Origin of the sequence: Citrobacter sp. S-77, from assembly GCF_963864895.1 — a bacterium.
Taxonomy (GTDB): domain Bacteria; phylum Pseudomonadota; class Gammaproteobacteria; order Enterobacterales; family Enterobacteriaceae; genus Citrobacter; species Citrobacter murliniae.
Window position 1 is genome coordinate 3,113,092 of record NZ_CAWLWU010000002.1, and the last position, 54,920, is coordinate 3,168,011.

The window sequence follows — 54,920 nt, forward strand, 5'->3', positions numbered from 1 at the left end:
AGAAAGCTATGCGTTTGCTGTGCTGGGCGAACCAAAATACGCGTTCAATTTTAATCACTTCGATTATGTTAATCCTGCAGCTCCCAAAGGGGGACAGATCACCCTCTCAGCCATTGGTACATTCGACAACTTTAACCGCTATTCAGTGCGTGGCAATCCCGGTGCGCGCACCGAAACGCTCTATGACACCTTATTTACCACGTCTGACGATGAACCAGGCAGTTACTACCCGCTCATCGCCGATAGCGCACGCTATGCTGACAACTACTCATGGGTAGAAATCACTATTAATCCACGCGCGCGATTTCACGATGGTTCACCCATCACCGCCGCAGACGTCGCATTCACCTTCCAGAAATTTATGACAGAAGGCGTGCCGCAGTTTCGTCTGGTCTACAAAGGCACGACCGTCAAAGCAATCGCCCCGTTAACCGTACGGATTGAATTAGCCAAGCCAGGCAAAGAAGACATGCTCAGCCTGTTTTCATTACCCGTTATGCCAGAGAAGTACTGGAAAGATCACAAGCTCAGCGACCCTTTGCCCTCCCCTCCACTCGCCAGCGGCCCTTACCGCATCACCCAGTGGAAAATGGGACAGTATATAGTCTATTCGCGCGTCAAAGATTATTGGGCCGCTGACCTGCCGGTCAATCGCGGGCGCTGGAACTTTAATACCATTCGATACGATTACTATCTTGATGACAACGTCGCCTTTGAGGCGTTTAAAGCCGGGGCTTTTGACCTGCGCCTTGAGAGCGATGCTAAAAACTGGGCAACACGCTATACCGGTAAAAACTTTGCTAATCACCACATCGTCAAAGATGAACAAAAAAACGAATCCGCACAGGATACTCGCTGGTTAGCCTTTAATATCCAACGTCCGGTATTCAATGACCGGCGTGTGCGTGAAGCCATTACGCTGGCTTTTGATTTTGAATGGATGAATAAAGCTCTGTTTTATAATGCCTGGAGCCGAACAAACAGCTATTTTCAGAATACGGAGTATGCCGCGAGAAATTACCCTGACGCGGATGAACTGGTCATACTCGCACCAATGAAGAAAGATCTGCCAACCGAGGTTTTCAATCAAATCTATCAGCCCCCGGTATCTCAAGGCGATGGTTACGATCGTGAGAATTTGTTGAAAGCTAGTGCGTTACTGGATCAGGCTGGATGGGTGTTGAAGGGCCAGCGGAGGATTAACAGCACCAACGGCAAACCACTGGCATTCGAACTGTTACTCCCGGCAGGCAGTAACAGTCAGTGGGTATTACCGTTTCAACACAACCTGCAACGGCTAGGCATTACCATGAATATCCGCCAGGTTGATAACTCGCAAATCACTAACCGCTTGCGCAGTCGCGACTATGACATGATGCCGAGGTTATATCGCGCGACGCCATGGCCAAGTTCTGATCTGCAAATCCTTTGGGCCTCAGAATATATCGATTCCAGCTATAACGCCCCTGGCGTGCAAAGCCCGGTCATTGATAAGTTGATTAACCAAATCATTGCGGCACAGGGTGATAAAGCAAAGCTGATCCCTTTGGGACGCGCGCTGGACAGGGTATTAACCTGGAACTATTACATGCTGCCGATGTGGTTTATGGCAGAGGATCGCCTGGCCTGGTGGGACAAATTTTCACATCCGGCCATCCGCCCCATTTATACCATTGGTCTGGATACCTGGTGGTATGACGTTAACAAAGCGGCAAAACTTCCCGCAGCCAGACGACAGGGAGAATAAATGGGCGCTTATCTGATACGACGTCTGCTGCTGGTGATCCCGACACTTTGGGCCATCATTACTATCAACTTTTTTATCGTGCAGATTGCACCTGGCGGCCCAGTCGAGCAGGCAGTTGCCGCCATTGAATTCGGTCAGTCCGGAGCATTGCCAGGCGCGGGTAGTGAAGGAGTTCGCGCCAGTCATGCGCAAACTGGCGTCGGGAATATCAGTGACAGTAATTATCGAGGCGGACGCGGCCTTGATCCGGAAGTGATCGCCGAAATTACCCGCCGTTACGGATTCGATAAGCCCATTCACGAGCGTTATTTCAAAATGCTCTGGGACTATGTTCGTTTCGACTTTGGCGATAGCCTGTTTCGTAGTGCCTCGGTAATCACGTTGATTAAAGACAGCCTGCCTGTTTCAGTTACTCTGGGGTTATGGAGTACGCTCATTATCTACCTGGTGTCGATTCCACTCGGGATCCGTAAAGCGGTGTATAACGGTAGCCGCTTTGACGTGTGGAGCAGCGCATTCATTATTATCGGCTATGCGATCCCCGCCTTCCTGTTTGCTATTGTATTGATCGTTTTCTTTGCTGGCGGCAGTTACTACGACCTCTTTCCCTTACGGGGCCTGGTTTCCGCTAATTTTGACACACTGCCCTGGTATCAGAAGGTAACCGACTATCTCTGGCACATCACCTTACCGGTGCTGGCAACGGTGGTTGGCGGATTTGCCGCGCTGACCATGCTGACCAAAAACTCATTTCTGGATGAGGTTCGTAAGCAGTATGTTGTCACCGCACGAGCCAAAGGCGTTAGCGAAAAGAATATTCTGTGGAAACACGTTTTCCGTAACGCCATGCTGTTAGTGATAGCAGGCTTCCCAGCTACTTTTATCAGCATGTTTTTCACCGGTTCGCTGCTTATTGAAGTGATGTTTTCGCTTAATGGCCTGGGATTACTAGGTTATGAATCTACCGTGTCACGCGACTACCCGGTGATGTTTGGCACACTCTACATCTTCACCCTGATCGGCCTGCTGCTCAATATCCTGAGTGATATCAGCTATACACTGGTCGATCCTCGTATAGATTTTGAGGGACGCTAATGCCGCGATTAAGCCCCGTCAATCAGGCCCGCTGGGCACGTTTTCGCCATAATCGTCGCGGTTACTGGTCGCTATGGATTTTTCTGGTGCTGTTCGGGCTCAGCTTGTGCTCCGAACTGATTGCGAACGATAAGCCATTGCTGGTGCGCTATGAAGGCGGCTGGTATTTCCCTCTCGTCAAAAACTACAGCGAAAGCGACTTCGGCGGACCGTTGGCAACCAAAGCCGATTATCAGGATCCGTGGCTACAGCAGCGTCTGGAAAGTCAGGGATGGATCCTGTGGGCTCCCGTACGCTTTGGAGCCACCAGCATTAACTTTGCCACCGACAAGCCCTTCCCTTCTCCACCGTCGGTACAAAACTGGCTGGGTACGGATGCAAATGGTGGCGATGTGCTGGCGCGGATCCTCTATGGCACACGTATTTCGATTCTTTTTGGTTTGATGTTAACCCTGTGCTCCAGCGTCATGGGCGTTATGGCGGGTGCGCTACAGGGCTACTACGGCGGAAAAGTGGATCTGTGGGGGCAACGATTCATTGAAGTGTGGTCAGGTATGCCGACGCTGTTTCTGATTATTTTGCTATCAAGCGTCGTACAACCGAACTTCTGGTGGCTGCTGGCCATCACGGTACTGTTTGGCTGGATGAGTCTGGTTGGTGTGGTACGCGCCGAATTTTTACGCACGCGAAACTTTGATTACATTCGCGCCGCTCAGGCTCTAGGCGTGAGCGATCGCAACATTATCCTGCGCCATATGTTGCCGAATGCAATGGTCGCCGCCCTGACCTTTTTACCGTTTATATTATGCGCCTCAATCACTACGCTCACATCACTGGATTTTCTGGGATTCGGCTTACCGCTCGGCTCACCATCGCTAGGAGAACTCCTTTTACAGGGTAAAAACAATTTGCAGGCACCGTGGCTTGGGATCACAGCCTTTGTGTCCGTAGCCCTCTTACTCTCGCTACTGATTTTTATTGGTGAAGCGGTGCGTGACGCGTTTGACCCCAACAAGGCGATATAAGATGACACAACCTCTGTTAGCCATTGAGAATTTGTCGGTTGGTTTTCGCCAGCAGGAAACCGTGCGTACCGTGGTCAATAATGTCTCGTTGGATGTTGAAGCAGGTCAAACCCTGGCACTGGTGGGCGAATCTGGCTCGGGTAAGAGCGTCACCGCGCTGTCGATTTTACGTTTATTGCCCTCCCCTCCGGCGGTATACCTCTCCGGCGATATCCGTTTTCACGGTGAACCATTACTCCACGCTAACGAGCAGACGCTACGCGGCGTACGGGGAAATAAAATCGCAATGATTTTTCAGGAGCCGATGGTGTCGCTGAACCCGCTCCATAGTCTGGAGAAACAACTCTATGAGGTGCTGTCACTTCACCGGGGAATGCGTCGGGAGGCTGCACGGGCAGAAATCCTGAATTGTCTGGATCGCGTAGGGATACGTCAGGCGGCAAAACGTCTGGCGGACTATCCGCACCAGCTTTCCGGCGGCGAACGCCAGCGCGTCATGATCGCGATGGCGCTACTAACACGTCCGGAGCTGTTAATTGCCGATGAGCCCACTACCGCGCTGGATGTGTCCGTGCAGGCACAGATCCTGCAACTGCTACGGGAATTGCAGCGCGAATTGAACATGGGTCTGCTGTTTATCACCCATAATCTCAGCATTGTGAAAAAACTGGCAGATTCCGTTGCAGTTATGCAAAACGGTCAGTGTGTTGAACAAAATCAGGCCGGGATACTGCTTTCATCCCCTTCCCATCCCTACACGCAAAAATTATTAAACAGCGAACCTTCTGGCGAGCCGGTACCGTTACCGGCCGGACAATCTCCCTTGCTGGAAGTTGAGCGTCTCTGTGTCGGTTTTCCCGTTCGCAAAGGTATCCTTAAACGCGTCGTGGACCATAATGTGGTGGTTAATAACGTCAGCTTTTCTTTGAAAGCTGGGGAAACGTTAGGGCTGGTAGGTGAATCAGGCTCAGGCAAAAGCACCACTGGCCTGGCTCTACTGAGGCTAATCGCATCACAAGGGAGTATTGTATTTGATGGTCACGCGCTGCATACGTTAAATCGTCGTCAGCTGTTGCCGGTGCGCCATCGCATTCAGGTTGTCTTTCAGGACCCAAATTCTTCACTGAATCCGCGTTTGAGTGTTTTACAGATCATTGAAGAAGGATTGCGGGTTCACCAGCCAACCCTTTCGGCAGAACAACGCGAAGTACAAGTGAAAGCAGTCATGGCAGAAGTGGGGCTGGATTCTGAAACGCGACATCGCTATCCTGCGGAATTTTCCGGTGGTCAACGCCAACGCATCGCAATTGCCAGAGCCTTAATTTTAAAACCATCACTTATCATTCTGGATGAGCCAACATCCTCACTCGACAGAACCGTACAGGCGCAAATCCTGACGCTGCTGAAGTCATTACAGGAAAAGCATCGCTTGGCTTATATCTTCATCAGCCACGATTTGCATGTTGTACGTGCGTTGTGCCATCAGGTGATTGTGCTAAGGCAGGGAGAGGTCGTGGAACAGGGGCAATGCGAGCACGTATTTAACGCACCACAACAGGAATATACGCGTCAGCTGCTCGCGCTAAGCTGACGCTCAAAATGGATTGTTGTTTGAAAAAGGTTCCGCTATCGCCACACCGAAATTTTTCAGCCTGCAGGTTGCGGCAAATTCATCCTGGCGATTTACAAACAGGCACGGTTCCCCTTCACATTCCAGAACGGAACAAGGAACCTCAATGTCGCTGAGCGCCTGACTGAGTTTATGCATTACCGACCACGCGCTGTCACCGTCGGGACTGAGCAATTTGAGCGCCACCAGGCTGTTCTCCGTGCTCTGACCGTTTTGCGGAATCGGTTCAACCTTTGAACCTGCGAAACCCACCGACCAACGATAGCACTGCGGCAGACGATGAACGATTGAGAGTTGTAATGTAGTCACTTTTATTCCCCGGAAGCACAATTACTTCACAATTATTTTACACTAATATTAACACATCATTGACATCACGTCTTTAGAGAGTTAGTAAACGTTTACATCCAGTCCGTATGCGGCTTACTTAGCCAGGTATTTAAATTTATTTATCAATTCGGACATCTTTGCGGGCTATATGTACTCGTTTCTGCGATCTAACTCAACCTTTTTAACTACAATGGTGTGACTTTTTACATAAATTGATTTTACATAAAATAAACATAAGCTGGGGAAATGATAGATTTGCTGTTGATGTACATCAACTCTGAAGGCCTTGTGGCCTCCAGGTTGTGTATTAGATCACCGTTTTTTTTGCACGGCTGGCATAGAGATAGAAAAGAATTGAACTGGTAGCACAAAATGCTATCGACCAGATCATCGGCCAGGCTGAATTAAAGGTCGCCAGTGACAACAGCGCACCAACAATAGCGCCAATGCCAAAGCGGAAAGTCCCGGCCAGCGATGACGCCGTACCTGCCATATGCGGGAACTCATCCAGAATGACTGCCATCGCGTTTGATGACACCATCGACACGCAACCGACAAACGCAGCAACACCAACCACCAGCGCCCAGAACCCTAGCCCGAACAACGCGCTGAATACCATCCAGCCAGCCATAACGAACTGGATCCATAGCCCGGTGCGGAACATATTTAATGCCCCAACCCGACGGACAAATCGGCTGTTGATAATTGTCATCACAAACAGGAAGACGATGTTCAGCGCAAAGTAATAGCCGAAATTCTGTGGCGAAACATGGTTGATCTCAATGTAGACAAAGGGTCCGGCGCTAAGGAATGAGAACATCCCAGCAAAACTAAACCCACTGGCCAGCATGTAGCTCAAGACCCGCTTGTGTCGAAACAACGAGGCGAAGTTCCCCATTGTCGTGCGCAGGCGAAAAGGCTGACGGCGCTCGACGGGCAGAGTCTCTTTGATAAGGGTAAAAATCATCACCGAGGCCAGAATTGCTGCTACGGCCAGGATCCAAAAGATGTAGTGCCAGCTTAACCATACTAACACCCAGCCCCCCACAATCGGGGCCATCAACGGAGCAATTGTCGTGACCAGCATGACGAATGACATCATGCGCGAAAATTCTTCTTTCGGATAAATATCGCGCATCAGAGCATTGATAACCACGCTCGCTGCCGCTGCCGCCAGGCCGTGGAAGAAACGCATAATGATCAATTGATCGATAGTTTGCGCCAACGCACAAGCAACGGCCGCCGCGGCGAAAACCAGCGTTCCCCCCAAAATCACCGGCTTGCGCCCAATACTGTCTGCCATTGGGCCATAGAGCAGCTGCCCTACCGCGAATCCCAGAATATAGGTACTGAGAGTCATTTGCGCACTGCCCGCAGGCACGCCAAACTGAGCTGAAATCACCGGCAGAGCCGGAAGATACATATCGATCGACAACGGCATCAACATGGCCAACAAGCCAAGGATAAAAACAATGGCAATTGAAGAGTTCTGCCGGGTGGTCACATTTAGCTCCTGAAATTAACGAGGGGTTAAGTTAACGCTGGCAATTTCTTCTTCGGTCAATGGACGGTACTCACCAGGCGCAAGATCGTCATCAAGCTTGATGGCACCGATTCGCTCACGATGCAGCGCCACAACGTGGTTCCCCACGGCAGCAAACATACGTTTAACCTGATGATAGCGCCCTTCACTGATGGTCAAACGGACCTGCGTAGGCGTAATGACTTCCAGCACCGCCGGTTTAGTGAGATCTTTCTCATTATGCAGTTGAACACCCCGGGTAAACTGTTCGGCGGTATCTTCTGCCACCGGCGACTCCAGCGTCACCAGATAGGTTTTCTCACAATGGTGACGCGGAGAAGTGATGCGATGTGACCACTGTCCATCATCGGTCATCAGTACCAGCCCGGTCGTATCAATGTCCAGACGCCCAGCCGCATGCAGTTTGTAGGCAACAGGCTCATCAAGGAAATAGAGCACCGTCGGATGATCCGGGTCATCCGTTGAGCAAACATAGCCCTGAGGTTTATTAAGCATAAAATAGCGCGGGCCATTTTGTTGAACCAGGGAATTGCCGTCATATTCAACGTCATGTTCTGGCAGCAGTTTAAACGCGCTATTTCTGACGATTTCACCATCAACGGTAACACGGTTACCACGGATTTCACGCCCGGCAATAGCGCGGCTGACGCCGAGTTGCTGAGCGATAAATTTATCAAGTCGCATGAGTGTGATTTTGCCTGTAACAATACGGAAATCGAGCGTTATGCCCGAAAAGTGGAGCCGTTTTCCGCCCAGTATAACGAGCTAACAACTTCCCTCAAGGGAAAAAGATTCGTGGCATACTATTCATCGTTACCATTTATCACAGTGAGACCATGACTTTTACACTTCGTCCCTACCAAAAAGAAGCCGTGGATGCCACGCTCAACCACTTTCGTCACCACCGCACACCTGCGGTAATCGTCCTGCCAACCGGAGCCGGTAAAAGTCTGGTGATTGCCGAACTGGCTCGCGTGGCGCGTGGGCGCGTGTTAGTGCTGGCACATGTAAAAGAACTGGTCGCGCAAAACCACGCAAAGTACTGCGCACTAGGGCTGGAAGCTGATATTTTTGCCGCGGGTCTGAAGCGTAAAGAGAGTCATGGAAAAGTGGTTTTCGGTAGCGTGCAATCAGTCGCACGCAATCTTGAGGCGTTTCAGGCTGAGTTTTCCCTGTTAATCGTCGATGAGTGCCATCGCATCGGTGATGATGAAGAAAGTCAGTATCAGCAAATCCTTACTCACCTGACCAAAGTAAACCCTCACTTGCGCCTGCTCGGTCTTACCGCCACACCTTTTCGTCTCGGTAAAGGCTGGATTTACCATTTTCATTATCATGGCATGGTGCGCGGAGATGAAAAGGCGCTGTTTCGTGACTGCATTTACGAATTACCGCTGCGCTACATGATTAAACATGGCTATCTGACGCCACCAGAACGCCTTGATATGCCAGTAGTCCAGTATGACTTTAGTCGCCTGCAGGCGCAGAGTAATGGCTTGTTTAGCGAAGCTGACCTTAACCGGGAGCTGAAAAAGCAGCAGCGAATAACGCCGCATATCATCAGCCAGATTATTGAGTTTGCCCAGACGCGCAAAGGGGTAATGATTTTCGCCGCCACCGTTGAGCACGCTAAAGAGATTCTCGGCCTGTTACCTGCTGACGATGCGGCTCTCATTACTGGCGATACACCAGGAAGCGAGCGCGACGTACTTATTGAAAACTTTAAAGCACAACGCTTTCGCTACCTGGTCAACGTGGCGGTATTAACCACCGGATTTGATGCCCCGCACGTCGACCTCATTGCGATCCTGCGCCCTACCGAGTCAGTTAGTCTTTACCAACAGATTGTCGGGCGCGGGTTACGACTGGCACCAGGCAAGACCGATTGTCTGATCCTCGACTACGCAGGTAATCCACACGATTTGTACGCCCCGGAAGTCGGCGCGCCGAAAGGGAAAAGCGACAATGTCCCGGTACAGGTTTTCTGTCCAGCCTGCGGGTTTGCAAACACCTTCTGGGGAAAGATGACCGCCGATGGCACGCTGATTGAACATTTTGGCCGACGCTGTCAGGGCTGGTTTGAAGATGATGATGGCCATCGTGAACAGTGCGATTTTCGTTTCCGCTTTAAAAATTGTCCGCAATGCAATGCTGAAAATGACATCGCCGCCCGGCGCTGTCGTGAGTGCGATACCGTCCTGGTCGACCCGGATGATATGCTAAAGGCGGCGTTGAGGCTCAAAGATGCGCTGGTCCTGCGTTGTAGCGGAATGGTGCTACAGAATGGTCAGGATGACAAAGGCGAATGGCTGAAAATCACCTATTACGATGAAGATGGCGCAGATGTCAGCGAGCGCTTTCGCTTGCACACTCCCGCTCAACGCACTGCGTTTGAGCAGCTATTTATTCGCCCTCACACCCGAACACCGGGTATTCCATTACGCTGGATAACCGCCGCAGATATTCTTGCGCAACAGGCCCTGTTACGGTATCCCGATTTTGTGGTCGCACGCATGAAAGGTCAGTACTGGCAAGTCCGAGAAAAGGTCTTCGATTATGAAGGCCGCTTCCGGCGAGCACATGAATTACGTGGTTAATTGTACTTTTGATTGATGTACCAGCCGTTTGAGTATAGAATCTCGCCCGCTTTTGCATACGCAAAGCAGATCACTTACCTGTTGCTGGGTCGCCTGTAACAGGACTTAATTAAGAGAGATTTAAATGTTTACTATCAATGCAGAAGTACGTAAAGAGCAGGGTAAGGGTGCGAGCCGCCGCCTGCGTACCGCTAACAAGTTCCCGGCAATCATCTACGGTGGCGCAGAAGCCCCGATTGCTATCGAACTGGATCACGATTCAATCATGAACATGCAAGCTAAAGCTGAATTTTACAGCGAAGTTCTGACCATCGTTGTTGACGGTAAAGAAGTTAAAGTTAAAGCTCAGGCAGTACAGCGTCATCCGTTCAAGCCAAAACTGGCTCACATCGACTTCGTTCGCGCGTAATCGCCAACAAGTTGAAGAAAAACCCCGCCTCGGCGGGGTTTTTTTATGGCATCTTGTGAACGATGATGACACAGGCCGGGGAGATGTTTACATCACAGCCCGGCATCTACTTATTTTCCGCCCGAAGTCCGACGCTGTAACTGATCGCGCAGATTCGGTGGAGTACCTTTGATGGTTAAGGTATCCGTTGCCGGATCCCAGAAGATACGCTCACCCAACAGCATGGCATCAAAGTTAATCGTCAACCCACCGCCGCTCCCGGCAAACTTAGTTAACTGACGCAGTGTACTGCGATCCGCCGGGAAACTCTCTTCCAGCTCATACCCTTTATCAGCAGTAAACTCACTGAAACTGACTTCACTGACGCCGGAAAGCTCTTTCGACAGTGACTCCAGCTCAATCTCTTCACCCGCCTGGAGCTGCTCGTTACAGTAGCTGTAAACCTGCTGACGCACATTCTGGCGCTCGGCTTTGTCCAGTTGAGCTTCGGCGGTAAAGTCATCCACAGCTTGCAGCAAGCCTCGGTTTTGCGCTTTGGCGTTCAGCCCTTCGCTGGCACCAAGAAAATCCATAAAAAAATCAGCAACTTTACGCCCTACCCGACCTTTCAGGAAAGTCAGGTAGCGTGTGGACTCGGGATTAGTCTCCCACTCGGTTAAATCAATGCGTGCCACGATGTCTGCATGATTGATATCCAGATAGTGCGTCGGGTTGATATCCAGGTTTTCATTGACGCGCATGCTGCTCAAATTGTTCAGCACTGCGACCAGCAGGTACTCTACCGCCAGATAGCGATAATGGCAGAACAGTACGATCCCACCGTCGGCAAACGGATATTTCGCCAGTTCGTCACGCAAACGCCCCGTCGCAGCACGACTAAACGCCAGAAAATCCTCTTCTCCCTGGCGCTGCAAACGCAAGGTTTGCGCCAGTTCGCTCTCTTCGCTAAAGAGGCCATACGCTTTGTTCTTAGCGCTGTACACCCGATGCAGTTCAGCCATCATCTCGACAACGGTCGCTGTCGGTTCCAGTAATGAATCGCGCAAGACCAGCTCAAGGTTCTGCTCATCACGCTTGATAAGCTGGTGCAGGGCAATCTGGTTGATATCCAGACTCATGATAAACTCTCCTTTAAGACCGGGCGGTATTCAACCACCTGCCGGGCAGTGACGCAATAGAAGATAAAAAAGCAGAAAAAAAACTGTCGCTACGGTAATATGTTGCCCTTTCATGAACAGACTGATTTCGATTTATGCCACAAATTTCCCGCTATAGTGATGAACACGTTGAACAATTGTTGAATGAGATGCTCAACGTACTGGAAAAACATAAGGCGCCGACCGATCTTTCCCTGATGGTGCTGGGAAACATGGTCACTAACCTTATCAATACAAGCATCGCTCCGGCCCAGCGCCAGGCGATTGCAAACTCTTTTGCCCGCGCATTACAGTCTTCGGTAAACGACGACCAAGCGCATTGAGAGCCTGCTCCGGGGAAACGAACAACAGTTTATGCTAACTCATCGTCAGCGCTACCGTGAGAAAGTCTCCCAGATGGTTAGCTGGGGACACTGGTTTGCCCTGTTCAACATTCTGTTGGCCATGGTGCTCGGTAGTCGGTACCTGTTTGTCGCCGACTGGCCGACTACGCTTGCAGGTCGTGTCTATTCTTACCTGAGCATTGTCGGGCATTTTAGCTTCCTGGTGTTTGCCACCTACCTGCTGATACTGTTTCCCCTGACGTTTATCGTCATGTCCCAGAGGCTGATGCGATTCTTATCAGCCATCCTGGCAACGGTAGGTATGACGTTGCTGTTAATTGACAGCGAAGTTTTCACTCGTTTCCACCTGCACCTCAATCCCATTGTCTGGGAACTGGTCATTAACCCTGACCAGAACGAAGCTGCACGCGACTGGCAGCTGATGTTTATCAGCGTGCCGATAATTCTGCTAATAGAAATGCTGTTTGCGACCTGGAGCTGGCAGAAGCTGCGCAGTCTGACGCGTCGCCGTCATTTCGCTAAGCCGTTAGCAGCATTCTTTTTCGTTTCATTTATCGCCTCCCATGTGGTGTATATCTGGGCAGATGCTAACTTCTATCGCCCAATTACCATGCAGCGCGCTAACCTGCCACTTTCCTATCCGATGACAGCGCGTAAGTTTCTGGAAAAACATGGTCTGCTGGACGCGCAAGAGTATCAGCGCCGTCTGATCGAGCAAGGAAACCCGGAAGCTGTTTCTGTGCAGTATCCACTTAGCGAACTACGTTATCGTGATATGGGAACCGGCCAGAATGTCCTGCTGATCACTGTCGACGGCCTGAACTACTCACGCTTTGAAAAGCAGATGCCAGCACTGGCTGAATTCGCCGGACAGAATATCTCTTTCACGCGCCACATGAGTTCAGGAAACACCTCGGATAACGGTATCTTTGGCCTGTTTTATGGCGTTTCGCCAAGCTATATGGATGGCATTTTGGCGACCAGAACGCCTGCTGCGCTGATCTCCGCGCTGAATCAACAAGGTTATCAGTTGGGGTTATTCTCTTCTGATGGCTTCACCAGCCCGCTTTATCGTCAGGCGCTACTGTCGGATTTCTCCATGCCGAGCGTGCAAACACAATCTGACGAACAAACGGCAAACCAATGGATCAACTGGCTGGGCCGCTACGCGCAGGAAGATAACCGCTGGTTCTCATGGGTCTCCTTTAACGGTACCAACATTGACGACAGCAACCAGAAGAATTTTGTTAAACGGTACGCCAACGCGGCTCAGGACGTAGACGCGAACATTAACCGTATCCTTAGCGCCCTGCGTGAATCAGGTAAGCTGGACAATACGGTTGTCATCATTACCGCGGGTCGCGGTGTACCGCTGTCTCAGGAAGAGAACAACTTCGACTGGTCTCGTGGTCATCTACAGGTTCCGCTGGTGATTCACTGGCCTGGTACACCCGCACAGCGTATTAATAGCCTGACCGATCATACCGACCTGATGACCACGCTCATGCAACGCCTGCTGCACGTCAGTACGCCTGCGAACGAATATTCTCAGGGGCAGGATCTGTTCAATGCCACGCGCCGCCATTATTGGGTAACGGCAGCCGACGGCAATACGCTGGCGATTACCACACCGGAGATGACGCTGGTGCTCAACAGCAACGGTAATTACCAGACGTATAATTTGCACGGCGAGAAAATCAAAGATCAGAAACCACAGCTAAGTCTGCTGCTGCAGGTATTGACGGATGAGAAACGATTTATTGCTAACTGATTAATTATAAATCAGTTAGCAAGGTCTCCCCTTGCATTCGTGGTGGAAAGCAGTAGTATTAGCAGCCATAGCGTCGGCACGTAGCGCAGCCTGGTAGCGCACCGTCATGGGGTGTCGGGGGTCGGAGGTTCAAATCCTCTCGTGCCGACCAAAAATCCTCTAAGAACCAGCCTGTTACGGCTGGTTTTTTTATGCCTGTTTTCTGAACGGGGAAGCAATGGGGAATTACGGGGGAAAAACCCGTCAAATGTTGCCCGCGGATCGCCAGCACACAATGATTAAGTATCTTTTTCACTTTAGGAATTCATCAATTCACAAAACCATCATTCCGATTTACCTTACAAGCTCCTTTTAAATCTTTAACGGTGCGCACCACTTTTTCTTACTGCCCTATACTTTCAGTCTGACATACGGCTGGAGGTTTCTATGTGTGGACGCTTTTCACAGTCAATGACGCGTGAAGATTATCTTGCCCTGCTCGCTGATGAATCAGAACGCGACATTCCATACGATCCAGAACCCATCGGAAGATTCAACGTAGCGCCAGGAACAAAAGTTCTGCTTCTGAGCGAACGTGATGAGCAGTTGCATCTGGATCCAGTTATCTGGGGATACGGCCCCGGTTGGTGGGATAAACCGCCGCTCATTAACGCACGGTCTGAAACTGCAGCCACCAGCAGAATGTTTAAACCACTCTGGCAGCATGGTCGCGCAATTTGCTTTGCTGATGGATGGTTTGAGTGGAAAAAGGAAGGCGACCAGAAACAACCCTATTTTATTCACCGGGCAGACGGTAAGCCGATTTTTATGGCGGCGATCGGCAGCACACCATTTGAACGTGGAGATGAAGCAGAAGGTTTTCTGATAGTTACAGCTGCGGCCGACAAAAGGCTGGTAGATATTCACGACAGGCTGCCTCTGGTACTGTCACCAGAAGCAGCTCGAGAATGGATGAAGCAGGATACTGGAGGGAAAGAAGCCGAAGAGATAGCCTCCGACGGGGCTGTTTCGGCAGATAAATTTATCTGGCACGCCGTGACGCGCGCCGTTGGGAATGTTAATAATCAAGGATCACATATAATATGCCCAATCAAGTAATACATGTTTGGGGTAAAGCTCCTACTAAACTTCACTGAATTTTGAGCCATTCACTTTTAACATCCTTCCATTTAATCCTTGAATTGTTTTCACTGTGGGATAAGCCGTCATTAGAAAAAGCGACAGTAGAATACAAATAACTGAGAAAAATATAGCAAGCAAAATCTGGAACGTATCCAGCGCTCCATCATAATATACTTTTATAGGAGCCAGGGCATATGCCAAATAGGCTACTGCCGCAATCCAAGAAAAAAACTGTTTTATTCTGTATTTTTTATCTATTAAGAAATAGAAATACTTACCATCATATTTCAAGTAACGACTCAAGATCACCAACTTCCTAGTAGTAAGTCTCAAATCACATCTGTTTGAGATGTATAGCAATTTATTCCTGGTACTATCGTTGGATACTCCCATTAATTGAGTCATTATTTTATTTCTTAATAGCTTAGTAATGAATTGTTTATCTTCCACTCCTAAATGTTCGCCATACTCTTTATAATAATGCCGAAGTTTTAAGATTTTACCACTTCGTAAAAATTGATAAATATATTCGCAAGTTTTCCATAATGCGGCAATCACTGGCAATGCCGCGACAATTGTCTTCCACAGCTCATCCTTAAACACCCACTCTGTCATTATTTTCCTCACCATAACCATATGAAATATTTAAAAATATATCATGTGTTATTTACAATTCAACTAACGATGAGTAAATCCGAGAATCTTGTCGTGTACCGCGGCGAAAGCATCTCACGTTTCATCGCCCATTGCTGCTGGATGCCCTGTCCTGCAAAATACAGCGTCCCCCGCCCGCCTTTGGCGTTGAGTTGATCCAACACTTCCATCAATTTCTCACTACCCCGGCGAGGCGCATTATCATCGAACAGATTCAACTGGGCTATGCCCTGACTGAAGAAGTCCCCCAGCATTACCCCGGCTTTCTGATATCTGTGCCCGTCTTTCCATATTGCATCCAGACTCCTCGTCGCTGCTGCAATGATATCCCGGCTGTCCTGTGTCGGGGTGAGCAGCTTCACCGACGAGCTGTTACCGTAGTACGGTTCGTTCAACGCAAAGGGTGACGTTTTGACAAAAGTAGATATGAAGCGGCAATACTGATGCTCTCCACGTAGCTTTGCTGCGGCGCGCGAAGCATAGCTGCAGATGGCCTGGCGCATGGCATCATAATCAGTGATACGTTCCCCGAACGATCGGGAGCAGACAATTTCCTGCTTTGAGGGGGCAAACTCTTCAAGCTCCAGACAGGGCTCACCACGCAGTTCGCGCACCGTTCTTTCAAGCACTACATTGAAATGTTTACGGATAAAACGGATATCGGTACCGGCCAGTGCCAGTACAGTTTTGATCCCCATGGCCTCCAGCTTTTTACTGATACGCCGTCCCACACCCCAGACCTCATCTACCGGAAGGGCAGCCATGAGTTTACGCTGACGCTCGATGTTGGACAGATCAACCACTCCGCCAGTCTGCCGCTGCCATTTTTTTGCAGCATGATTTGCAAGCTTTGCTAGCGTTTTTGTCTGGGCAATACCGACACCAACCGTCAGCCGTGTGTTCTGGTAAACGGCATCCTTTAGTTCCCGTCCAAAATCCTCCAGCACACGGCAGTTTCTGACACCTGTCAGGTCGCAGAATGCCTCGTCTATCGAATAAATTTCACAGCGCGGCGACATCTCTTCCAGTGTGGTCATTACCCTGTTGGACATATCAGCATAGAGTTCGTAGTTACTGCTGAAGCACACAACCCCATAGCGGCGGAATAAATCCTTTTGTTTGAAGAACGGGTCTCCCATTTTCACCCCAACCTCTTTAGCCTCAGCACTCCTGGCAATCACGCAGCCATCGTTATTCGAAAGAACGACTACCGGCCTTCCCTTCAGGTCTGGCCGGAATGCCGCCTCACAGCTGGCATAAAATGAGTTCACATCAACCAGTGCAAACATACTCAGTCTGTCGATTTCACAATAAACGTCACCACGCCAAATATATCGAGCGTGTCTTCACTACCAATCGCAATGGGTGGATACACACTGTTTTCTGGCATGAGCATTACTGTCGGATGTAACTGCAGACGTTTAACCGTGAATTCTCCGTCAACGGCCGCTATGACAATGTCCCCATGAGTTGCTTTCCTGGAGCTGTCTATAATCAGCAAATCACCGCTACTGATACCCGCGCCGATCATCGAATCACCGGAGCTTTTCACAAAATATGTCGCACTGGGGTGCTGTACCAGCAGCTCATTAAGGTCGATACGTTTCTCAACATAGTCCTGTGCTGGCGAGGGAAATCCACAGGGAACGAGGTCGCTGAATAAGGGCAGTGCTACTCTCTGGTGGAGCTCAGTAGGTGAATAATACATCATGATAAACTCACTCTCATTGATACTGTAAATACATACAGTATATACTGTCACTATACACAGTAAAGAGGGGTTAAAGCATGTTTGTGGAACTCGTTTATGACAAAAGAAATTTTGATGGTCTGCCCGGCGCAAAAGATATCATTCTGGGCGAATTGAGTAAGAGGGTTCACCGGATATTCCCCGATGCTGATGTTCGGGTTAAACCGATGATGACACTGCCGGCGATTAACACTGACGCCAGCAAGCATGAGAAAGAACAGATAAGCCGGACTGTTCAGGAAATGTTTGAAGAGGCTGATATGTGGCTGGTTTCAGATTAAACACATTGATTCGTCATATTGCACAGGTACAATCCGATGCGACTGGGAACCACCCAATACTCGCTATATTGTAAGGTAACCAGCCGGCCGCAGTTACGTTCTTGCATACGACGTGACTGCGGCAATTCATATCACAAGAAAGGCATCACACACTGCTGTTCTGAAGTTCAGTAATTTGTTTCTGTAATGCCTGAATTGATAACGTCAGTTTGGCAATCATTGCTGTCTCATCCAGAGAATATGCGTCGGTAGTATCATTCTCATCATATCCATCTTCCAGACCTTTTCCCTTCACACACTCCGGGGACGTCACCACCAGGTCATTTGCGATAAATCCAAGCTTCGTTTCGCTCTCAGGAATAATACCTCGCTTCTTAAACCTGAACGTCGCGGGCTTCCATTCCATAACTTCATTCAGTGCTGTGGCAGATGCGGACAACTCACCCATCACGTTTTTATCCGAGAGATATTTTATTTCTTTTTTAAGATGTCTGTCGGATGTGGTTGTTAGCTGGAGTGCCCCCATTCGCGAATTATCAACCCACAAATCTACAGGCCCGCCAACGAAATTAAGGAAGGTTGAGTACATTTGCGGACCACCATAAATACCGGGCTGGCATAAAATGCCTCCGTTAGCGTAAAACACGGTACGCCTGTTCCCAACGGAATCAAGGTTCAGGATCACACGGTTAGTACCATCGGTGAAATCAGCACGTGACCCACGGAGTCTGGCCGCTTCCTGCCCGGGGATTACATCAAACCCCAGAGAGTGAGAGAAAACGCCATCCGTTCCCCATGCCAGATTCACACCACTATTAATTTGACCGCCGGTTTTACCATTTATGGTGTTCAGGCGCGAATCGCTGCCCTGACAAAACTGTCCCTCTTTATCGCCAAATGGTTGAGAAAGTCCGGTACCGCCCTGCTCTTTAGGAACAACACCATCAACCTTATCTGCTTTATCGGCCACACTATTGATCAACTTTTTCGCTGATGGGCCCGTAGTCTGACTGGTATCTGGAAGCTTAATGGTTACATCACCGTCAGCAGTGAAAAACTGCTGCCAGTTCTGCTTGTCGTAGTTCAGGCCGCGAAGCGCTTCTGCGCTCTGAGCCACCAGCGCGGCAGTAACCATGTTCAGCGCCACACGAGGAACGGCAGACCAGGCCGCACCAGATTGTGTTGGCCCGGTAAAGTTACTGACCAGCGTCAGTCCTGTATTGCTCTCGATTGTTTTGACCGGGAGCGTATAGGGAATACCACCGACAGTAACAACAATAAAATCTCCTGCCGCCACCTCAGTAGTAAACGCGGTCCCGCTGCCAGCGACCGCAGCAGAGTTATTCGTCAGGGTTAAGGTTCCTGCTGACATAGTTTTTCCTCAGTACATGTTCGGAAGAATAAGAATCGGCATGGCGATATTTCTGTTTCGGGTCATATCCCATGCGCCTGAATTACGGTTCGCAAACACTTTGTTATAGGCCGACCTGACGCTACCGCCTGACATGACCACGCCTTTGGTTCTTATATTTCCCCATCCACCACTCATTCGTACCTGAACGCCGGTATAGACTATCTGGCAAAACCCGCCGCCAATATCCTGAAAGGCATCAGTGATCTGGATTTGTCGGTCATAGACAAAGGGGCGCTTCAGCGTGGAGAACGTCACCTGACCTGCAGCGTTGGTCATCGTGATGCCGTCGCCGCCGACAGGTGCTGTCTGATTGAATATCACCAGGTCTATCGTCGCCGTTCCGGCCACATCGTCCCGCCCTGTGTAGGAAATATCGCGCACGATGATATTGCCGCCATCAAACCCCACCGACACATTCGGGTTATCCCATTTACCGAAAGGAATACCGCTCACCGGAAGCGCAGCACTGCCGTTAACCGTAATGCGTCCGGACCAGGCGCAGGTCATCAGCGCGGCCTGATTGGATATAGCAGTGAAGTCAGTCGAGTTTGAAACCAGTAATCCTTCGTTATAAGTCGCCGCAGGCAGCAGCTCCATGACGTAACCAGACCAGTCGGGGACAAGACTTTTTCCGCCGATGGTCTCAGCCCCGATAATTACCCCGGAATCACCGTTTCGGGTGACGCTGGTCATAATGGCCACATCAAATTCAGCAAAGGAATAGATGTAAATGGGGTTAGTTGGCACAACGATAGCCTGTGAGCCAGGAACGAGTGGCGTATTCACCGGGTACTGCATGAACTGGGATGACCATCCCGAGAACGATGTACAAAAACTCGGGGCACGCAGCCCCGCAGTAATTGCCATTGCCGGACGGCCATCGTTGTAATCAATCAGAATACCTTCCGGCATTATGACCACCTCCCGACGACAACCCGACCACCACCGGACAAATTGACCGTCAGCCCATTCCCGTTAATGACAACTGTGTTATTAACGCCGTTAAACGCAAATGCTCCGCCATCTGCGTACATGCTTCCATGAAACTCAGCATTCCCTGATTTTGGTAATTTCCATCCACGCCCGCCCGGACCTGCTATAAAGTTTGATGACTGTAGGCTGTCAGTAATTTTTCCGAAATCAATGGAGGCATCACGGAAAAACGCATCACTGATAAACACCTGACCATTCACCACAGCAAAGGGTGAATATTGCGTATCACCGCTGCCACTCATCAGGACGAACTGATTGGCGTTAAATCCGACACGAGTGACTACCGGCTTACCCGCTTCTGCCAGCACCGCGATCGACATCCCGGCGTTATACATCACACCGTTTATTCGAACCCCGGTTTTAAGGGTGTAAATTGCAGATGCCCCGGTCGCATCAACCACGGCGGTGAGCTTATCTTCCAGCGCGGCAGTCACATCATTGAACTGCGCCTGCACCTGCGTGGACATTTCAGCCATGGCCTTATCCACCTGCGCAATGGTCGTTTTAACCACCAGAATATCCGCGCGCACTTCGCCGTACTGCGCCCACTGGTGTTCCACGGTTGCATGGTTGGCCAGCGCGTTCTGCAATTCGGCTTCGAGGTTGGTATCAATGTCGCTTGTCAGGCGGTCACCGTCGGCAGACGTCAGGAAGTCATCAGCAATATCACCCAGGTAGTCGTCAACATTCGCATTAGATTCACCACGAACCCAGTCGGTCCAGCCTGATTCATTACCCGTTCTGTCTACCAGCTGCGCGCGGTACCAGAATTCCTGCCCCGCCTTCAGCCCCAGTTGGGTGTATTCGGCAGACGGATAAGGCACATCCGACAACAAAAGAGGATTCGAGAAATCACTGTTCGCGGTGTACTGAATTTCCGTTTTCAGTGTGTCCCCGGTGTTGGCTGGGAATCCCCAGTTCAGGCGAATACCCCAGTTGATCGGCGTTGTCGCAAAGCCGACAGGTTTCGGCGGATTACCCACCTTACCCGTCAGCGTTTTCTCTTCTGAGTAGCCCCAGCCAGAGGATATTTCAGAGGCGTTAATGGCGCGCACACGCACGAGATAGCGCCCGGCATAAATACCCGGAACGTCGAATGACGTGGTGGAGCTGCGCGGCACGTTTACCCAGTTACCATCATTGCGGCGCCACTGTGCTTCATAGGCGATAGCATTCTGCGCCTGGTCCCAACTCACACGCATGGTTTCGACGCTGATATTCTGCTGCACCACTGAAAACGAGCTGATCACAATGTTAGCCGGCGGCGACTGGTTACCCGGCGGGATCACACTCACCGGCCGCTGGTCAATGATGGCTCCGGTATCGATACGGGCATATTTATCCGGGTCGTGCCATGCGCCGGTAATCGAGAAGGTACCATCATTGTTATCGGAGACACTGACAACACGATACTGCTGGGCGTAGAGTTCATCTGACTCAACCACCCATACAGCTTCGGCCTGTGGTGTCTCACTGTATGCCGTGGTGACTGTGACTGATTCCCCGTTAATCGCCTGAATTGTCCTGCTCTGCGATGCGCCGGATGGTAGGTTGAGAATAAGGCGATCACCAGCTACTGCATCCGAAACACGATCAAGCTTTATAACTCGACCGTTAACGGCCCTGATACGCCCGCCCATAACTTTTCCGGACAGCAGTTCGTCTGACACGGCAATGATGTAACCCGGTTGTGGAATATTCCCGTCCAAGCCAACATCAAACGACACAACGCGATCCTTATTGTTGGTGAGAATACCCCAGCGCCCCTTTCGGTTCGCTTCTGACTGCCGGGTGCAGCCAATAGCGGTCATTTCAAGCTGATTAAAGCCGTAGCGCGCAACGAGCTGCTGCTCGAATACCGGCTCCATGGCGTCGGCGTAGGCGTTATCAGGGTCAGACCAGGAAACCAGCGCGGTGGTGTAACGGGTTTTGGTGGTGCTGCTGGCGTATGTAAACAAGCCGTCGACCACGTTTGCGCATGTGTAGGAAAAGTCGATATCCCGCGGCATGTCGGCCAGCGCAACAATTTGATCGCCACCCCAGTACGTCATACCCCGGAATATAGCCGCAAAGTCACGCAGCACAGTATAAGCGTCATTCCTCTCCTGAACATAGACGTTACACGTATAGCGTGGCTCTGTCCCGCTTCCACCCTTTCCATCCGGTACCGGCTGATCGCAATACTGCGATACCTGGTACAACGTCCATTTATCGATGTTGGCTGCACTTAGGCGATTACCCAGACCAAAGCGATCGGTAATAACCAGATCGTAAAATATCCACGCCGGGTTATCGGTCCAGGCCCACTTGAACGCGCCCTGCCACGTGCCACTATAAGTCCGCGTATCGGGGTCATAGTTATCAGGCACGCGGATCACCCGGCCACGTGGTTCACAGGATATCTGTGGAATTGAACCGTTAAACTGACTCGAGTCGAACTCGATGTACAGCAGCGCGGTGTTCGGATAGCGCAGCTTGGCATCAATCACCTCCGTGAAGCTTTGCAGCGTCATAGTGTCGCCGATCTTGGCGCTGTTTGCGTCAGCGGTAATCTTACGTAGTCGGATTGTCCAGGTGCTGCCAGCCTGCGGTAAATCAATACGGTGGCTGCGCTCATAACCAGACGTCGTTTTGCCGGTTACGCTGGTATTAAGAACGGTTTGCCAGGTCCCACCATCAGTTTGCAGGTCTATTGCATAATTGATGGAATACCCTACCAGATCGCCGTTGTCCTCCTGCTTAAACAGTGAAGGCCATTTCAGTCGCAGGTGAACGGCTGATAGTTGGGTGTTGGTAAATGTACGCGTCCAGGCTGTTGCGCTTGATACTTCTGTTCCAACGTTGATTTCGTTTTCGGTACCGGGAATACCCTGAATGTAATTTTGTACCTGCGTTCCCGCACGAAACTCCCACGTTACGCCGCTAAAGTTTTGGGAGCCGTCGAAGTTTTCCAACGCCGTGCCGTCCAGGTAGATATTTTTTCCGGTTAATTGCCCTGCAAATTCCCCTTCCCCAAGCGCAACGAGGATTTTAGCCTTCGCTACAGATTGCAGATCATCAGGCTGTTCGGTAGGGGTTCGGGAACTGGAACTGCCGCCCTTGCGGCCTTTAATCTGGGTTGTTGTAGCCATATTGCGCCCATAAAAAAGCCACCATCTGGTAGCCTGAGAGGAAGATTATTTTGGTTATTGCTGGTCTTCGACGTATATACCAGCAGAGATGATCGCCCCGCCAATGCGTCTGCGACCATAAAGAAGCGGGACCGGATAACCTTGTGCGGCAGTATTTGTCACCCCACCGAAAGCATATGAAGCGCGGTTATCTGCACTTTGCTTACTGGCAAGACCCGACGGTTGAGGTGAAAGCATTTGAACAACGCCACCAATGATCAACGCACCACCAGCCTGATAGAAGAAAGGCGAGGCCGCTGCAAAAGGCGTAAAATTTAGAACTACACCAACAGCTACTAATACTGCGCCTAGGATTGTCTGAAGGACACCGGATTTTTTACTACCTATAGTAACTGGAACAATTCTGATTACTTCACCAGTCACCGGGAAACCTAAATCATCTTCCCCAATATTTTTCTTTCCACGAAATACCGCAAAGGTCAGACCTCGCTGTTTACTGGTGTGCATGTACTGCTCGAAGCCTTTAATAGTGGCAGATAGCGCCCTGCATGCCTCGTGAGTAGTGCTAATCAATCGATGGTGAACCTTACCAAAGGTTTTTCCCAAAGGCCCATGTAGCTCAATTTGAGTCATTACTTCTTGCATTTGTTACTCCCATAAAAAAACCACCCGAAGGTGGTTCTACATATTTAATATATTTCAATTTACAGTCATTGGTAAAATATCAACATTACCACTTTGATCCGTGAATATTCTTAACACCCTCGGTGTGTCAGGTTTGATTATAAACTCCCGCTCTTTTTTTGGTGCTCCACTACATAGCCCCTTTCCAGCGAATCCAGCACCAATAATTATTTCACCCGCTGGTAAATAAGCTCTAACTTTTTCCCCTGTTTCAAGTTCAGCAACTGGCACGCCATTCACATAGGATGTGATAGCACACCCTCCAGCTACAAACCCTTTATCACGAATGATGGTAACTTCTGTCGTATTTGGTTTTTGATGAAATTCAACCGCGGCATCAACTTCTTTTGCATTTTGTGGAAGAACTGGTTCAGTTGAACAGCCCGCAACAGCTATTGCGATTAGAAGCAGCAAAGTCTTTTTCATATCCCTATCCCCTTTGGTTTTGCAAAAGGTTAGCACAGAGACATATACCGTAGAACCTTCATCGTCCGTTCCTGCCAGTAGCCGCCATAAGGCACACGCTGACTCAAATGGCCATAAAGATGGTGGAGTAGCATATTGCCTTCCAGCAGGATCCCTGCATGGTTCCACTTATTAGCCTGGACCTGCATGATAACCATATCACCTGGCTGCGGTACGCCACTGAATTCACGGAATCCGCATTCATACCAGCAATCGTGGTAGAAGTTTTCGGGGTAACTGTCCTCCCACCAGGGATAATCCACGCGGTAATCCGTCAGCTCAATGCCATGCGTTTGCCGGAAATAGCTCATCACCAGCCCCCAGCAATCGAAATGACCGAGCACAAATGGGCGCTCCAGTAGCGGCAGCTCGCCCCGCGGCTGAATGGTACGCAGATCCCCCTCCGGCCAGCTGACGATGTGCCACGGAAGTAACGTAGCGTCACACTGTGCCTTATCCAGTTCGCTCGCCTGCGTCGTGGCATCCGGGTGGCTGTGGACAATGGCAATCACTGTTCCCCAGTCTTCGGCAGCGGCGTAATCTTCCGGCGACAGGTGGAAATGCTCTGTCGGATCGGTTGCCAGATTACGGCAGGGAATGTACCGCTGCACCCTGCTTTTTTGCGCCACTACGCCGCAGCATTCGCGCGGATATTCAGCAGCAGCATGCGCCATAATGGCGTCGATAATTTTCTGACGCATATCAGCTCCTGATCAGGGATGTGCCAGGGAAACCACCGAACGGCAACTCGTTCCCCTCGCCATGTCTCAACTTGCACGCAGTGAGTGTACCGGGGCATTCATCGAGCGATGGATCGTTAACCGGGTTGTTGTGTTTGTCGAAATAACGCGTTCCGGCATAGTCACATCCATCACCGGAGCGGTATTTGTTACGGATACACCAGGTACAAAGCGAATGTAGCTGGCGCGTCGGGATCATCAGCCCCTGCAGGTCCATTGGACTGGACAACGTAAACGCCACCACTTCGTTGGTTTCAGTGCTCTTGGCGTCAATGTAAAACACCTTCAGCTTTTCCTGCTGCGGATCCGCCGACGGGTTGCCCTCCGGATAGTTTTTCGCATCCAGATACTGCGCCAGCGTGTCATGAATCGTGACCTTTGCCTGCAGCAGGTCATCATAAGCAAGACACAGCGCCGTAATGGAACTGTCCAGGTTAGCGACCGACAGCGTCGGCTGCGCGCTGGTCCCGTCGGTCGCCGTCTCAATACCCTCGATCTGGCAGGGCCAGGCTTTATATTCCTGCCCCTGCCACCAGATCGATTTCGCCGGTAGCTTATTGTCATCTCCACCAGCAGCAGCAATTTCATCGGGAGTGTGGGCAATATTGTGGGCGTGGAAGCGGAGAACGTCGGAAACACCAAATGCGGTGCCATCGACATCAAAAAGCCGGACAACATTGCCCGGCTCAAGTTTCTGATAATCACTGTTTAAGCTCATGGTGCAAACGCCTGTTCAAAGGTGGCTGATACGGTTTCCACCGTTTTACTTTTGGTGACGCGCTGCAGGCTGTCTACCTCAACACGCCACAGCGCAAGATCACCGCCTGGCGGGGTAAACGAAAAGGATTTCGTCTTATGGCGCCGCAGGAAAGCATAAATATCCCGGATGGTTTGCGGTTCGCCGGTAAATGAAAACTCATAACTGAGCGTTTCATCATTCATCCCAGCACCTGATACCTGCTTATAGCCATCACCAAACTGCGCCGTACGGACGGTATCCTTACTTTTCAGGGTCGGCTGGCTGGATGCTTTAATCCGCCATGCAAAATGCTCGATCGCCATTACTTACCTCTGTTTTGTTGCATTCCAGATGATGCCACCGGGCCGGACTTCTCTGGTGATACCTTCCCTGATTGAGCTATTGATCACCTGCTGATAGGCTTTCCCCAGCGCATCGCCGCTTCCTTTCTGTTGACCGGAATCCCCCTGGCCTGTTGTCACCGAAACCGGCGCATACACGCTGACGCCAAAAGGAGAAGCAACGCCACCGCCACTCACGCCGACCAGACCACCAGTCGCATAACCGCGCATCATGCGATAAAGGTTGCCGACACCTATTCGGTTGGTGGCCTCCTGCGTAAAGACAAACTCTCCACGGTGCACCACACCTGCTGGCTCATACTTGCCGCCGGATCCGGTATAACCACCGCCAGCAAAACCCAGCGCTGACGTGGCAGAACTGACCAGGCCGGCCATGGCCTGCTTCATCAGGATCTGCGTCAGCATCGACAACGTGGAACGGGTGAAATCTGCCCAGTTTGCTTTCCCTGTCGTCAGCATATCGGCCATATTCTGGCTGATGCCATCGAATGTGGCTGAAGCAGCGGATTTCATCGAACCATAGGCATCAGCCGCTGAATCGGCATAGTCAGCCCACGCTGATTTCGCCCCGGCCTGCCAGTTGCCGCGGAGCTCGTCCTGTGCGGCATAATATTTCTTCAGTGCATCCAGTTCGTTCTGATAACCCTGATCAGTGTCCGTACCGCCGGCATTCATCCAGCCCTGCCGCAGCTGCGCCTCTTCGTTTTGCCGCTGCGCGCCGCGACTGCTCATGCTGCCCCCGGCCACCAGCGCCCGGGTTTTCTCCCCAATCTGGGTAATGTACTTCTGCGAGCTGTCCTGCAGGCGGTTTAACCGTTCCTGGGCAACAATCTGATCGCCCAGCCGGGCATTCACTTCGGCCCGCGCCAGTACCTCGTCTTTGTTCGCCAGCACCGATTTTTCATCGGCGGTCAGCGCGCGCTTTTTGGCGGCCTCTTCCAGCACCGAAAAGCGGGATTGTTGTTTCCACAATTCCTGCCGCTGCTGGCTGATGGTATCCGTGATGCTCTTATGCTCCTGCAGAGTGCGTAACTGCGCCTCCAGCTCCAGCGTCTGCGCGCTGGCAGTATCGACACTTTTTACACCTGCAGGTGTTTTTACCGCTGAAGGGGCTTTGGGTTTCTTCAGCGAGTCGTCGTATTCTTTTTTCGCAGCTTCCAGATTGATGTTGTAGTCAGCCTGGAGGATCCGTCCGTCTTTAAGCGCCTTGTTCAGTTCATTCTGACGGGCCGTGTACTTCTCCAGCGCAGTCTGCGTCTTTGCATAATTCGACTGCGCCTGCGCGGCATACTTCTGGCGGTCAGATTCAATCACCGCCTCGCGGGCGGCGTTATCCTCAGTGGCCTTTGCCACGCTGGCCTGCTGCTGCGCCATTTCCAGTGCAAGGCGGGCAGACTCCCGATCGTTCCAGTAGCTGGCACGCGCATCATCATTGACATAACCATCACCTTTACGCAGATTCCAGATTTCATCCGCCCGCTTAAAGGCCGCTTCCGCTTTGGCAACCATCTCCTGCGTGGTGTCAGGCCGCCCGATATCGAGCGCCGCATCCCACATGGATTTAAAGGCGCGCTTCAGGCTGTCGGCAGCAGACTCAATCGACCCCATATTGTCGCGCAGACTCTTTGTCTGCTCACGAAAACCGTTCGTCGCCGCATCATTAGCTGCCTGCAGCGCCCCGGCTTCATCCCCGGCACGCTGCAGCTGCGCCACATAAGCAATCTGTTCCGCTGTGACGTTGTGAAACTGCTGCGCCATGGCAATCAGACCAGAGGTCGGATCGTTCGTCAGTTTGCCGAATGCCGCCGCCACCTTATCGACCGGCACACCCGACGCATCGGTAAATTTCGCTACCGCCTGACTCATCTCATCGAACCGGGCACCGGCACGCACTCCGGCGTTGACCAGCTCCGTCAGCGCGCTGCTGGTCTGGTTAAACGTGAGTCCCGCCTGCTCGCCGGATTTCGCCAGCACCAGCATGCGGTTTGAGGTCAGCCCGGCAGTGTTACCGGACAGGACCAGCGTTTTGTTGAAATCAGACAGCGTGGACGAGCCCTGATACCAGGCGTAAACCACCGCGCCAGTGGCGGCAGCCAGCGCGCCAACACCTACCATCACCGGCGATATGGTGCCCAGCAGCGCCCGAAAGGTCGGAATAATACCGCCGAAGGAGTCTTTCACCTGACCGCCCTGCTGCAGCAGGATAAGCCACGGACTCTGCCCACCGGCCAACTGGGTGGCGATATCCGTAAACTGCGCAGGCAGCATACGCATCGCCGCGTTGTACTGGCCGACTGAAATACCGGCCTTCTTCGCGGCGCTCTCCTGGCGGGTAAATGACTGCTGCACCTTCAGGGCAGAGTCATTCGCTGCGTCACCCGTCTGCTTAAACTGCCTTTTTACGTACTCCATCTGCTCGTTGAACTTTGACGAATTAACGTCAAGGTTAACGACCAGGTCACCCACTGCCGTCTGGGCCATAGCGAACACCTCCTGAAATGCCCTCGGCCTTTGCCATCAGCACAGCGTCACCAGGTTCATCATCGGCAATATCCTCCGCAGAAGGTGAAAGCAGGCTGAAGCTGGCAGGGGTTGATGTGGTTTTGGGGTCAAGCGCGGTAATGACGATATGCATCAGCGAGGAAAAATGTGCATCCAGTTGCGCATCATTAAAAAAATTGTCCTGGTAGAACGTTCGCCAGTCGGCGTATTCCGTTGACGACATACCAGCAAGCATGGCGCGCCAGTCCGGGCGGCGAAATTCACGCGCCAGTTTCAGGACGAATGTCAGCTCGCTGGCGAGGACTTTTCCAGACTGACCGGCTCAGTCACAGCGATATCCTCTGGATCATTCGCTTCCTGCAGCGGCACCATGCCGGATAACAGCTTCACGCTGTACTCTGCTGCGGAAACAATCTCCAGCGGCCAGGTCATCAGCACTTCATTCTGGATCTGCTCAACGTCTTCTTTCGGCGTTTTGTGCGTCCCTTTCAGGGGATGTCCATGCCATAAAGACATGGCCACCAACAGTGCGCCAGATTTAATCGTCATATCCATCGCCGCCTGCATGTCGGCATCGGTGATACTTTCCAGCGTCTTCAGGTGTTCAAGATGCTCAATACGCTGCAGCGCCGACAGTTCGTAGAGCGTGACGGTCTTACCGTTGCGTTCGAACGGCTCACTTTTTAAAAACATGGGTTACTCCAGAAAGCGGGGCCACAGCCCCGGAAGTCAGGAAACGGTGACTTTACAGGTCGCGACAAAAAGCCCGTCGTTGGTCATCACGATAATGTCGGCGGTTCCGGCGGCAATGCCGGTTACCGTCAGAACCGTACCAGCGACAGTCACTGTGGCTTTACCTGCATCCGTGGTGGTGGCCCGGAAAGATTGATCGCTTGCGCTGGCTGGCGCCACGGTGACATTCAGCGTGGTGGTGGCAGCAACCGCAACAGTGGTGGTCGATTTATCCAGGCTGACGCCGGTTACGTCAATCACTGCAGCAGCGCTGTCTTCAGCAAGACCTGGCTTGCCGTTGTTGCTGATTTTGACAGAACGGGTAATGGTGTCTTTTGCCGTCACCGTTTTACCCAGGCTGCTTACCCAGCCACGGAACACATCGATGGCGCCATTCGGGTATTTGATTTTGTACGCCAGCACGGTACCGTCATCAAACCAGCGAACCAGATCCTGCTGCCCGCTCTCGGCAGGTTTCCAGGCCAGCGTAAAACTGGCCTCCCCCGCCGATTTCTGGCCCTGTGAAGTGGACGTCCAGTCAGCATCCGCATCATCCAGATAGGTGTCGTCGTTTGATTCGGCAGTCAGTTCACCGGGCTGCAGGTCTTTAATCTTTGCCAGGCGCGTCCAGTCAACATCCGATAATGGGTTGGCGAAGGGGTTACCCGATCCGGAATAAATCCAGAGCGTGGTGGTGGCACCCTTTACCGGCGCCAGTGGGTTTGGTGTAGTCATTACGTCCTCACATTTCGTAAGTAATGGAATATTTCAGATCAGCCGAACTCCACAGCCCAAGATCGTCATCGCGCTGGTAGTCATACCCCTGCTGCACCATGTTAGTGATCAACGCGGAAAGTTCTGGCACATTGCCAAGCACCGGATAAATACGTGATTCCATCCAGTCATCGAGCTCGGAATCAGGTACCTGGGCCGGTAAAAAGATTTCGATATGCAGCGTGGCCTGCCAGATATCAGCATCCAGTTCTTCGCCGGTATACCCGGCATCCGTCAGGAAGACAGCGACCGCCGGGAAATCCCCCTCCTCCAGTACCGCAGGACGTCCGTCAAAATAGAGCGCGTCTTTACCAATATGGCTCTCCAGCGCATCAATAATCGCCTTTCTAATATCAGTGTGTTTCATCGTTTCAGAATAAGCCTGAGTTGGTTTTTAAGGGATGCCCGAAGTTCTTTAGGCATATCCGATTCCATGAGCTTCGGCAGCTCATCTTTAAATGCGGTCGTCAGTGGCGCTGCCAGTGGAATGCTGACCACTTCGATCGGATAGCGGGGTCTGGATGTCCGTCGCATCACATGCCAGCGACCATTTTCCAGTTGTTGAATAAAGGCCCCGGGGAAACGAAAAGGACCAATACGCAACACACTATTGGCCCCTTTTTTGTCCCGTTTTCTGCGGGATAACCGTACGCTGGCGGTACCGAGCTTTATCGCGGGCAGGTTGCCCCGGTTCACGCGGATCATTGCCATCGGCTTTTTCGCCGTGGCGCGTTTTATCCTCGCGCGTTGTTTTACCAGCTTGCGTGGCACCCGCGTATCTTTCGAGACAACGGCAACGCTTCGGCTGACTGCCCGGGTGGCGACACGGTTAACAGCCTGCGCCGAGGCCCGCGGAACCGCCGTATTGCTGATGCTGTTCAGGTTTGCTATAGCCTGTTCAAGCCCTTTTAAAGACATAGTTTCCCCTTAACGGCGCCGGGTCGCTGCGGGAGGAGAACCCGTACCAAGCCAGATATGGCAGGAGCCACAGTCATCAGGACCAATACGATCAACCCAGAAAGGCTTTCCGTTAATATCCAGCGAGTCCAGCCGTGCAAGCTGCCCAATCGTTGCTGATTTCACAAACAGCGACGGGCTGGTCCCCTCGACACGGATGCCGGGTGTGGCGTAACCGATATTTTCCGGATCATCGAAAACACCACTCAACGTGACACCAGAAATCGCACCGGACGTTACCGTTGCAGAAGTCCCCATAACCAGCCGAATAGTGTCATCGGCCTGTGTTATTGCAGCATCAAAAAGGTTATCGAAATCAGCCACACAGCCCCCTTTTAGTGCTTGCGGACCAGTCCGAGTGCAACCAGGCTGTCCGCATCCGCTTCTTTCACGCGGATCACGGTCCCCGCCTCGACAATAGATACCCGTTCATCGCGGGTCGCGTGCAGCGCCTCAATGTGCAGCGTGGCCAGCGCTTCGACGGCCATCAGCGCGTCATCTGTTCTACCGCTTAACACAGTATCCACTGGCGGTACGGGTTCTACGGCGCCGGTGGATGCACTACCATCACTCACGCCACCATTTTCAACACTATCGGTATCCGTGCCGTCATTCAGTTCTTCCTCCAGCTCTGCAATGCGCATAGAAAGCTCCTGAATGGTGCCACTGGTATTCACTTCCCGATCAAGCTGCGCGCCAAGCTCATTAAGCCGCGCAATCAACTTTTCTTTTTCAGTCATGAGAACAACTCCGGAACAGGGCCCCGCAGGGCCACAGATGAATATCAGGCGAGTTTGACAGACACGAACGCATCCGGGTCAGCCAGCAGCATCAGCGGTGCAGACTGAATCATGGTGAACTCACGCGCCGGATCGCCTGTCTGTACCCAGTTTTTCGGATAACGCGTGGAAGCGTTAATGCCTTCACGCTGGGCATCCACATCCTGAATGCAGCCGTAGGTGCGCAAACCGCGCGCCTGGGTATTACCCAGCACCATGCTCAAATCCGGCAGGTAGTTCTTTTTGGTGTCGTCTTCAATGTATTGCCCGGAGTAAACGACAATGGCCACATCGCCATACATTCCCTTATAGGAGACCGCTTCACCCAGATCTTTCAGCGCCGTTTCCAGTTCAGAGTTAGAACCTCGGCGGGTGTCGAGCTTCTCTTTTACCGCTTTGAATGAACGGAACAACGCCCAGCCCTTCGGATCAAAGACGATAATATTGACCACGCCGCTGGCGTTCAGCGCATAGGTTTCAATATCGTCAGTGGGATCATATGTTTCTTTGTCGCGGGAGCTCCATGCCGCAGCGCCTGCCTGGATGATGTTGTTTCCGGCACTACGTCCCATATCCACCTCAACCGGTTCAAACGCTTCGCCGGTCATGGTGTATTTACCGTTGAGAACAGCAGCCACTGCCTGTTTCTCTTCCACCTGGGCAATCGCCAGCTCTTCATCCTTCATGTTCTGCAGGATAATGCGACGTCGGCGGTAGGCCGGGTCAGCCAGATTTTGCGGGTCTTCATCCGGCAGGCGGCGCAGAGTCATCTGCGGGTTTACCTCGTGCTTTGGCTTGACGTAACCCGGCGTAAACTCTGACGTTGCGCCGCCGCGGGAGCGAATGACCTTGCCGGAAATAACAGGCGAGACGTACAGCGCCATGTTGACCATGCCCGGGATTTGCGACAGATACACCTTCTCGGTGCTGAAGGGGTAGCTTTCACGGAAGAAGATACGCAGGAAAAGCGGGTCGAACTTGAATTTCTTCTCATTGGCCGCCAGCAGTTGGGCAGTTGTGTAAATTGACATAGATTTTTCCCGTAAAAAAAGCCGCGATGGCGGCTTCTGTGGATGATGGTTAGTGTTAAGTCGGATGTCAGACGATACTGATGGCTGTACCCGTGAACGCGTTGCGCTTGATGTGTTCATCCGTCACCGCATCCGGCCAGAGCACATCTTCAATACGGAAAGAGCCGGACTTATAGAATGTCAGCTCGGTATTGCTCTGGTCGGCAGACACCGCCAGAACGCCACAGGCAGCCCCCGCATGCTGGCCATCCCAGACGGTCAGCTTGCCGGAAGTGGCATCCAGCATCAGGGGCGTCATCGCCGGTACTGCTTTCGTCAGTTCACCAGGTGCAAAACCGGTATGCGCCGGATCACTGTTCCCGAGGGGCTGATTGTGCGTAAATTGTTCAGTGTTAGACATGTTGACCTCTTAAACAGGTGTATTTAACAAATCGTCACCCGCTTCGGCAGAAGCGCTACCTGCCGTTACGGTGCCGGGTGCGGTTTCCATCAGACGATCCAGCGCGGTATCCGTACGCGCCTGAGCACTCTGAGGAGCCGCGGCAAGGATGCGCTGGGCACTTTCCACCGTCATCCCTGGCGTTTCCGCCAGCGCGCGCGCCTGTGATTCACGCCCTTTCGCCTCTTCACAGTTCAGGATCCCCATAATGCGACCGTTTTCGGCTGCGACCGCCGCTGCCACCTGGCTGCTGATATCAACAGTTGCGCCCGCTGCAGGGTCAGTAACGACCGCAGCAGGCACGTCAACGGTGGTCACGGTCTGGTCAGCAGATGCTGCTGGTTGAGTGGTATCTGCGGATGCAGTAGTACCTTTCATGCTTCCTCCTCGGGAAATCATCGTTCGTTTGTTAATTGCATCGCGCATAACGTTCAGCGCATCCATGTTGTTGACCAGTTGCTCCGCCAGGCCGTTGTCTACTGATTCCTGGCCTGAAAATACAGCGGCTTCAGTATCAAGAACGGCCTGAACCGACATGCCGGTATAACCCGCCACCTTTTCAGCGAACATCTGCCGGGTAGCGTCGATACGCGCCTGAAAATCTGCACGTACCTCTTTGGGTAATTTCTCGTAGGGGTTCCCGTCCACCTTGTGATCGCCGCTGTAAATCAACGTGACCTCAACGCCGCTGGTTTTAAGGGCGGCGCCGTAATTGCTGTGGGCCATCATGACCCCGATGGATCCCGTTCTGGCCGTCTGCGTCACAAGCCGACGCGATGCCGCACTGGCAATCAGCTGGCCAGCGCTGCAGTTCATATCGTTGGCTAACGCCCATATGGGTTTGATATCCCGCATGCGGGCGATGATGTCCGCACAGTCAAAGGCACCCGCCACCATTCCACCTGGCGTATCCATATCCAGAAGAATGCCGTCTACACCCGGGTCACTGATAGCCTGCTGGAGGCGGGCGATGATGCCGTTGTACCCCGTCATCCCTGAGTACGGCTGGAGTGAGCGGGTTTTACTGACCAGCGTCCCGGAAACCGGCAGCACCGCGATGCCGTTGGTAACCTGGTAGCTTCGCGCTGGTTTTGGGCCCATGTCCTCATCATCACCAAAGAGAGCCAGCGGTTCAGTCATCTGCTCTGCACCTAGCATCACGCCCGACACGGTGTCGGTCAGACGGGTAATACCTAACTGGCCAGCGAGCGCGCAAAAGAAAACCCGCGCATAGGCGGGTTCAAGTAAAAGCGGCTCATTGAAAGCCATACTGGCAATGTGCGGGAGATTACGCAGCTCTGGCGTCATCGGTCCCCTCCTCATTCGATTTTTTCAGTCCAGACTCAAAGGCCGAAGCCGCCCACGCTGGAGGTTTAAGTCCCGCAGCACGGCGCTCCATCGTTTCACGAACCTGCTGGGCAAAGATTTCCTGATAGTCTTCCCCGCGTTTGGCGCATTCCTTCTCATAGGTGCTCAGCCCCGCCTCAATGAGCATGACGGCCTCCTGCACCTCCTTCAGTCCGTCAATGGCCATTCGCCCGGAGCCGATCCAGTCAGCATTTCCCCAGGCGCTCCTCGCCTCCTGAAAGCTGAACCGGGCTTTAGACGGTAATGTCACCACCCGGCGAACAATGGCCTCTTCCAGCCAGCATAAAAACATCTGACAGGCCTGGCGGGAGGCAACAAATTTGCGGCGCCCCATAAAGTACGCCCAGGACTCGTTAGCACTGGCGCGGGCGGTGGAATAACTCATCTGCGAGTAGTTGCGAGAGAGTTGCTCATACGACACACCCAGACCTGCAGCAATGTAGCGCAGCAGAGATTGTTCAAACGTCGAATAGCCGTTGTCAGTATCCTGCGCTGACTGAAGATTCAGGGAGTCGCCCGGCATCAGGTGCGGCACCTTCGCGCCACCGAGACGAACCGGCGCCGCGGTATAGTACGAGGCCATCTCTCCCAGCCAACCAGTCATCTTGCTTTGCTGCTCTTTACTGTCTGAGCCGAGAATAAAGTCCATCGCGGTTTGCGTATCCAGCTCACTTTCGATCGTGGCGGCATACATCGCCTTAACGATCGCGCTCTGGAGCTGCGTATTCTGCAGTGTATCGAGCATTTTCATTTGCTCCATGACGCTGTAAAACACGTTGGCACCGCGTGTCTGCCCATCCTCCAGGGGTTCAAATACGTGGATAAATGAAGGCCGCCCGCCGGGCAGTTCACGCGGGATGTAGGTCCACTTCTGCGCCATCCACCCCGGATAGCCATCCTCGCTGACGTAATATCCCAGCGCGGCGCCACTGTCATTTGTTCTGACACCTGCCCGGCAGTTTCGCGTGTCTCCGGCGTTATTGGGGTTGCTGATGCGTTTCGGGCTCACCATTTTGAACTGTGTGCGGAAAAGACGCGTGGAATCACTGTCCCAGGTGGCCTGTGCACATAACTCACCGTTAAACGCATGCATGGAAACACCCTCACGGATCATCATGGTGAATGTACGCTTACGTTCCGCATCAATGCAGCAGCAATCATCCTCTGCAAATTCTTTCCAGGCCGCCTCAACTTCACGGGAGAACGCCCGGGCTTCTTCTTCTCCAATGCCCAGAAAACGCCAGCTGGGCCGATAACTGAGCCGGAAAAACGACCCGACAATGTGGTCCTGATGGAGCTGTACCGCGTTTGCCGCATAGCCGTTATTGCGGACCAGATCGTCAGCGCGTGCGTTACCACGGGAAAAATTAGGCAATAACGCAGCATCTGCGCTTTCACTCGGTGGATTCCAGGCGCGGAGCTGACCGCCAAAGCCACCAGCACCACCGTGATATCCGGCATAATCCCGCAGTGAGGTTTTACCGTCCGGTCCTAACAAAGCAGGTGTTTTCATGCGTAAAATCCTGCCGGTCCCCGGCGTCGTGGAGTGGTGCCAACCTGTGACTCAAGTTCGGCAATGTATTTTTTCAGGTCACTGACGGAGGTCGCGGTGAACTCAACCCGCCTGCCGTCTTTTTGCACCGTTGCCACCCGCTTTCCCATCATGAGATCGTGCAACGCAGCGCGGGCGGCATCCAGATCAGTCTGTGTCGCCATTATTCATCTCCAGATAATGCCCGGGCATAATCAGCCAGGGTTTTGTTATTGGTCCGGCTCCCCTCTTCCTCCTGCAGGCTCACGAGCAGTGAATCAAGATTCAGTTGCCATCGCGAAATACTGATCCGCAGGGCCGCCAGCGCATAAACGAAGCAGTCCAGCGCCTCATTTCGTCGTTTTTTGCTGTCCCAGACGATTTTCTTACGCCCGTCCACCCATTTTTCAACCTGCTCCTCAGCAGTAAGCTGCTGCGCCTCAGCCAGATCGTAAATTTCGGGGTTATTGGGAAAATGCACGGCACCGGCAAGAGGCTCACTCCCTTCCAGTTGAAGTGTGAAGCGGTTATAAATCTGCTCCTTTGCGGTATCAGTCCCCACTTCCGTCAGATAAACGCCGTTCTTGTTACGTTTACGCGGCATATTCGCGACAGGCTTACCGTAAACGGAAGCCCCTTTAATCGGGATCACGCGAAACAAACCATGCTTTTTTGAGCGATTGTAGACAATGGTGGGGTCAATACCGCCGATATCCCAGCAGATACGGGATACCGACATTTCCACGCCATTCTTTCGGGAATAGGTTCTGTTAATCGCCTCATCCACCCTGACGAGGGTCGTTTCATCATCATGACGGCCCATAATGATCTGCCGATCAATCAGCCAGCTTTCCTCACCGGGACCCCATCCCCAGACGCGCATTTCATAACGATCCAGTTGGGAATCGATCCCGGCAGTCAGATAAGCAACACGCTCCGGTACGGATGCCCCGAAGAACTCTTTGCGTTCGGCCATGAGCTCCGCATCAGGACGTTCACCAATTTTAGGTTCCCATGTTTCGCCCAGCGTCGTGTTCACGAAGGTTTTACGCTTTCCGGTATCCCCTTTCGTTTTTAGCCAGTCTTTGACGATCTGTACCCAGGTGGTAAACGGGCTGTATGCCGTCCAGATGTGAAACGTCACGCTGTCTGGCGGGTCGATTTCGGTGCCTGTTGATGAAAACCAGGATAAACCATCGCGCGTCCAGATCCCTGTGGTGTCGCAGATGTAACGAGCTTCAGTGAAATCCAGCTCCTGCTGCTTAATGACGCAGGCATTATGTTCACACAGGTAAAAGACGCTGGAGGGTTCGCCGGGTGTCCATTTGAACCCGAACGGGGTCTCTTTGTCGCCGAACTTAAGGTACTGTTCTTCACCACAGTGCGGACAGGCAACATGAAAACGCATGAAATGCCCGGATTCGCTGGCAGCACGCTCAATCTGGCAGGTTCCCTTTGTTTTTGGCGTTGAACCACGAATAGATTTAGGCCAGACAGAGCCCTCAATACGTTTATCACCCAGAAACGTCGGGGAACCCTCTTTCTCAATATCCTCATCAAAAGCAGCGAGTTCGTCATAGCCGGCAACATCCACTGACTTTTCACGATAGTTTTTCGCCGCTTTACCGCCCAGACACCAGAATCCGCGCCCGTTGGAGAAGCGTTTCATACTGAGCGTATTATCCCGGTGCTTTTTGCCATACCAGGGGGCCAGCGCCAGAAGTGACGGAATATCGCGAATCGTCGGCTCAACATGCGACTTCATAAAGTTTTCGGCGTCACCATCAGTAGGCAGCCAGATAAGGGAATTTCGCTGCTTGTGCTGAATAAAATACGCATAAACACCCAGCAACATTTTTGAATAGCCAACACGGGCAGACTTAACAACGTTGACCTCACGTATGTAATCGTTACCCATCGCATTCATGATCGCGCGCTGAAACGGCAACGTTTCCCAGCGCCCTTCCTGGTAGGCCGACTCTTTGGGGAGATAGTAATTATCGTCTGCCCATTCAACCGCCGTTTGCGGCTCAGGTCGGTACAGCGAAAGTAGCCCTGCGCGAGCAGAGTGCTGCAGCCCCTTAACCTGACTGTTCGATATATTCACTCAGCAACCCCGGTATTATTTCATCCAGCGCAGCTGCTTTGTTCATTGCCTTAATGATGTCCTTCTTGAGGAAATCAATATGTCGGTTTTCCAGCTCCGGGAAGCGCCGCTGAACCGACAGAGGAACTCCATCAAGAATGCTGGCTACTTCTCCGGCCATCCGCGACAGCACGAACGTGCAGAATGCGGTTTCCACCACCTCAGCGGAATCTTTTGCATTTTTTAGTTCCTGGGCATCTGCCTGCGCTCGAGTGAGGCGGTGACGCTCATAGTCAATCGTACCTGGCTGGAGGTCGGATTCCGATGCAAGACGAAGGTCTTCCACCTCCTTCCGTAATTTCTCATTCTCAATCGCCGCGTCGCGTGCGGAATACCATTCGATAGCCGCGGAAGATTCATAGAGGACCTCATTACCTTTTCCACCGCCACGTGCTACTGGCATTCCCTGATCCTGCCAGTTCTGAATGGTTCGCACGCTGACCCCAAATATTTCAGAAAGACGCTTTTTGTTAACCTCCATAGCCCACTCCATGCACAAAAACAGAGAAAGGAAACGCCCTCTGGCTATTTAGCCGTTTTTAAGGCTTATCGTTTCCTTTCTTTTCAGGGGGTGTTTGCAGTTAAAACAATGAATTAGCGAGAAGAAGAACGGAAATGGCAAATGCCTGAAAATTTTCATAAATAGCGAGAATCTGCGAGGTCGCCGCCCCGTAACAGACCGGATCGCCGGAAAGGACCCACAAACGATATTAATTATCAATTACATGTCATTATCGACGGCACTGCTGCCGTGATTGACCTAGCTTATAGGATTTCCAGCCTTCACCTTTGTGATTTTCACAGTAGCCTGATGGGTCTGTTGTGGTGTACCAACAGCCGCGTACGCGACAAGCCTTCGGTGTGCGCGGTGGCATAATTACTCCTACGCAAATCCTTTTTATACATAATGTTAAAGATTTACAGATTGGTTCAAAAAAGCTGAGCACTATCTTGATGATCACCTTAGGAAAACTCTGGTAATATCATCAAAGTTAATCTACTGAGGCATGAGAAATGACTGTAAAAATAGGCCGAATTGTGGCTAAGGATTGTGGTATTGGGCTTCGCATTTCTGGAGATAATATCGAAATAGGTTCTTTCCATGGCGAAGATATTAAAGGTGAAGCGGTTATCATAGAGTCGCACGCAGACACATTAATCAAAGACCTACTTGCAAATAAAGAAGCTGAGATATCGTTACTACTGGCAAAATCTGAATTAGAAAATTTACAACGCCAAGAAATAACGGTCAGTAGAGCACACGAAATATTCAACGCTGCTGGTTTATCAAAATGGCTTAAGGTAGGAACTGACCTTGTTCAACTTGCTACTGCGATAATTAAAATGTCGGCGTAATATGCACTCAGATTAAGCATAATTAGGCCTTAGAGAACCAGCTATAAGCCCACTAATCGAGTTGTAACACACCGTGCTCCAGTGACTCGGAATAGGCAATCAGCCCAGTGTGCTCAGGGATAACTTCGCCATCATCCGCTTCGAACGCAGGAATTGTTCCGGTAGTGATGGTGTATTGAGGCTGGCCATCTTCTTTCTCGAAGGCTGCCAGGTCTTCAATCTGCTTAGCTGTAAGAACTACTGTCATACTCATGCCTCTGTCGTTAAAAAGCCCCGCTATTGCGAGGCTACGGGATTGTTATTTGACTCTCTCATCGAGTCGTAAATACGTTCACACGTCATCCCGGCGGTGTAGCGTTCGTCAGCGATTCCAGCATAATATTTAGCTTCTGCTGCAAGTCTTCCGAGCATGTTGGCAAGCATTGCGGCGTTGGCGCTGGCTGTTTTGCTTCCGACGGCAGCGGCAAGATCTGAGGTGTGCTTTGCGGCGTCCAGGCGGGCGGCAAACTTTGTTGCTTCGGTGCGCAACTGGCTAACAGTGGCAGACATGCCAGCAGCAGTGGCAGCAGATTTAGCGGCTTGTGCTTGTGCATCTTTTACAGCCTCATCACGGGCAATTATGCGCCCTTGTTCAATCCAGCGTGCGGCAGTCTGCGCGTTCGCTTCCTGTGAAGATTCCATGCTATTACGGTCAGCCCACTTCTTTTGCCAGCCCCGCTCACTCCAGATATTCCCGGCAAGAAATGCACCAGCCAACATCAGCAAAACAATGATTGTTTTCCACCGCGCCTTAACAAAAGCAAAGACCGCTGTCATACCAGCAACGCCGCCCGCGCTTTGTTATAACGACTATTTCTGTCGGCCAGTCCATTCTGGCCACCGTTGATGATCTGCGTGACACGGACAACATCACCTGAATACATCAGGCAACCACGTAATGTGAAATACCATGCAGCAGAACGGGCTGCATGCTTCTCCTGTGTCAGCAACTCTGGTGTGCTGATCAGATCAAGCTTCAGCGCCGCACCGCATTTGGCGTAGTTCTCGCGGCCGGTGATTTGAAGCAGGCCACGACCGCGATATTTCCAGCCGTCACCCTGGCTGTTATTCCCCATGCGGTCACCATAAACCAGATTGGCTATTTGCGGCTGGTGGGCCACCTGCTTACCATCGACACGCCCCAGCATTTCACACTGATACGGCGTCAGGCGTTTACCAAAGGTTTTCTTCAGCCCGTCTACCGAGTAGTTGAAGCTCTCGACCAGCGAGGTAAAACCAGCAGATTCATGCCCAACCTGGGCGATGAACATAGCCAGATCGTTCGTAGCTGTAATGCCAAACTCTTTCATTGCCGCATCAATGTGCGGAAACCAGCGTGCAGAAAGCCCGGCGCTAATACCAGCCGCCTGCTGAAATTGTGATTGGTTCATATGGTTACCTGGTTGTCCCACTATTAATAGTAGGGGTTGAATTCACCCAAGGTGATGAAATGAAATTTAATTTAAGTCACAATGAAACATAAGATAAATCCTAATGATTTCATCTCTTTTGCGAGTTGTAGCGATGTCGTTGCGACTCGCTTTTTTATTTATGAACAGCATCGAGTAGCCGCGCCACGTTTCCACGAGCCCATAACACGGCAGCGCAAATAAGTAGGTTTGCGATAACCACCAGCCAGTGTGATTCCTGGTACAGACCAAACAAATAGCGGAATGGGATGCTGGCATAAACCAGCACGAAGAAGTAAGCCAGCAGAGATATAGCGGGGCGATATCTTGCCCCTTCACGCTGGTAGAACATCAGAACAAGGACGATGACCACACAAATACCTGCATTCACCATCGCAGACGGATCACTTGTTACCATTACTTGCCCCTCCTCCACGGAATCGCGAAAGAATACTGAACAGGCTCCCCAAATCCTGACTGTTGAAAAATGTGAGTACTTTGATTGTCATCGCAGCTACTAACACTGCACCAAGTGCGTCTAATGGTCTGTCACTGTACATTGTAATCTGAGCCAACTTTGAACCAACCAGACCAGCCGCAAGAACGCCAACAATGAATGACGTCATGAAGTAAGCAATCAATCTTACTCGTGTGATATTTGCTGCTGTTGCTACATAAAAAACTGCACCTGCGAATGCACCAAATACCACGCCGTAATCAATACCGGTTGCAAGACCAAATACGCTAGCCCCCATCAGGCCACCAGCAGCGACCGTAGTGCCAGAAACAGGATCGGACATTTAGTCCCCCCTCTTAATTGATATGAATCCTCTCGGAAATGAGGGGAAATAGGTTCACGATTCAGAGAATGAATTCATAAAAAAACTCGTAAGTGATTCCCTTAAACTTATAGGTAAATTCCTAGCTTGTAGCAGAAAGAAAAATTCAATTTCAACACGTAACCATCTGTTGAATATGGATAAAACATCATCACTCACCTGCATGAAGTACAACATCACTCACAATTCTTTGGTTACAACATGTAAATTCATGAAACATTTATCTACATTAGAATAACATTAAGTTTTTGCAAAAGAGAAACCTCACAATGTTCAACGTTAAATACAAGTGCCCCAAATGTGGCCACTTAACCGAGTTACCATGCGTTGAAGATATCTACAATTCACAGGATTTTTGCCCGGTAGAATGCAATGACTGTGGAACTAAGTTCCGAAAAGAGGAGTTGCTACGTTTTACCAGGCATAAAGCAGCACAGATGGTCAAAGAGGCATTAGCCAAAATGCAAAAACACATATCCAGCACATCAGATGAACCTGCTGCTACCATTTTACCTATAATGAAAAAAATGAAACGGTAGCAACAGTGGCATAGTGATATCTATGTTCGATCCATCTCCTCAACTTCGCTGACAGTTTGAAAAAATCTGTCTGCTTCCAGTTCTACACCGATCGCCCGACGGCCAAGTTCTATTGCAGCTTTCACAGTTGAACCAGAGCCCATAAAGAAATCGGCAACGATATTCCCTGGTCTGCTGCTGGCGCTAATGATCTGCTTCAGCATGCCTGCAGGTTTTTCGCATGGATGTTTGCCCGGATAAAACTGAACAGGCTTATGCGTCCATACGTCGGTATACGGAACAAGAGCGGAAACAGAGAAGCAGCGCCGGAGGGTTTTGTATTCCTCCAGCAATTCTGAATACTTGCGGTTTAATGACTGATAGGTAGCTACCAGCTGGTGGTGAGGATGTTCAAGCTTCTGCTGAATGTGCTTATCGATAGCGATCCGCGTGAACAGTTCCTGCAATTTTCTATAGTCCACTTCATTTGGTAGTTGCCATTGGCTTGCACCAAACCAGTGTGACGCCATGTTTTTCTTTCCTGTTGCCTCAGCTATTTCTTTCGAGCTGACACCCAGTGATTCACGGGCATTACGGAAGTAGTCAATCAGTGGCGTCATAATGTGCTGCTTTAGCTCTGTGCTTTTCCTTTCGTAAACATCCTCTTTACCTGTGTACGGCCCAAGATAGTGCTCAGCAAACAAAATCCGTTCCGTAGATGGAAAGTACGCGCGCAGGCTTTCTTTGTTACAACCATTCCAGCGGCCCGATGGTTTTGCCCAAATTATGTGATTCAAAACGTTGAACCGGGCACGCATCATAATCTCTATGTCTGAGGCCAGTCGGTGACCGCAAAACAGGTAGATGCTGCCAGCAGGTTTAAGAACGCGAGCATACTCAGCCAGGCAGCTATCAAGCCAGCGTAAGTAGTCCTCGTCCCCCTTCCATTGGTTGTCCCAGCCGTTGGGCTTCACTTTGAAGTACGGCGGATCCGTAACTATCAGATCAATAGAGTTATCCGGGAGGGTGGTGACGTAATGCAGGCTATCAGCGTTGATTAACTCAACACTGTTTATTTTTACAGTATTTTTCATAGATCAGTAAGCGTAACTCTGATAGGCTCACGTTGCTTTTGCGCTAAAGCAGTGGGCCTTGGTTAGCTTGTGACCTGAAAGCATGAGCTGATGGCTGGACGGGTGCGCTAACACCCACCAGCCGCCCATTTCCACAAAAGAAAAACCCCGGTTTTTGACCAGGGTTCGCATAAATAATTTACGTCTAAATCTGTTCAGAAAACGTTCAACTAATCATCATCTTTTTCAATTTTCGAAGTTTTAAACACGCCATTACTGCGGCGAGTAAAAGCTACCGTATAACAATAAGGGCACGAACAATCTTCACTTTCTTTAGAACCAGGCATGCGGCCACCGATCTCAACGTAACTGAACTTTTTGCCACATGCTTTATTAACACAAGTCTCAATATCCACTGTCTTCCTCTTTACGAAATTAGATATTTATAACAAGTGGTTAATATACATGAAAAACAAATTGGCTAACTGCGAGAACAAAAGAAGAAGTCCATTCTGCGATCAATAGCTCACCTTAGTGAATATCTATTTGCCATAAAAAAACCCGCTAATCGGCGGGTTTATAAAACTTTGGCAACATATCAAATATGCTTAAAATATGGCTTATTTTGTTGCATTTTGCAAGCTCATTTGAAGGAGATAGTGAAATTTACTTCACATCTCTGCCATTTTGAGGGCTTCTTCATCCTCATAGTATTCAAGAGCCATGACCAGCGCAGACTCATCAAGCTGGGTAAAAGCGGCCTTTAACCCAGCCCAATGCCCTGAATAGACACGCAACCATGTCGAACGGTCAACGCTAACCATGCGGGCCAACGCTGCACCAGCATAGTCTTTATAGGTTTCATTATTTCTGGTTGCGGCAATTTCCTGCCCTGCCAGCCATACCAGGCGTATCAGTTTCTTTACTACGCGCTCCTGAAGCGAGTTTTCACCCAGGCATTTCTGATAAGTTTTCCAGACGTATTCACACATCATCACCTGGTGCTTATAGCTAAGGTCAAAACCGTAGCAGTACCGCAACCAGGCCTGCTGGTATCCACTAAGCGCGGACACTGCCCTACGCCACGGCGCGGACTCAAATTCCGCATCTTTTATCGGCGGCATTGGCCTGCGGCGGCTGCGTGTTTCCAGCACATACAGTGGCGCGGAAAGCGAGTTAACAAAGCGTGGCCCCTTCTCTCCTTCGAGTTCGACGAGATGAATTCCACGGCGCGGGGTGGCATTTTTGTCTGCTGGTGGGTGTTCACTGAAAGCCTCAAGCTGCCCTTTTGTTCCACCAGAGAGGTCAGGTAGCGCGCGGCGCAATTCTATTCTTACAAAATTCAGGTCTTGTTGATCCATGCTTCTTTGCGCTCCATACACTTAAGCTTTCGCAATTACGCCGATAGCCAGCGCCCGATCCATAAAACGCAGTAGCAGCTCAAGCTGCGTACCATGCTTCTGCTCGAATGCCGGTACATCGGCGTGTAACTCGTCGTGGCACTCTCTGCACAGAGGGATCACGAAGAGGTCATGGGCTTTTGTTGCTGTACCACCCATACCGTGCCCTACGATATGGTGCGGATCATCTGCTGGCCGTCGGCAACACTCACAGGGTTGTGTTTTAACCCAGCGGGTGTACGTCTCATTTACCCAGCGGCGACGTTTTGGCCTGAGCATGAAAGATTCTGGCGACTCCGGATCAACAGAGAGCGTGAGGATCTTCTTCGCCTTCTCCTTCACGAGTCTGGTTGATGACGAGGAAGGCACTATGTCGCTTTCCCTCATGACAGAACGGATCTTCTCATCCGGAAGGCGCAGCCCTTTGTGCGCAACGCTTTCCGGAATAACATCAGCCAGGTCGTTTCTGACCATCCACCAGCACAGTTCCGGAAGCGTCAGGATATGCGACTCGGGAAAACCAGAATCACGCCGAATGACTTCCAGAATCCAGGATACCAGGTTTCCTGCCGCTATACCTTCAAGCTGTTCGGTATGCTGCCCGGACAAAGGGTGATCACAATGCCAGCACAAGCGAATGCTTCCTGGTGGGTGCCGCATTGTTGTGAAGTTCTTGTCGTGCCACGATGAATGTGGCCACTGGCATTCAAACCGAGAACTCAGCCACTGCTCAAGGGAGGGAAGCCCGCCGGCACGCTGAATAACCCGCTCATTCCCGAAGACCTGCCGCATTACCGGATCATCAGCCAGCGGCTGAATGGCGGCGGGAACAGCCCCTGTACTGAATGACGCCATTTCTTCTGGTTCAGGCTCGAGCAGAACGCGACCGCGCATGAAGAGGTGCATCAGTTCCGCACCGGGCCGAAACAACACAATCCCCATACGATGGGCTATTTCAGGAGTTAACAAAGCCCTCACGCCGCCTGCCCCCCTACAATATGTTCAGCCCACAAACCACCAATCCAGCGTACTCCCTTGGCAGTGAAACGCGTCTGGCTAAATGCGTGATTGGATGTGCTCGATGTTCCCGTCTTAACTTCAAATCTTCCCGCGGAAATGTGCTGCGCCATAGGGGTAAGTGTGCCGCCGAGGCGATACAGGATATTGCGTTCAATAAGGAACAGGCGGAACTCAGTTTCTTTTGCGTTGAGCAATTTGGCTACCTGCCGGAATGACATGGAGCCTTTTGCAGAGCAATAACGATCAACAAACTCCACTTTTGGCGCCGCGGCTGCCAGCTGGATGGTCAGTTGCTCTTTCTGCTCGGCTAAATCAGCAGCCAGGCGAAGCGCTTCAGGCAATGAGCGGGGAACACTGACACTCTGCCCTTCTTCCAGTTCCTGCCAGCGATCGACGACCGCGGCGGTAAATTCAGGTGATAATCTGGCAACAATCACCAGAGAGTCGCGTTTGTTAAAACGATACTCCTGGTAAACATTACCGTTATGCTCAAAATCGAACTGCGCCAACGGCGCGGTTAAAATTCCCGCAGCAACAAGACGCTCAGCCGAGCGTTTCACGTCACTGTGTTTACTCTGAACCAGATCCGCAATATCACGGCTGGACATTGTTACTACACCATTCACGATTAACTGGCTCATACTGTTCTCCATATCAGGCGGCTGCACCCGCCGGTTCATATCTGCTGATCGTTATCTCTACCCGACCTTTCGGCACAACGGGTCCCCATTCCACCAGCATGCGCTTAATCTGGCTGTCGTCTTCCCAGACCCCCGCATGCGTCAGCGCGTCAAACAGGGCTTTGTTGTAATTATCGATATCCCGGCGGCGCGCATCCGGCGGGTACAGAGTGATTTCTACCGCTGCTAGTTCAGTCGATGGCTTCGGGAGACGTCGTAATTGCTCAATGATCGCCACGCAGGCAGCGCTCTGGTATTTACGGCCATCAGCGCTAATGAGGTGACGACCGGCCAGCGGCCCCTTGTTAGGGGCGCGCCAGTAAGTGTTCACGCTCGGAGGGAACGGGAGCACAAGTTTCATGCCACCTCCTGCTGTTGCACTGCACACAGTTCCGGAAGATTTGCCTCCACCAGCGCCCTGGCAAATGGTGGTGGTACCGCATTACCGCAGCGGGCTACCTGCTTATCTTTTGCATAGCGATTTCCACGGTAGTCCTGATCAATAACGTATCCATCCGGGAAGCCCTGCGCTTTGTAGAGTTCATGCGGCTGCAACATGCGCATTCCGATATCAACGATCTGGTATTTAACCCCATCGATCGTTACCAGCCATTCATCGTCACTTTCCCCGCAATACGTCTCGAGAAATGTGCGAACCTCACCCACGTGTTGGCCACCAGCGGTGATTGTTGGCATGGGCACATCAAGGCGTTGCCCGTCGCGGCATGTTCCACGCAGTTTCACCAGATGAGAGGCAACTACCGCATGATGGTCGACAGTGGTCACTGAATGCGCGGGTTCATCCATACTGACACCAGGCCCCGTATAGTTACCGCCGTAGTGTTTCGCCAGGAACGCGCTCACCGTCGCAAATTTATTTCCGCCTGCAGTAACGGTCCCCAGCGGGTTATCCAGTCGCAGCACACGCGGTTCTTGTCCAGGTCGTTCGCCATAACCCATCTGAATCAGCGTAGGCGTTACCAGTTGAGATTTACCGCCACCACCAGCGGTGATGGTTGCGCTCGGTTCGTCTGCACGGTGGCCGACGCTGGCCCCAAACTGGCGGGCTATCACTGGCGCAACAAGACAGGCTCGGGATTGCTTCAGAATGGTATGAGCAGGTTTATCCAGCGGGCGCGGTTTAGCCTGGTATTCACTACCACCATTACCCGCCAGGAAAGGTGTCAGTTCAGCCTCAACAATCCCGAGTGCATGCCCGTTCCCGCCCGGGCGTTTTGATGTGCCAGCGGTTACCGTCGGGACAGGTTCGGTAACGGGCTGCCCGGTTGCGCCAGTGCGGAATTTTGTCAGGTGTGGAACGGCTAACGCGTAGCCGAGTTTTTTAGTAATGGTCTGTAATGGCTCATTCAGCGACTGCCCGCGAAAAGCGTCATACGAATTTTTTGAGCTTGTGTGGTTACACTTCACGATAAACGGCGACGCACTTTCGATAACAAAGCGCTGTATGCCGCGCGCGATCCGCTTCAGAGTGTTCTCCGCCAGCGGTTTTTTGCGGTCGAAGATGGACAGGGCCGGAACATTCCAGTCGATACATTCCGCAGCGGTACGCCATGGCATCAGCCTGCCGCTCTGAACCTCCAGAGACTTAGGATCCCCATGGGTAACAGCAGGCCACTGGATTGGGCAGCCATCGCAGCGCATAACCATGAAAAAGCGTTTGCGGATCGTCGGTGCGCCGTAATCACACGCGCGTAGTTCGCGATAATCAACATCATATCCAAGCCCATCCACCAGCTGTTGCGCCTGCTCGCTACCTCTTTCAATAGACAGAAACTCACAAACCTCTGACAGTGCCGGGTGCTCAGCAGGAATGCCAGTGGACAGCATGCCGACAAATGCATTGAATGTTTCGCCAGTGCGGGCAGGGTCCGGACGCATTTCATCGGCCAGCAGCGGTCCCCACGTTTTGAACTCTTCCACGTTCTCCAGCATCATCACGCGCGGTCTCTTCGCCAGTGCCCAACGCAGAACAATCCAGGCCAGACCGCGTATCTCTTTTTTCACTGGCTTTGCGCCTTTTGCCTTCGAGAAGTGTCTGCAGTCCGGGCTAAACCATGCCAGGCCGACAGGATTACCGCCGGTGGCAGCTACCGGATCCACGTCAAAAACGGATTCACAATAATGCAGTGTGTCCGGGTGGTTCGTCTTGTGCATCGCAATGGCGTTTTCGTCGTGGTTGATCGCAATATCCACGCTGCGCCCGATCGCCAGTTCAATACCCGTTGATGCGCCACCGCCACCAGCAAAGTTATCAACGATAATCTCACGCATGGGTTACCCCCTGCATGCTGCCGACAAGACCACGCGCAATTGTGATGATTTCGCTGGTGGTCGTTCTTTCCAGCCAGAGTTGATTGATGTTGGCTTTCAGCTTGTTCTGCTGAGCCTCGCTCAATACGTCAACGCCTTCCACCTGGTTAAACACCAGACCAACCTCGAGAGGCCAGATTCGTGACTCAGTTTCTAATGGCATTACAGGTTCCTGGGCTGTCCGCACTGCAATTGTTTGCTCTTTACCAACAGCGAATTGAGCCAGCGCCATAAATGCCCGACCTTTTGCCTCCAGTTCTGTGCGGTTGATATAGCTGAACCGCTCACCACGCCATGACTTGTCGAATACAGCTATGGCACCGGCAAAAAACGCGCTGGTGGGTTTCTGTTTTTCGTCAGCAGGTACAAACCACACAGGCAGATCGAACCCAATACGACCACGAATAAACATGATGTGATCGGCATCTTCCGGCCACCATGTTTCACTTGTGGCAGACTTCACCAGGTAAATATAGCGACCACCTCTTTCACGCATGTCCATGGTGTGATTCATGATGTGTGTCATACCCGTGATCGCCTGCTTGTCGTGATACTGCGAACGGCTATATGGAGGGTTGGCAAACGCCGCTCCGCCCAGTTCATCCAGACGTTCAGACCAGTTCTGTGTCAGCGCGTTATCTTCGGCGGTGTACCATGCTGGGCACTTCGCGTTGTCGTCGTCAGCAAACAAGTCCAGAACTAATGGACCAAATAGCGCGTTGATACCCCAGAAAAGCAGATCCGGTGTCCGCCACTGATCGCCAACCTCTTTCAATTCATGGGCTGGTTTGCTGCGCAGTGCTTCCAGCGCCTGGCAATATTTGTTTGTCATCATGAACGAAACCCCGAATTTTCTGGCAGTGAGTAATCAACGGTCTGGTAACTGGCCCGTGCTACTGGTGAATCACCTGTAGGCTGTTTCATGGACACGGAAAGCTTCAGACTTAATTCGTCCCACTTTTCGCGAAGTTTTGAAGGGCTGAGAACGTTTTTGCACCAGAAGGAATCCTGATTAGCTCGTTTGAAGAGTGCGCAAATTTGCTTATGCGTTCTGCCGTCCTGCGCCACCATCAGGCGCACTTCGTTTGCCCAGGATGCCCAATTAGGCTCTTTAGGTCGGACTACTTCACCGTCACTTTCAGCGGCCTGCTCGTACATCGCGATGATTTTTCCCCATAGGTATTCCGCACAAGTCAAATCATCCTGACTGCCCCACTGCCGCTTCGGTACATTCCAGGTCACTGCTTCAGGATGTTTAGCAAGAAACTGTTCAACAGGAGATGAACTTTCAGCGTCCGGTTGCGAAGCTTCCGGACAAGAAGGGTTACTGATCTGTTTGTGGTGATCTGAGTAATGATCTGTATAGAGAATAGGTTCCGCGACTTCGCGGTTAGGGTTCCGCGGTTCTACGTTTTCGGTTCCGTGATTCTGCGGAATGGGTTCCGCGACTTCACGTTTCCCGTTCCGCGATTCTGCGGAATCCAGCGTTACCGGGAATAAAACGTTGATTAGAGCTTCGCCATTGATACGGTAATGCGTCTTTTTAGTGCCGTTTACCTGTCGCTGGGCCTTCTCAACAACCCCTGGTAACCATCGGGTACAAATCTTGTTTACCAGACGCTGCACCTGATCTTCACTCACGCCGCGAATCTCTGCCGCCAGCTCACTGTGTTCTTTGTAAAACCAGCCATCATTCAGGTCTGATTTACCGGACCAGAACACAAGCTGGTTTAGCACAGCACCCAAAGCATGCGCCTGCTGATCGCCGGAGAAATAATCGAGGTACGGGACAGGAATGGTGATGCAATTCCTTTGCCCCGACAGCGATTGAACGATTTCAAATATCTGGCTCATGGTCGTCCGTTATCTCCCTGAACTTTTGCCTGAAATGCTCAAGTGGGCTGAAGCATTCGTGCGGGTAGCCATCACGCAGATAGATAACGCGCTGTGTTTCTGGCTCCCAGCGGATAACACGGACTGGCACTCCGCGGTGGTCTTTGAACCTTCGGTTAAGTTCGCGCACAGGCGTTTTGCCCTCCGGTTGTAGACCCCCACAATTGAAACCGCCCTACTGTGGTTACACGGAACCCAGCGGTTTGATAATCTGCGTTCATACCGAAACAACGGAGCACCCGAAACCGGGATCATCCTGAGTTGCGGTAGACGGTTAAAAGCCGTTAAACTGCTCATGCGGATTATTTCTCCATACTCGAAGAGTTGTTCGCCAAGGCGCCCGGAGCTGCACACTCGCGGGCGTCACTCTTTTCTGGAAGGCAATAAACTCGTGAAATCAGATTCAGAAACGTCATAAGCGTTACTCGGAACTGGTACGCTATTTCGTTCAGGCTGTCCCATTCCCCTTTATCAACTACACCATCATCGATGTATCGACGATATGCGTTAACCAGGTCACCAAGCCTGCCCACCAGCTCAGCCAGCTTTAAGCCAATCTCTTCGTTCTCGGTTTCTGGTGCCGCGCCGGGGATATGGATCCCGTTGTCTGTTTGACGAGAAAACGCATCAGCTATGTAGCTAACACCGGCGGCTTTCTGTAAAACCATCGCCCATCCCATAGGGAAGATCTGATCCCCGTCGACACGGAGGCGGTTAAACAATGCGTTTTCTGTTACCCCCAACCATTCCGCCGCTTCGGCGTAGCCACCAGGCAGGTCGGTAATCGTTTTTTTAATTGCGACCACCAGCCAAGCTGGCTGACGTTCGACTTTCCAAATAGGTTCGTTACCCACGGCTTGCCCCTTATTTCTGTGGTTTTCGTTAAGCAGCAGACTGGTTAATCTTTTGCGGACGGCTAATTTTTTTAATCAGCTCCGCTGAATATTTCCCGGAAGAAGCGACAGCGATCTGCTCTGCGTAATGGGTTTCTCCGGTGAAATCAGTGCGCGGGAGACAACCTTTTTCAATCCACTTATAGATCGCCCGTGGGCTGCATCCACATGCGGTTGATATAGATTGCACCCCTATTGCTTTGATTACTTCAGAGAGGCTGGGTAGCTTTTCTGTTTGCATAAACACCTCATTAAGTGAACTTAAAGTACATAATATGACGGAACTGATAGTTCATGCAAGTATGTCTATGATTGAACCTATGGTTCAAGAAGAAGAAGCGCGTAAACAGTTCTCCAAAAGGCTTGCGCAAGCCTGCGATAAAGCGGGGTTTCACTCTCATGGTCGTCAAGCTGAGATCGCGAAAAGAATGGGCCTCACACCAAAAGCCATAAGCAAATGGTTTAATGGAGAATCGATTCCCCGCAGGGGGCGACTGCAAGAGCTAGCTGCTCTTGTAGGGACTAGTTCCGCCTATTTACTTGGCGACACACAGGAAGACGGGATCCAGGAAGGATGCTTGAAGAACCGTAGCGACGTTTTTCGAATCGACGTTCTTGATATTTGTGTCAGCGCTGGGCCAGGTATTATTAATAGTGAATTTGTTGAGGTTTTGCGCTCAGTCGAGTACTCAATGGACGATGCACGCCGCATGTTTAATGGCAGAAATCCAGAGCAAATTAGAATTATCAACGTTCGAGGAGATAGCATGTCTGGAACGATTGAGCCTGGAGATCTTCTCTTCGTTGACATTAGTGTTCAACACTTCGACGGTGACGGAATCTATGCCTTCATTTACGACGATACCTCCCACGTTAAGCGTCTGCAAAAAATGAAAGATAAGCTGCTTGTCATATCCGATAACAAGACTTACCGCCCTTGGGAGCCGATCGAGAAAGACGAAATGAATAAAATTTTTGTTTTCGGAAAGATCATCGGCAGCATGCCCCAGACCTATCGAAAACACGGATAACCCCCAACTCCGTCAAATCCCTCCAAACAGCCATTGGTTTGAACATAAATCCCAATGGCTAAAATTAAATTACCTTTAAGTTCATAACGTTGCTTCAGCGTGAACTTTTCACATAAAAATAATGAACTTTAAGTACTTTACTAAATTGAACTCATGGTACATATTAGTCCCATAAACAGCGAACAGGCAGGATGCCCACGAAGTAGCCGCCGGTGGCGTATGAATAACCGGATGATTCGCTGACAGGTGTCTTCGGGAGGGGTTGCGAAGCTGGCTTGACCACCAGCAACAGAAACTCAGCCACGATACGGAGCCGTTAACCCACGGCGTGGAGTGTAAATACCATAGGGGTTGTAGCTGGTTGGTCGCCAGCGCCCCGCCCAAAGATACCTACCACCGCGCCTGATGTGGTTAAAAGCAGGCCAAAGCAATAACAAGTAACTCCCTGTTCTGGCGGCCCGGTGTTTTCCCGTTTGTCCGGTAACCGCCAGCCTTTTTCAGGGCACAACAGAAAAGGGCATCACCGGGCGACGGGCTCATAACCCAATCCACCCGGGCAAGAGGATGGCGGTTGCAGTCGCCTACAAATGCAGGTGCCCTTCTCTGTTGTGTATGGAGAAAGTTCGGCGGTTGCAGCCGCCTTAACGAGGGTAAAACCATGAGTAATGACCGCATGACCGTAGTGCCAGATTTTCTTGGCGAACTGGATGCCGGCGTGTTCATGAACAAAATCGCGGCAGCACTTAATACCACCGCGCTTGGGGTTCTGAACAACGGCAACAAAGGTAAAGTAGTCCTCACATTTGATTTTGAGCGCATGGGTAATTCCGTTGAAGAGAAGCGCGTCAAGATCAAGCACAAGCTGAACTACAGCACCCCAACACCACGTGGTAAAGCCTCCGAAGAGGACACAACCGAAACCCCGATGTGGGTCAACAAAGGCGGGAAGCTCACCATCCTGCAGGAAGATCAGGGTCAGCTGTTCGGGATCACTGGCGCGGTGGATGGAAAGCTTAAAGCGGCTCAGTGATCCGCAACAACAAACTCACTGATACCACTTTGATCATCAGTTAATAAGGAATTTTTATGTCCCAGTTAGACAGCGGTACCTTCAAGCAAGTCAAAGACCTGGTTCTTTCCGGTTATCACCTGAATGATATTCATGGCCTGGCTTGTCCGACCGCATTACTGCCAGAGGGTACTGGCATTGAAAGCCTCGAGCGCTTTTCTCTGGAACGTTTCCGCTTTCGCGGCGCAATGACCACAACCAGTATTGACGACTTCGCACGTTATTCTAAAGGCTATGCCAGCGAAAGTGAGCCAGCTCGTTGCTTCATTGACGCTGATAACATGACCGCCCGTTCAGTGTTCAACATCGGCACCCTGGATAATCCCGGTCACGCCGATAACGTTGCTTCAATCACCCTGAAGAAAACCGCCCCGTTCCGCGCGTTACTGCAGATCGATGGCCAACGTCTGAAGCAAAAACAAATCGCTGAATGGCTGGAAGACTGGAGCGATTACTTGCTGGCGTTTGATGCTGATGGCAAAACGATGCAGATTTCCCAGGCGGCTCAGGCTGTGCGTCGTATCACTATTCAGCAAGCAACACAGCAGGACCATGAAACTGGTGATTTCGCTGGTAAAAAATCGCTGATGCAAAGCGTTGAAGCAAGCAGCAAAGACGTAATGCCTGTGGCTTTCGAGTTCAAATGTGTGCCGTATGAAGGTCTGGGCGAACGCCGCTTTAACTTGCGTAACAGCCTGCTGACCAGCGATGAACCTTGCTTTGTTCTGCGCATCGTCCAACTTGAAGCCCAGGAAGAAGCGATCGCCAACGAATTCCGCGACTTGCTGATCAGCAAGTTCGAAGGTGAATCAGTGGAAACTTTCATCGGTAACTTTAAAGCCTAATTGCTCTGCATTAAATCCCCGGTGCCACGGGGATTTATTGAAGCGTAATTCCATTAAATATCGCCACCCGGCGAGGGATTCGTGCAACCAAAATCTGCGCGGTGCAGCGCGCCAATATGGAGAAAACCATGAGCTACATTCAGACATTGTCCGGTAAAAAATTTAACTACCTGACCGCCACAATCGACGATATCGATGTTGAGGATATCGCAACTGCTCTTTCCAACATCTGTCGATTCGCTGGGCATCTCCCAGAGTTCTACAGTGTGGCCCAGCACTCTG

62 protein-coding genes, 1 tRNA gene and 1 pseudogene (2 of these 64 only partly in view) are annotated in these 54,920 nt (G+C 51.4%); 17 read left to right on the forward strand and 47 right to left on the reverse strand.

Annotated elements, in window-relative coordinates:
• The 4 genes in view from AACS05_RS15440 to yejF are tightly spaced (at most 1 nt apart) and all read left to right on the forward strand, a layout consistent with a single transcriptional unit that may run on beyond the window.
• Positions 1-1,747, forward strand: partial view of an extracellular solute-binding protein gene (locus tag AACS05_RS15440; protein ID WP_045445108.1) — the 3' portion only. It extends 68 nt beyond the left edge of the window; only the last 1,747 of its 1,815 coding nucleotides appear in the window; its start codon lies off the left edge, out of view; the stop codon is at positions 1,745-1,747.
• On the forward strand, positions 1,748-2,842 hold the full coding sequence (locus AACS05_RS15445; protein WP_045445111.1) for a microcin C ABC transporter permease YejB: 1,095 nt from the start codon (positions 1,748-1,750) through the stop codon (positions 2,840-2,842).
• Positions 2,842-3,867, forward strand: a complete 1,026-nt coding sequence (locus AACS05_RS15450) for an ABC transporter permease (RefSeq protein ID WP_045445114.1) — start codon at positions 2,842-2,844, stop codon at positions 3,865-3,867. The genes AACS05_RS15445 and AACS05_RS15450 overlap by 1 nt, the downstream gene beginning before the upstream one ends.
• Position 3,868: 1 nt before the next feature.
• Complete coding sequence (gene yejF, locus AACS05_RS15455) at positions 3,869-5,458, forward strand: microcin C ABC transporter ATP-binding protein YejF (RefSeq protein ID WP_045445116.1); 1,590 nt, start codon at positions 3,869-3,871, stop codon at positions 5,456-5,458.
• A 3-nt stretch (positions 5,459-5,461) separates the two neighbouring features.
• On the opposite strand, the gene AACS05_RS15460 is transcribed toward yejF, so the two are convergent.
• The 3 genes from AACS05_RS15460 to rsuA form a co-directional block, all read right to left on the reverse strand.
• The gene (locus AACS05_RS15460; protein ID WP_045445119.1) at positions 5,462-5,806 is read right to left on the reverse strand and encodes a YejG family protein; all 345 of its coding nucleotides are present in this window, start codon (positions 5,804-5,806) and stop codon (positions 5,462-5,464) included.
• A gap of 328 nt (positions 5,807-6,134) precedes the next feature.
• A complete protein-coding gene (locus AACS05_RS15465; RefSeq protein ID WP_045445122.1) occupies positions 6,135-7,331 on the reverse strand; it encodes a Bcr/CflA family multidrug efflux MFS transporter in 1,197 nt (398 codons plus the stop codon).
• A gap of 15 nt (positions 7,332-7,346) precedes the next feature.
• Positions 7,347-8,054 (reverse strand): 16S rRNA pseudouridine(516) synthase RsuA, encoded by a 708-nt coding sequence (rsuA, locus tag AACS05_RS15470; protein ID WP_045445126.1) that lies wholly within the window; start codon positions 8,052-8,054, stop codon positions 7,347-7,349.
• A gap of 152 nt (positions 8,055-8,206) precedes the next feature.
• Here rsuA and AACS05_RS15475 point away from each other — a divergent pair, with 152 nt between their 5' ends.
• Together AACS05_RS15475 and rplY are read left to right on the forward strand one after the other, a co-directional pair.
• Positions 8,207-9,967, forward strand: a complete 1,761-nt coding sequence (locus AACS05_RS15475) for a DEAD/DEAH box helicase (RefSeq protein WP_045445129.1) — start codon at positions 8,207-8,209, stop codon at positions 9,965-9,967.
• A 124-nt stretch (positions 9,968-10,091) separates the two neighbouring features.
• Positions 10,092-10,376: a 50S ribosomal protein L25 gene (gene rplY, locus AACS05_RS15480; protein ID WP_045445132.1), complete on the forward strand. Its 285-nt coding sequence runs from the start codon at positions 10,092-10,094 to the stop codon at positions 10,374-10,376.
• Positions 10,377-10,486: 110 nt separating this feature from the next.
• On the opposite strand, the gene yejK is transcribed toward rplY, so the two are convergent.
• A complete protein-coding gene (gene yejK / locus AACS05_RS15485; protein WP_005129293.1) occupies positions 10,487-11,494 on the reverse strand; it encodes a nucleoid-associated protein YejK in 1,008 nt (335 codons plus the stop codon).
• Between the two features lie 134 nt (positions 11,495-11,628).
• Between yejK and AACS05_RS15490 the strand changes: the two genes are divergently transcribed.
• From AACS05_RS15490 to AACS05_RS15505, 4 genes are all read left to right on the forward strand, one after another.
• Positions 11,629-11,856 carry a YejL family protein gene (locus AACS05_RS15490; RefSeq protein ID WP_003027506.1) on the forward strand — a complete coding sequence of 76 codons (228 nt, stop codon included), beginning with the start codon at positions 11,629-11,631 and terminating at the stop codon, positions 11,854-11,856.
• A 31-nt stretch (positions 11,857-11,887) separates the two neighbouring features.
• Entirely contained in the window at positions 11,888-13,648 is a 1,761-nt protein-coding gene (yejM, locus tag AACS05_RS15495) for an LPS biosynthesis-modulating metalloenzyme YejM (RefSeq protein ID WP_045445137.1), read from the forward strand.
• Positions 13,649-13,722: 74 nt separating this feature from the next.
• Positions 13,723-13,799, forward strand: a tRNA-Pro gene (locus tag AACS05_RS15500).
• Between the two features lie 275 nt (positions 13,800-14,074).
• Positions 14,075-14,746, forward strand: coding sequence for an SOS response-associated peptidase (locus AACS05_RS15505; RefSeq protein ID WP_045445140.1), 672 nt, complete (start codon positions 14,075-14,077; stop codon positions 14,744-14,746).
• A gap of 24 nt (positions 14,747-14,770) precedes the next feature.
• On the opposite strand, the gene AACS05_RS15510 is transcribed toward AACS05_RS15505, so the two are convergent.
• Genes AACS05_RS15510 through AACS05_RS15520 form a run of 3 tightly spaced genes read right to left on the reverse strand, consistent with a single transcriptional unit; the run spans position 14,771 to position 17,135 of the window.
• Positions 14,771-15,385 (reverse strand): hypothetical protein, encoded by a 615-nt coding sequence (locus AACS05_RS15510; RefSeq protein ID WP_045445143.1) that lies wholly within the window; start codon positions 15,383-15,385, stop codon positions 14,771-14,773.
• A gap of 59 nt (positions 15,386-15,444) precedes the next feature.
• Positions 15,445-16,713 carry a Y-family DNA polymerase gene (locus AACS05_RS15515; protein ID WP_045445146.1) on the reverse strand — a complete coding sequence of 423 codons (1,269 nt, stop codon included), beginning with the start codon at positions 16,711-16,713 and terminating at the stop codon, positions 15,445-15,447.
• A 2-nt stretch (positions 16,714-16,715) separates the two neighbouring features.
• Positions 16,716-17,135, reverse strand: a complete 420-nt coding sequence (locus AACS05_RS15520; protein WP_045445149.1) for a translesion error-prone DNA polymerase V autoproteolytic subunit — start codon at positions 17,133-17,135, stop codon at positions 16,716-16,718.
• A gap of 77 nt (positions 17,136-17,212) precedes the next feature.
• Between AACS05_RS15520 and AACS05_RS15525 the strand changes: the two genes are divergently transcribed.
• Positions 17,213-17,455 carry a DinI family protein gene (locus AACS05_RS15525; protein ID WP_038642073.1) on the forward strand — a complete coding sequence of 81 codons (243 nt, stop codon included), beginning with the start codon at positions 17,213-17,215 and terminating at the stop codon, positions 17,453-17,455.
• A gap of 145 nt (positions 17,456-17,600) precedes the next feature.
• Here the strand turns inward: AACS05_RS15525 and AACS05_RS15530 are convergent, their stop codons facing one another.
• The 24 genes and pseudogenes from AACS05_RS15530 to AACS05_RS15645 all read right to left on the reverse strand — a co-directional run.
• Positions 17,601-18,827 (reverse strand): tail fiber domain-containing protein, encoded by a 1,227-nt coding sequence (locus AACS05_RS15530; RefSeq protein ID WP_045445154.1) that lies wholly within the window; start codon positions 18,825-18,827, stop codon positions 17,601-17,603.
• A gap of 9 nt (positions 18,828-18,836) precedes the next feature.
• Positions 18,837-19,781 carry a DUF6453 family protein gene (locus AACS05_RS15535; protein WP_045445156.1) on the reverse strand — a complete coding sequence of 315 codons (945 nt, stop codon included), beginning with the start codon at positions 19,779-19,781 and terminating at the stop codon, positions 18,837-18,839.
• The gene (locus tag AACS05_RS15540) at positions 19,781-22,993 is read right to left on the reverse strand and encodes a host specificity protein J (RefSeq protein ID WP_045445160.1); all 3,213 of its coding nucleotides are present in this window, start codon (positions 22,991-22,993) and stop codon (positions 19,781-19,783) included. The genes AACS05_RS15535 and AACS05_RS15540 overlap by 1 nt, the downstream gene beginning before the upstream one ends.
• A gap of 54 nt (positions 22,994-23,047) precedes the next feature.
• The gene (locus AACS05_RS15545; RefSeq protein ID WP_045445162.1) at positions 23,048-23,638 is read right to left on the reverse strand and encodes a tail assembly protein; all 591 of its coding nucleotides are present in this window, start codon (positions 23,636-23,638) and stop codon (positions 23,048-23,050) included.
• 54 nt (positions 23,639-23,692) lie between these two features.
• Positions 23,693-24,103 carry a hypothetical protein gene (locus tag AACS05_RS15550; protein WP_043016030.1) on the reverse strand — a complete coding sequence of 137 codons (411 nt, stop codon included), beginning with the start codon at positions 24,101-24,103 and terminating at the stop codon, positions 23,693-23,695.
• 29 nt (positions 24,104-24,132) lie between these two features.
• The gene (locus tag AACS05_RS15555; RefSeq protein WP_045445166.1) at positions 24,133-24,843 is read right to left on the reverse strand and encodes a C40 family peptidase; all 711 of its coding nucleotides are present in this window, start codon (positions 24,841-24,843) and stop codon (positions 24,133-24,135) included.
• A gap of 1 nt (position 24,844) precedes the next feature.
• Entirely contained in the window at positions 24,845-25,600 is a 756-nt protein-coding gene (locus tag AACS05_RS15560; RefSeq protein ID WP_045445169.1) for a phage minor tail protein L, read from the reverse strand.
• Positions 25,597-25,944 carry a phage tail protein gene (locus AACS05_RS15565; RefSeq protein WP_045445172.1) on the reverse strand — a complete coding sequence of 116 codons (348 nt, stop codon included), beginning with the start codon at positions 25,942-25,944 and terminating at the stop codon, positions 25,597-25,599. Before AACS05_RS15565 ends, AACS05_RS15560 begins: the two co-directional genes overlap by 4 nt.
• Before the next feature lie 3 nt (positions 25,945-25,947).
• Complete coding sequence (locus AACS05_RS15570; RefSeq protein ID WP_045445175.1) at positions 25,948-28,464, reverse strand: phage tail tape measure protein; 2,517 nt, start codon at positions 28,462-28,464, stop codon at positions 25,948-25,950.
• A complete protein-coding gene (locus AACS05_RS15575; RefSeq protein ID WP_003034817.1) occupies positions 28,442-28,720 on the reverse strand; it encodes a phage tail assembly protein T in 279 nt (92 codons plus the stop codon). The genes AACS05_RS15570 and AACS05_RS15575 overlap by 23 nt, the downstream gene beginning before the upstream one ends.
• A gap of 50 nt (positions 28,721-28,770) precedes the next feature.
• Entirely contained in the window at positions 28,771-29,178 is a 408-nt protein-coding gene (gene gpG / locus AACS05_RS15580; RefSeq protein ID WP_003826205.1) for a phage tail assembly chaperone G, read from the reverse strand.
• A gap of 36 nt (positions 29,179-29,214) precedes the next feature.
• Positions 29,215-29,952 (reverse strand): phage tail protein, encoded by a 738-nt coding sequence (locus tag AACS05_RS15585; protein WP_045445180.1) that lies wholly within the window; start codon positions 29,950-29,952, stop codon positions 29,215-29,217.
• A gap of 7 nt (positions 29,953-29,959) precedes the next feature.
• Positions 29,960-30,358, reverse strand: a complete 399-nt coding sequence (locus tag AACS05_RS15590) for a phage minor tail U family protein (RefSeq protein ID WP_045445183.1) — start codon at positions 30,356-30,358, stop codon at positions 29,960-29,962.
• The gene (locus AACS05_RS15595) at positions 30,355-30,909 is read right to left on the reverse strand and encodes a phage tail protein (RefSeq protein WP_003826200.1); all 555 of its coding nucleotides are present in this window, start codon (positions 30,907-30,909) and stop codon (positions 30,355-30,357) included. The genes AACS05_RS15590 and AACS05_RS15595 overlap by 4 nt, the downstream gene beginning before the upstream one ends.
• 9 nt (positions 30,910-30,918) lie before the next feature.
• A complete protein-coding gene (locus AACS05_RS15600) occupies positions 30,919-31,272 on the reverse strand; it encodes a head-tail joining protein (protein ID WP_045445186.1) in 354 nt (117 codons plus the stop codon).
• Positions 31,273-31,283: 11 nt separating this feature from the next.
• Entirely contained in the window at positions 31,284-31,688 is a 405-nt protein-coding gene (gene gpFI / locus AACS05_RS15605) for a DNA-packaging protein FI (RefSeq protein WP_045445189.1), read from the reverse strand.
• A 44-nt stretch (positions 31,689-31,732) separates the two neighbouring features.
• Positions 31,733-32,758 carry a major capsid protein gene (locus AACS05_RS15610; protein WP_045445192.1) on the reverse strand — a complete coding sequence of 342 codons (1,026 nt, stop codon included), beginning with the start codon at positions 32,756-32,758 and terminating at the stop codon, positions 31,733-31,735.
• A gap of 67 nt (positions 32,759-32,825) precedes the next feature.
• On the reverse strand, positions 32,826-33,158 hold the full coding sequence (locus AACS05_RS15615; RefSeq protein ID WP_045445195.1) for a head decoration protein: 333 nt from the start codon (positions 33,156-33,158) through the stop codon (positions 32,826-32,828).
• Positions 33,159-33,167: 9 nt separating this feature from the next.
• A complete protein-coding gene (locus AACS05_RS15620; RefSeq protein WP_045445207.1) occupies positions 33,168-34,505 on the reverse strand; it encodes a S49 family peptidase in 1,338 nt (445 codons plus the stop codon).
• On the reverse strand, positions 34,486-36,078 hold the full coding sequence (locus tag AACS05_RS15625) for a phage portal protein (protein WP_045445211.1): 1,593 nt from the start codon (positions 36,076-36,078) through the stop codon (positions 34,486-34,488). The genes AACS05_RS15620 and AACS05_RS15625 overlap by 20 nt, the downstream gene beginning before the upstream one ends.
• Entirely contained in the window at positions 36,075-36,281 is a 207-nt protein-coding gene (locus AACS05_RS15630) for a phage head-tail joining protein (protein WP_003034782.1), read from the reverse strand. Before AACS05_RS15630 ends, AACS05_RS15625 begins: the two co-directional genes overlap by 4 nt.
• Positions 36,281-38,203: a phage terminase large subunit family protein gene (locus AACS05_RS15635; RefSeq protein WP_045445214.1), complete on the reverse strand. Its 1,923-nt coding sequence runs from the start codon at positions 38,201-38,203 to the stop codon at positions 36,281-36,283. Before AACS05_RS15635 ends, AACS05_RS15630 begins: the two co-directional genes overlap by 1 nt.
• Positions 38,178-38,723: a terminase small subunit gene (locus AACS05_RS15640; protein WP_000453624.1), complete on the reverse strand. Its 546-nt coding sequence runs from the start codon at positions 38,721-38,723 to the stop codon at positions 38,178-38,180. Before AACS05_RS15640 ends, AACS05_RS15635 begins: the two co-directional genes overlap by 26 nt.
• Positions 38,724-38,985: 262 nt before the next feature.
• Positions 38,986-39,117, reverse strand: a pseudogene (locus AACS05_RS15645) (HNH endonuclease); the annotation flags it as partial.
• 139 nt (positions 39,118-39,256) lie between these two features.
• Between AACS05_RS15645 and AACS05_RS15650 the strand changes: the two are divergent.
• Positions 39,257-39,598 carry a hypothetical protein gene (locus AACS05_RS15650; protein WP_045445219.1) on the forward strand — a complete coding sequence of 114 codons (342 nt, stop codon included), beginning with the start codon at positions 39,257-39,259 and terminating at the stop codon, positions 39,596-39,598.
• Between the two features lie 52 nt (positions 39,599-39,650).
• Here AACS05_RS15650 and AACS05_RS15655 read toward each other — a convergent pair whose 3' ends face one another.
• The 5 genes from AACS05_RS15655 to AACS05_RS15675 all read right to left on the reverse strand — a co-directional run bounded on the left by AACS05_RS15655 (position 39,651) and on the right by AACS05_RS15675 (position 41,846).
• Positions 39,651-39,845 (reverse strand): hypothetical protein, encoded by a 195-nt coding sequence (locus AACS05_RS15655; protein ID WP_045445222.1) that lies wholly within the window; start codon positions 39,843-39,845, stop codon positions 39,651-39,653.
• Positions 39,846-39,874: 29 nt separating this feature from the next.
• Entirely contained in the window at positions 39,875-40,414 is a 540-nt protein-coding gene (locus AACS05_RS15660; RefSeq protein ID WP_045445225.1) for a DUF2514 domain-containing protein, read from the reverse strand.
• Entirely contained in the window at positions 40,411-41,028 is a 618-nt protein-coding gene (locus AACS05_RS15665) for a glycoside hydrolase family 19 protein (RefSeq protein ID WP_045445228.1), read from the reverse strand. The genes AACS05_RS15660 and AACS05_RS15665 overlap by 4 nt, the downstream gene beginning before the upstream one ends.
• 154 nt (positions 41,029-41,182) lie before the next feature.
• Entirely contained in the window at positions 41,183-41,464 is a 282-nt protein-coding gene (locus AACS05_RS15670) for a phage holin family protein (protein ID WP_045445230.1), read from the reverse strand.
• Entirely contained in the window at positions 41,451-41,846 is a 396-nt protein-coding gene (locus AACS05_RS15675) for a phage holin family protein (protein ID WP_045445232.1), read from the reverse strand. Before AACS05_RS15675 ends, AACS05_RS15670 begins: the two co-directional genes overlap by 14 nt.
• A 308-nt stretch (positions 41,847-42,154) precedes the next feature.
• On the opposite strand from AACS05_RS15675, the gene AACS05_RS25010 reads away from it, so the two are divergent.
• Positions 42,155-42,424: an ECs_2282 family putative zinc-binding protein gene (locus AACS05_RS25010; RefSeq protein WP_045445234.1), complete on the forward strand. Its 270-nt coding sequence runs from the start codon at positions 42,155-42,157 to the stop codon at positions 42,422-42,424.
• Between the two features lie 20 nt (positions 42,425-42,444).
• On the opposite strand, the gene AACS05_RS15680 is transcribed toward AACS05_RS25010, so the two are convergent.
• From AACS05_RS15680 to AACS05_RS15730, 11 genes are all read right to left on the reverse strand, one after another.
• The gene (locus tag AACS05_RS15680; RefSeq protein ID WP_045445236.1) at positions 42,445-43,497 is read right to left on the reverse strand and encodes a DNA-methyltransferase; all 1,053 of its coding nucleotides are present in this window, start codon (positions 43,495-43,497) and stop codon (positions 42,445-42,447) included.
• 650 nt (positions 43,498-44,147) lie between these two features.
• The gene (locus tag AACS05_RS15685) at positions 44,148-44,837 is read right to left on the reverse strand and encodes a bacteriophage antitermination protein Q (RefSeq protein WP_045445240.1); all 690 of its coding nucleotides are present in this window, start codon (positions 44,835-44,837) and stop codon (positions 44,148-44,150) included.
• Positions 44,838-44,858: 21 nt separating this feature from the next.
• On the reverse strand, positions 44,859-45,854 hold the full coding sequence (locus tag AACS05_RS15690) for a DUF968 domain-containing protein (RefSeq protein WP_045445242.1): 996 nt from the start codon (positions 45,852-45,854) through the stop codon (positions 44,859-44,861).
• Positions 45,851-46,537: a phage antirepressor KilAC domain-containing protein gene (locus tag AACS05_RS15695; RefSeq protein ID WP_045445245.1), complete on the reverse strand. Its 687-nt coding sequence runs from the start codon at positions 46,535-46,537 to the stop codon at positions 45,851-45,853. The genes AACS05_RS15690 and AACS05_RS15695 overlap by 4 nt, the downstream gene beginning before the upstream one ends.
• 13 nt (positions 46,538-46,550) lie before the next feature.
• Positions 46,551-46,937 carry a RusA family crossover junction endodeoxyribonuclease gene (locus AACS05_RS15700; protein WP_003034741.1) on the reverse strand — a complete coding sequence of 129 codons (387 nt, stop codon included), beginning with the start codon at positions 46,935-46,937 and terminating at the stop codon, positions 46,551-46,553.
• On the reverse strand, positions 46,934-48,868 hold the full coding sequence (locus AACS05_RS15705; protein WP_045445249.1) for a DNA cytosine methyltransferase: 1,935 nt from the start codon (positions 48,866-48,868) through the stop codon (positions 46,934-46,936). Before AACS05_RS15705 ends, AACS05_RS15700 begins: the two co-directional genes overlap by 4 nt.
• Complete coding sequence (locus AACS05_RS15710; RefSeq protein ID WP_045445252.1) at positions 48,861-49,742, reverse strand: phage N-6-adenine-methyltransferase; 882 nt, start codon at positions 49,740-49,742, stop codon at positions 48,861-48,863. The genes AACS05_RS15705 and AACS05_RS15710 overlap by 8 nt, the downstream gene beginning before the upstream one ends.
• Entirely contained in the window at positions 49,739-50,761 is a 1,023-nt protein-coding gene (locus AACS05_RS15715; RefSeq protein ID WP_045445255.1) for a hypothetical protein, read from the reverse strand. Before AACS05_RS15715 ends, AACS05_RS15710 begins: the two co-directional genes overlap by 4 nt.
• On the reverse strand, positions 50,745-50,930 hold the full coding sequence (locus AACS05_RS15720) for a DUF4222 domain-containing protein (protein ID WP_071828988.1): 186 nt from the start codon (positions 50,928-50,930) through the stop codon (positions 50,745-50,747). Before AACS05_RS15720 ends, AACS05_RS15715 begins: the two co-directional genes overlap by 17 nt.
• A gap of 172 nt (positions 50,931-51,102) precedes the next feature.
• The gene (locus AACS05_RS15725) at positions 51,103-51,654 is read right to left on the reverse strand and encodes a YmfL family putative regulatory protein (protein ID WP_045445262.1); all 552 of its coding nucleotides are present in this window, start codon (positions 51,652-51,654) and stop codon (positions 51,103-51,105) included.
• 28 nt (positions 51,655-51,682) lie between these two features.
• Positions 51,683-51,934 carry a hypothetical protein gene (locus AACS05_RS15730; RefSeq protein WP_045445265.1) on the reverse strand — a complete coding sequence of 84 codons (252 nt, stop codon included), beginning with the start codon at positions 51,932-51,934 and terminating at the stop codon, positions 51,683-51,685.
• A gap of 67 nt (positions 51,935-52,001) precedes the next feature.
• Between AACS05_RS15730 and AACS05_RS15735 the strand changes: the two genes are divergently transcribed.
• The 4 genes from AACS05_RS15735 to AACS05_RS15750 all read left to right on the forward strand — a co-directional run.
• Positions 52,002-52,724: an XRE family transcriptional regulator gene (locus AACS05_RS15735; protein WP_045445268.1), complete on the forward strand. Its 723-nt coding sequence runs from the start codon at positions 52,002-52,004 to the stop codon at positions 52,722-52,724.
• Positions 52,725-53,382: 658 nt separating this feature from the next.
• Positions 53,383-53,754 carry a hypothetical protein gene (locus AACS05_RS15740; RefSeq protein ID WP_001515608.1) on the forward strand — a complete coding sequence of 124 codons (372 nt, stop codon included), beginning with the start codon at positions 53,383-53,385 and terminating at the stop codon, positions 53,752-53,754.
• Between the two features lie 56 nt (positions 53,755-53,810).
• Complete coding sequence (locus AACS05_RS15745) at positions 53,811-54,638, forward strand: YfdQ family protein (RefSeq protein WP_045445274.1); 828 nt, start codon at positions 53,811-53,813, stop codon at positions 54,636-54,638.
• A gap of 128 nt (positions 54,639-54,766) precedes the next feature.
• Positions 54,767-54,920, forward strand: partial view of a hypothetical protein gene (locus tag AACS05_RS15750; RefSeq protein ID WP_045445277.1) — the 5' portion only. The gene runs 386 nt beyond the window's last position; 154 of the gene's 540 nt are visible here — the first part of the coding sequence; its start codon is at positions 54,767-54,769; its stop codon lies off the right edge, out of view.

Bases quoted from the DNA above. Each gene is read 5' to 3' on its own strand.
- AACS05_RS15445 (WP_045445111.1), top strand. From the start codon at position 1,748: ATGGGCGCTTATCTGATACGACGTCTGCTGCTGGTGATCCCGACACTT.
- AACS05_RS15450 (WP_045445114.1), top strand. From the start codon at position 2,842: ATGCCGCGATTAAGCCCCGTCAATCAGGCCCGCTGGGCACGTTTTCGC.
- yejF (WP_045445116.1), top strand. From the start codon at position 3,869: ATGACACAACCTCTGTTAGCCATTGAGAATTTGTCGGTTGGTTTTCGC.
- rsuA (WP_045445126.1), bottom strand. From the start codon at position 8,054: ATGCGACTTGATAAATTTATCGCTCAGCAACTCGGCGTCAGCCGCGCT.
- AACS05_RS15475 (WP_045445129.1), top strand. From the start codon at position 8,207: ATGACTTTTACACTTCGTCCCTACCAAAAAGAAGCCGTGGATGCCACG.
- rplY (WP_045445132.1), top strand. From the start codon at position 10,092: ATGTTTACTATCAATGCAGAAGTACGTAAAGAGCAGGGTAAGGGTGCG.
- yejK (WP_005129293.1), bottom strand. From the start codon at position 11,494: ATGAGTCTGGATATCAACCAGATTGCCCTGCACCAGCTTATCAAGCGT.
- AACS05_RS15490 (WP_003027506.1), top strand. From the start codon at position 11,629: ATGCCACAAATTTCCCGCTATAGTGATGAACACGTTGAACAATTGTTG.
- yejM (WP_045445137.1), top strand. From the start codon at position 11,888: ATGCTAACTCATCGTCAGCGCTACCGTGAGAAAGTCTCCCAGATGGTT.
- AACS05_RS15505 (WP_045445140.1), top strand. From the start codon at position 14,075: ATGTGTGGACGCTTTTCACAGTCAATGACGCGTGAAGATTATCTTGCC.
- AACS05_RS15510 (WP_045445143.1), bottom strand. From the start codon at position 15,385: ATGACAGAGTGGGTGTTTAAGGATGAGCTGTGGAAGACAATTGTCGCG.
- AACS05_RS15515 (WP_045445146.1), bottom strand. From the start codon at position 16,713: ATGTTTGCACTGGTTGATGTGAACTCATTTTATGCCAGCTGTGAGGCG.
- AACS05_RS15520 (WP_045445149.1), bottom strand. From the start codon at position 17,135: ATGATGTATTATTCACCTACTGAGCTCCACCAGAGAGTAGCACTGCCC.
- AACS05_RS15525 (WP_038642073.1), top strand. From the start codon at position 17,213: ATGTTTGTGGAACTCGTTTATGACAAAAGAAATTTTGATGGTCTGCCC.
- AACS05_RS15530 (WP_045445154.1), bottom strand. From the start codon at position 18,827: ATGTCAGCAGGAACCTTAACCCTGACGAATAACTCTGCTGCGGTCGCT.
- AACS05_RS15535 (WP_045445156.1), bottom strand. From the start codon at position 19,781: ATGCCGGAAGGTATTCTGATTGATTACAACGATGGCCGTCCGGCAATG.
- AACS05_RS15540 (WP_045445160.1), bottom strand. From the start codon at position 22,993: ATGGCTACAACAACCCAGATTAAAGGCCGCAAGGGCGGCAGTTCCAGT.
- AACS05_RS15545 (WP_045445162.1), bottom strand. From the start codon at position 23,638: ATGCAAGAAGTAATGACTCAAATTGAGCTACATGGGCCTTTGGGAAAA.
- AACS05_RS15550 (WP_043016030.1), bottom strand. From the start codon at position 24,103: ATGAAAAAGACTTTGCTGCTTCTAATCGCAATAGCTGTTGCGGGCTGT.
- AACS05_RS15555 (WP_045445166.1), bottom strand. From the start codon at position 24,843: ATGCGTCAGAAAATTATCGACGCCATTATGGCGCATGCTGCTGCTGAA.
- AACS05_RS15560 (WP_045445169.1), bottom strand. From the start codon at position 25,600: ATGAGCTTAAACAGTGATTATCAGAAACTTGAGCCGGGCAATGTTGTC.
- AACS05_RS15565 (WP_045445172.1), bottom strand. From the start codon at position 25,944: ATGGCGATCGAGCATTTTGCATGGCGGATTAAAGCATCCAGCCAGCCG.
- AACS05_RS15570 (WP_045445175.1), bottom strand. From the start codon at position 28,464: ATGGCCCAGACGGCAGTGGGTGACCTGGTCGTTAACCTTGACGTTAAT.
- AACS05_RS15575 (WP_003034817.1), bottom strand. From the start codon at position 28,720: ATGCTTGCTGGTATGTCGTCAACGGAATACGCCGACTGGCGAACGTTC.
- gpG (WP_003826205.1), bottom strand. From the start codon at position 29,178: ATGTTTTTAAAAAGTGAGCCGTTCGAACGCAACGGTAAGACCGTCACG.
- AACS05_RS15585 (WP_045445180.1), bottom strand. From the start codon at position 29,952: ATGACTACACCAAACCCACTGGCGCCGGTAAAGGGTGCCACCACCACG.
- AACS05_RS15590 (WP_045445183.1), bottom strand. From the start codon at position 30,358: ATGAAACACACTGATATTAGAAAGGCGATTATTGATGCGCTGGAGAGC.
- AACS05_RS15595 (WP_003826200.1), bottom strand. From the start codon at position 30,909: ATGTCTTTAAAAGGGCTTGAACAGGCTATAGCAAACCTGAACAGCATC.
- gpFI (WP_045445189.1), bottom strand. From the start codon at position 31,688: ATGACTGAAAAAGAAAAGTTGATTGCGCGGCTTAATGAGCTTGGCGCG.
- AACS05_RS15610 (WP_045445192.1), bottom strand. From the start codon at position 32,758: ATGTCAATTTACACAACTGCCCAACTGCTGGCGGCCAATGAGAAGAAA.
- AACS05_RS15615 (WP_045445195.1), bottom strand. From the start codon at position 33,158: ATGTCTAACACTGAACAATTTACGCACAATCAGCCCCTCGGGAACAGT.
- AACS05_RS15620 (WP_045445207.1), bottom strand. From the start codon at position 34,505: ATGACGCCAGAGCTGCGTAATCTCCCGCACATTGCCAGTATGGCTTTC.
- AACS05_RS15625 (WP_045445211.1), bottom strand. From the start codon at position 36,078: ATGAAAACACCTGCTTTGTTAGGACCGGACGGTAAAACCTCACTGCGG.
- AACS05_RS15630 (WP_003034782.1), bottom strand. From the start codon at position 36,281: ATGGCGACACAGACTGATCTGGATGCCGCCCGCGCTGCGTTGCACGAT.
- AACS05_RS15640 (WP_000453624.1), bottom strand. From the start codon at position 38,723: ATGGAGGTTAACAAAAAGCGTCTTTCTGAAATATTTGGGGTCAGCGTG.
- AACS05_RS15650 (WP_045445219.1), top strand. From the start codon at position 39,257: ATGACTGTAAAAATAGGCCGAATTGTGGCTAAGGATTGTGGTATTGGG.
- AACS05_RS15655 (WP_045445222.1), bottom strand. From the start codon at position 39,845: ATGACAGTAGTTCTTACAGCTAAGCAGATTGAAGACCTGGCAGCCTTC.
- AACS05_RS15660 (WP_045445225.1), bottom strand. From the start codon at position 40,414: ATGACAGCGGTCTTTGCTTTTGTTAAGGCGCGGTGGAAAACAATCATT.
- AACS05_RS15665 (WP_045445228.1), bottom strand. From the start codon at position 41,028: ATGAACCAATCACAATTTCAGCAGGCGGCTGGTATTAGCGCCGGGCTT.
- AACS05_RS15670 (WP_045445230.1), bottom strand. From the start codon at position 41,464: ATGGTAACAAGTGATCCGTCTGCGATGGTGAATGCAGGTATTTGTGTG.
- AACS05_RS15675 (WP_045445232.1), bottom strand. From the start codon at position 41,846: ATGTCCGATCCTGTTTCTGGCACTACGGTCGCTGCTGGTGGCCTGATG.
- AACS05_RS25010 (WP_045445234.1), top strand. From the start codon at position 42,155: ATGTTCAACGTTAAATACAAGTGCCCCAAATGTGGCCACTTAACCGAG.
- AACS05_RS15680 (WP_045445236.1), bottom strand. From the start codon at position 43,497: ATGAAAAATACTGTAAAAATAAACAGTGTTGAGTTAATCAACGCTGAT.
- AACS05_RS15685 (WP_045445240.1), bottom strand. From the start codon at position 44,837: ATGGATCAACAAGACCTGAATTTTGTAAGAATAGAATTGCGCCGCGCG.
- AACS05_RS15695 (WP_045445245.1), bottom strand. From the start codon at position 46,537: ATGAGCCAGTTAATCGTGAATGGTGTAGTAACAATGTCCAGCCGTGAT.
- AACS05_RS15700 (WP_003034741.1), bottom strand. From the start codon at position 46,937: ATGAAACTTGTGCTCCCGTTCCCTCCGAGCGTGAACACTTACTGGCGC.
- AACS05_RS15705 (WP_045445249.1), bottom strand. From the start codon at position 48,868: ATGCGTGAGATTATCGTTGATAACTTTGCTGGTGGCGGTGGCGCATCA.
- AACS05_RS15710 (WP_045445252.1), bottom strand. From the start codon at position 49,742: ATGATGACAAACAAATATTGCCAGGCGCTGGAAGCACTGCGCAGCAAA.
- AACS05_RS15715 (WP_045445255.1), bottom strand. From the start codon at position 50,761: ATGAGCCAGATATTTGAAATCGTTCAATCGCTGTCGGGGCAAAGGAAT.
- AACS05_RS15730 (WP_045445265.1), bottom strand. From the start codon at position 51,934: ATGCAAACAGAAAAGCTACCCAGCCTCTCTGAAGTAATCAAAGCAATA.
- AACS05_RS15735 (WP_045445268.1), top strand. From the start codon at position 52,002: ATGATTGAACCTATGGTTCAAGAAGAAGAAGCGCGTAAACAGTTCTCC.
- AACS05_RS15740 (WP_001515608.1), top strand. From the start codon at position 53,383: ATGAGTAATGACCGCATGACCGTAGTGCCAGATTTTCTTGGCGAACTG.
- AACS05_RS15745 (WP_045445274.1), top strand. From the start codon at position 53,811: ATGTCCCAGTTAGACAGCGGTACCTTCAAGCAAGTCAAAGACCTGGTT.